We start from the raw sequence: 57,531 nt of genomic DNA, 5'->3' as shown, positions 1-57,531 counted from the left end.
AATCGCTGCGCGCCGAAATCGACATGCTCAACGAGCGGATCTATCCGCGCGTCAATAACGGCGTCTATCGCGCCGGTTTCGCCACCACCCAAGACGCTTACGAAACCGCGTTCGATGAGCTCTTCGCTGAGCTTGACTGGCTGGAGCAGCGCCTCGGCGAACGGCGTTATCTGACCGGTGAATACCTGACCGAGGCGGACTGGCGACTATTCACCACGATCATTCGCTTCGATCCTGTCTACCACGGTCATTTCAAGTGCAACCTGAGACGAATCGAGGACTACCCGAACCTGTCCAACTGGCTACGCGAGCTCTACCAATGGCCCGGAATCGCCGAAACCGTCGACTTCACCCATATCAAGAGTCACTACTACGCGAGCCACCGCCATATCAATGCCAATGGCATCATCCCCAAGGGGCCGGAACTGGCGCTGGATCGCGCGCACGATCGCGACCGCCTGCCGGGGAAGGGAATCTGCTCACGCTGAGCAGGTGATCAGCCGTAGCGCCGCCCCTGGCCGCACCGGCACCATGATCACTCAGACGCGGTGCCGGCTCCTTCGAACCAGGCAAGCTTTTCACGCAATTGCACCACTTCGCCGACGATCACCAGCGTCGGCGCCTGCACCTGTTCGCTGGCGACCGTCTCGGCCAGATTGGCCAAGGTCCCGGTGAACACCCGCTGATGGTTGGTGGTGCCCTGCTGGATCAACGCCGCGGGCGTATCGGCACTGCGGCCATGGGCGATCAACTGCTGGCAGATGACGGGCAACCCCACCAGCCCCATGTAGAACACCAGGGTTTGGCCGGGCGCGACCAATTCCGCCCAGGGTAGATCGCAACTGCCGTCCTTCAGATGGCCGGTGACGAAACGAACCGACTGGGCATGATCTCGGTGGGTCAGCGGGATTCCCGCGTAGGCGGCGCAACCACTGGCGGCCGTGATGCCCGGAACGACCTGGAACGGTATGCCATTGGCCGCCAACTCTTCGATCTCTTCACCGCCGCGCCCAAAGATGAACGGATCCCCGCCTTTCAGGCGCAACACGCGCTTGCCTTGCAACGCCAGCGTCACCAGGCGCTGATTGATCTGCTCTTGAGGCACGGCGTGATCGGCGCGCTGTTTACCGACATAGACTCGATCGGCGTCACGGCGGCAAAGGTCGAGAATGGCCGGAGCGACCAAGCGGTCGTAGAGCACTACGTCGGCTTGCTGCATCAGACGCAGTGCGCGGAAGGTCAACAGGTCCGGGTCACCTGGGCCTGCACCGACGAGGTACACCTCGCCAAGACGCTTCGGCGAGGCGCCAGCGAGTTTTTCCTGCAGCAGTCGCTCGGCCTCATGCACCTGCCCTGCCATGGCCCGCTCAGCGATGTTGCCCTGGAAAACCTCCTCCCAGAAAACGCGGCGTTGCTGCACGTCAGCCAGCGCTGCCTTGACCTGGCTGCGAAATTTCTTTGCCAGACCGGCCAGTTGGCCGTAGGCCGCCGGAATCCAGGTTTCGATACGCGCACGTATCAGGCGTGCCAGTACCGGGGCATCGCCGCCGCTGGACACGGCGATCACCAACGGCGAGCGGTCAACGATTGCAGGGAAAATGACCGTACACAGCGCTGGCGAATCCACTACGTTGACTGGCATGCCAAGGGCTTTGGCATCGTGCGACACCTCTGCATTCAACGGTTCGTCGTCAGTGGCCGCTATCGCCAGAACGCAGCCGCTCAGGTCATCGCGGGCATACCCGCGCCGCAGCGCCTGCCCTGCTCCTTGCTCGACCAGCTCGATCAGCTGTGGCTCGATCTGCGGCGCGACCACACGCAACACCGCGCCGGCCTCTGAAAGCAGGCGCGCTTTGCGCAAGGCAATCTCACCCCCGCCGACCACCAGCACCGTGCGACCCTTGAGATTGTGAAACAGCGGCAGAAATTCCATCAGCGAATCCAGGTGTCCAGAAAGGTTGAGCCATCTCAGCCACTACACGGGAGCGGGCCCTTGTCGATAATCAAGGAGTCGGGATAGTGCCGACAACCGCCCCCCTGGGCGACGATTCACCGCACCGCACCGCACCGCACCGCCTCGCCCCGCCCCAAGACGATCTCGTGCGGCGCTGATCAGCCGATGACTTCGATTCCGCCCATGTAGGGTTTCAGGACGTCCGGGACCTGGATGCTGCCATCCGCCTGCTGGTAGTTCTCGAGCACCGCGACCAGCGTCCGGCCGACCGCCAGGCCAGAACCATTGAGCGTGTGCACCAGCTCAGGTTTACCCGTCTCCGGGTTGCGGAAGCGGGCCTGCATACGCCGGGCCTGGAAGTCGCCACAGTTGGAGCACGAGGAGATTTCACGGTACTTGTCCTGGCTCGGCACCCAGACTTCCAGATCGTAGGTCTTGGTAGCGCCGAAGCCCATGTCGCCCGTGCACAACGCCAGCACGCGATACGGCAGCCCCAACAGCTGCAGCACCTTTTCGGCGTTGGCGGTAAGGCCTTCAAGCGCGTCGAATGACTGGCTCGGCTCGACGATCTGCACCATCTCGACCTTGTCGAACTGATGCTGGCGAATCATGCCCCGGGTATCGCGGCCGGAGGCACCCGCTTCGCTACGGAAGCACGGCGTGTGCGCGACGAACTTCAACGGCAGCTGTTTGGCGTCGAGGATCTCACCGGCGACGATATTGGTCAGCGATACCTCGGCGGTCGGGATCAGATAGAAGTCGGCCTCGTTTTCACGGCTGATCTTGAACAGATCCTCTTCGAACTTCGGCAGCTGACCGGTGCCCAGCAGCGCAGGTGCTTGGACCAGATAGGGCGTGTACGCCTCCTCATAGCCGTGTTCGCGGGTATGAAGGTCGAGCATGAACTGCGCCAGCGCGCGATGCAGGCGCGCAATCGGCCCACGCATCAGGGCAAAGCGTGCACCCGAGAGCTTGGCGGCGGTTTCGAAGTCGAGCCAGCCATGCTGCTCGCCAAGCGCCACGTGATCCTTGACTTCGAACTCGAACGACTTCGGCGTGCCCCAGCGGCGCACCTCGACGTTGTCGTCTTCGTCCTTACCCACCGGGACGGACTCATGCGGAAGGTTCGGCAGGCTCAGCATCAGCTGATCCAATTCGGCCTGGATGCCGTCTAGCTCGACTTTGCCGGCATCCAGTTCGGAAGCCATGCGATCGACATCGGCAAGCAAGGGAGCGATGTCTTCACCGCGCTGCTTGGCCTGACCAATCGACTTGGAACGCGCATTGCGTTCGGCTTGCAGTTGCTCGGTACGGGTCTGCACGGTCTTGCGCTGTGCTTCCAGCGCCTCGATACGCGCCACGTCCAGCTGGTAGCCGCGAGTAGCCAGGCGATCGGCGACTTCTTGCAGCTGTGTGCGTACCAGTTTCGAATCAAGCATGGTGGGTCTCGTCTATGAAAGCTTTGAGGAAAGGCAGAGAGGAAACGGAGTTTACTGTCATCGCGGCCAGGTTCATAACCTGGCGAGTGAAAGTCCGGCCCACGCGGCCAGCAGCCCGCCAAGTACGCTGACGCCGATATAGCCGAAGGCGGTTGCAACCTGGCCGCTCTCGAGCAGGCGCAACCCATCGAGCGAGAAGCTGGAGAAAGTCGTCAGGGCACCCAGAAAACCGATGATGAGCCCACCCCGCAGCTCCGGCGAAATATCCGGACGCGCCAAAAAGAACGCGTACAGGTAGCCAATCAGCAGGCAACCGACCAGGTTGACCGCCAGCGTGGCCAGATAGAAATGGCGGGGCCATTGGGTCGATACCCAGGTCGCGGCAGCGAAGCGGATCAGCGTGCCGAGCACGCCACCGACCACGACGGCCAAGGCCATCCGAATCATGTCTTTCTCCGCTGACGTGGACTTTCGCGATCCAGGCGCGCCAGATGCTCGAGCTTGTCGCGAATCTTGCTCTCCAGCCCGCGCGGCACCGGTTGATAGTACTGACGCGGCGCCATGGCGTCCGGAAAATAATCTTCGCCCGCCGCGTAGGCATCGGGCTCGTCATGGGCGTAGCGGTACTCGTTGCCGTAGCCGAGCTCTTTCATGAGCCGGGTCGGCGCATTACGCAAATGCAAAGGCACTTCCTGCGAGCCGTTTTCGGCTACATCACGCAGCGCCGCCTTGTACGCCACGTAGACCGCGTTGCTCTTTGGCGCGCAGGCCAGGTAGACGATGGCCTGCGCGACTGCCAGCTCGCCTTCCGGGCTGCCCAGACGCTCCTGTACGTCCCAGGCGGACAGGCACAGGCCCATCGCACGCGGATCGGCATTGCCGACCTCCTCGCTGGCCATCCGCACCACGCGGCGCGCGATATAGAGCGGGTCGCAACCGCCGTCGATCATTCGCGCAAACCAGTACAGCGCAGCATCCGGATTGGAGCCGCGAACGGACTTGTGCAGTGCGGAAATCTGGTCGTAGAACGCTTCGCCGCCCTTGTCGAAGCGCCGGCGGCTATCACCCAACAGATCCTGCAGCAGCTCGACGCTGATCTCACCGCCCTCTTCAGCCAGATCAGAGGCGTTTTCCAACAGGTTCAACAGGCGTCGGCCATCACCATCGGCCGCAGCCATGAGTACCTGGAAACTGTCCTCGGGCAGGCTGAGGTGCATGTCGCCCAGACCTTTGGATTCGGTCAACGCGCGCGTAACCAGTTTGCGCAGCGCCGCCTCGTCGAGACTTTTGAGCACGTACACACGCGCTCTGGATAACAGGGCGTTGTTGAGTTCGAACGAAGGGTTCTCGGTTGTGGCACCGATGAATATCAGCGTGCCGTCCTCAACGTACGGAAGGAAAGCATCCTGCTGCGACTTGTTGAAACGGTGCACCTCGTCGACGAAGAGGATGGTGCGACGCCCATATTGCGCCGCCTGTTGCTTGGCGACTTCTACCGCCTGGCGGATATCCTTGACGCCTGCCAGCACCGCCGAGACGGTCTCGAAGTGCGCGTCGGAAACCTTGGCCAGCAAGCGCGCCAAGGTCGTCTTGCCTACCCCGGGCGGGCCCCAGAACACCATTGAGTGCAGCGCCCCCTGCTCCAACGCTTCGCGCAGCGGCTTGCCACGTGCCAGTAGATGCTCCTGCCCGACATATTCGTCGAGGCTGGTGGCACGCAAGCGAGCGGCAAGTGGCTGAGCGACAGGTTCGCGACTGAACAGGTCCATCGCGGGCAGGTACCTCTCTATGCGAACGGCCAGCTGTTAAGCGGGCCGCATCGGTGCGTATAGGCAGCGGCTGGCGTCATTCAGAAATGACGTCGGCGCCTTTGGGAATCTCGAACGTGAACAGATCCGCCTTGAGCGGCTGGTTCAACTTGACCCCTTGAAACAGGATATTGGTGCGCTGGCCCACGCCATCGATCATCTGCATGTCATTGATCACGCCACCACGAAACGACAAGCGCAGGCTATCGAACAGGGTGTCTTTCGCCTTGGGCTTGAGCGTGAAATCGACCACCTCACCCGCTTCCTGATGCGACACATCGAAATTCTCGCTAATCGCCGACACGTCACCTGAAAGCAACAGCGCCGGCGTATGTGTCAGCCGCTGATCGAGCGTCTGGATGGTCACCTGCTCGAGGTCCGGGTCGTACAACCAGACCTTCTTACCGTTGGAGACCAGCAGCTGCTCCATCGGCGCGTCGGTATGCCAGCGAAACTGCCCGGGACGCTTCAGGGCCATCTCGCCGGATGTCTCCTGGAGTTGCGTACCGGTACCGTCGAGCGATAGCTGAGAGAAACGGCCGGTCAGAGTCTCGGCCTTCTCCAGCAGACCGGTAAGGCGCTGTACCGAAGCGGCCTGGTCGGCATAAGCCGGGACCAGGGTAAACAGCAGCGCGGATGCAAACAGCGTGCGAATCAATTGCATGAAACCCTCGGTGCGACTAGTCGCGGATGGGAGGCGGCGCGAGCACTTCGCGCGAGCCGTTGGTATTCATTGAGGTGACGACACCGGCCATTTCCATGGCTTCGATCATTCGAGCCGCACGGTTGTAGCCGATCTTGAGTTTGCGCTGCACCGCGGAGATCGAGGCGCGACGGCTCTCGGTGACGAAACGTACGGCTTCGTCGTAGAGCGGGTCTTCCTCGCTGCCTTCACCGCCGCCGCCCTCGCCACTGGAGCCATCGAAGCCGCCGCCGGCGTCTTCCACTCCGGCGAGGATTTCTTCGATGTAATCTGGCGCGCCGCGGGCCTTCCAGGCTTCCACTACGCGATGGACCTCGTCATCCGAGACGAAGGCCCCGTGTACGCGAATCGGCAAGCCGGTGCCAGGCGGCAGATAGAGCATGTCGCCATGGCCGAGCAGTTGTTCGGCGCCGCCCTGATCGAGGATGGTGCGCGAGTCGATCTTGCTGGATACCTGAAAGGCCATACGCGTCGGAATGTTTGCCTTGATCAAGCCGGTGATTACGTCCACCGATGGCCGCTGGGTCGCGAGAATCAGATGGATACCCGCTGCTCGCGCCTTCTGTGCGATACGGGCGATCAGCTCTTCGACCTTTTTACCGACGATCATCATCATGTCGGCGAATTCGTCTACCACCACGACGATGGTGGGCAGCTTCTTCAGCAGCGGCGCTTCATCTTCCATGCTCTGGCGGCGATACAACGGGTCGGTGAGCGGCGTTCCGGCCTCCTCCGCTTCTTTCACCTTGCGGTTGAACCCCGCCAGGTTGCGCACGCCCATGGCCGCCATCAGCTTGTAACGACGCTCCATCTCGGCGACGCTCCAACGCAGCGCGTTCGCCGCCTCCTTCATGTCGGTGACGACCGGACACAGCAGGTGCGGGATGCCTTCATAGATCGACAGTTCGAGCATTTTCGGGTCGATCATGATCAGCCGGGCATCTTCCGGCGTGGATTTGAAGAGGATCGAAAGGATCATCGCGTTCACGCCAACCGACTTACCGGAACCGGTGGTACCGGCCACCAACAGGTGGGGCATTTTCGCCAGGTCGGCGATCACCGGCTTACCGCCAATATCGTGACCGAGTGCGATGGTGACCGGCGATTTGGCGTCGTCGTAGGGCGCTGACGACAGCACTTCCGAGAACCGCACGATCTGACGATCTTCGTTGGGAATCTCGATGCCTACGGTGGTTTTGCCGGGAATTACCTCGACCACCCGCACACTGATCACCGCCAAGGACCGTGCGAGGTCCTTGGCGAGGTTGGAGATTCGGCTGACCTTGACCCCGGCGGCTGGCTGTATTTCGAAACGGGTAATGACGGGACCGGGATGGACCGACTCGACGATGACCTCGACACCGAACTCCTTCAGTTTGATTTCCAGCAGCCGCGACATCGCTTCAAGCGATTCGGGCGAATACTGCTTGTGCTGTTTTTCAGCCACGTCCAAGAGTGACAGTGGAGGCACACTGCCCTCGATCAGCGGATCGACGAACAGGTTGGCCTGCTTTTCTTTCAAGACGCGCTTGCTCTGCTCGACCGGCTTCGGCGGCGCGGCCGGCGGAATAACCGGTGCTGGGCGTTTCTCCCGCTCGCTCATGTGCTTGCTCAGCGACTCTTCGCGCTCGAGCAAGCGCTCCTTTACCTTCGCGCGTTCGCGCTGGTCGGAGAGCGACCCTGCCACGTCGTTAACCACGTCATCGGCTTCTCGCAGTTGCGCAACGAGCTGCTTGCGTTCATTACGGGCGGACCACCAGCGGCTGAACAGGCTCTGAATCAGCTCGATCAGATCGAGCGTGATCTTGCCGGTCAGATCCATCACTTTGAACCAGGACAGGTCGGTAAATACCGTCAGGCCGAACAGAAAAAACGCCAGCAACAACAGGGTGCTGCCTTGCACGTTAAGCGCCGCTTCGGCCAGCTGTCCGAGGCTTTCACCTAGAGCGCCTCCTGCCGACGCCGGTAGGTTGTTGGCGAACTGGAAATGGATATAGGCCAGCGCGGAGCCGGAAAGAATCAGGAATACGAGCCCGATCAAGCGCCAGGAAAACAGCCAGCCGTTCCAGGTCCATGGCTGATGCCGCGCGCGGAATACCTGCCAGGTCTTGATGCCCAGCAGCAATGGAAACAGGAACGCGAAATAGCCGAGCGCCATGAACAGCACATCGGCAAACCAGGCCCCGGCGCGGCCGGCGGCGTTCTGGACTTGCTGGACGTTGCTGGTATGGGTCCAGCCTGGGTCGGCCGGGTCGTAGGTGAGCAATGCCATCCAGAGGTACGCGCACAGCGCTCCGAGCGCGATCAAGGCACCCTCTTTGAGACGGTAATGCAATTGCTGTCGCCAGACGGAAGCCGGCGCGGTAGAGGAGGTATTCTTCAAAACGCTTTATTTCCTGCGCCTGCGGCGCGCTCTATGAACCGTAGTCAGCCTGAACCCGGCCATTGTACGGGTTTGTCGATTCGATGGCATGCCGGTTCCTCGCCGGCTTGGGCTTTTCTCGATGCTTCGGTGTAGCATAAACGCCAGTTTTTACTATGCGGCTCGACTGGAGCACGCTTCTCTATTCGCAACAAAGGCTTATGAGGGCTTTTTATGAATGAAGTCAAGCATTCACGTCTGATCATCCTCGGCTCAGGCCCGGCCGGTTATACCGCCGCGGTGTACGCGGCCCGCGCTAACCTGAAGCCACTGATGATCACCGGTATCCAGCCGGGCGGCCAGCTCACCACCACGACGGAAGTGGATAACTGGCCAGGCGATGTGGAAGGCCTTACCGGCCCGGCATTGATGGAGCGGATGCAGAAACACGCCGAGCGCTTCGATACCGAAGTGGTGTTCGACCACATCCACACCGCCGAACTGCAGCAGCGCCCCTTCATTCTCAAGGGTGACAGTGCCACCTACAGCTGCGACGCGTTGATCATCGCCACCGGCGCCTCAGCCCAATATCTTGGCCTGCCGTCGGAGGAGGCATTTGCTGGACGCGGCGTATCGGCCTGCGCTACCTGTGACGGTTTCTTCTACCGCAACCAGGTAGTGGCCGTGATTGGCGGTGGCAACACAGCGGTCGAGGAAGCGCTGTACCTGTCGAACATCGCCAAGGAAGTTCACCTGATCCATCGTCGCGACAAGCTGCGCTCGGAGAAGATTCTTCAGGACAAACTGCTGGACAAGGCGACCAACGGCAATATTCGGCTCCACTGGAATCACACCCTGGAAGAAGTGCTTGGCGATGCCAGCGGCGTCACCGGTGTCCGCCTGAAAAGCACCCTGTCTGGCGAAGAACAGAAGCTTGAGCTGTCGGGGGTTTTCATCGCCATCGGCCACAAACCCAACACTGACCTGTTCCAGGGTCAGCTCGAGATGCGCGATGGCTACCTCAAGGTCAAAGGCGGCAGTGAAGGCGACGCCACCTGCACGACCATACCAGGCGTATTCGCAGCGGGCGATGTGGCCGATCACGTCTATCGCCAAGCCATTACGTCTGCTGGCGCCGGCTGCATGGCCGCACTCGATGCCGAAAAGTACCTGGACCAGTAAGACACGCCGGGGCGGCATCGCCGCTCCTTTCTGGCGACCAATATGCTGACCTGGCTGCAACGCGACGACCTGTCGTTCCCCCCCTTGGAGAAGGCCATGCGAGAACCCAATGGGTTGCTCGCGGCTGGCGGGGATTTGTCGCCCGAGCGCTTGATGGCGGCCTACCGTCACGGCTGCTTTCCCTGGTACCAGGAGGGCCAGCCGCTGCTCTGGTGGTCGCCTGACCCCCGCACGGTTCTCTATCCCGAGGAACTGCATGTCTCTCGCAGCCTGCGCAAGAAGCTGCGCCAGGAAGTATTCAACGTCACGTTCGACCAAGCCTTTAGAGCCGTGATCGAAGGTTGCGCCGGGCCTCGCAGCTATGCCGACGGCACCTGGATCACGACGCCAATGCAGGACGCCTACGTGACGCTGCATCGCCTCGGCGTCGCACACTCGGTCGAAGTCTGGCAAGACGGACGATTGGTCGGCGGGCTCTATGGGCTCGCAATGGGTCGACTATTCTTCGGCGAATCGATGTTCAGCCATACGACCGATGCTTCCAAGGTGGGATTCGTGACATTAGTGGAACGTCTCCGCGACTGGGATTTCAAATTGATTGACTGCCAGATGCCGACGCAACACCTGGCCAGTTTCGGCGCACGGCCCATCCCCCGCCAGGTCTTCGCCGAAGCGCTTGCGAAGCATCTGGACGAACCCAGTTCAGCCCGATGGGAGCCCTAGTCGACGAAGCCAAGCTGACCTACACTGATTTCAAGTTTTCCGAGAGCTGACCATGACTTCTTTGGCTCGTCTCAAGTTCTACGCGACCCAGCCTCATGCGTGCAGTTATCTGCCCGATGAACAGGCCACCACACTCTTCCTCGACCCCAGTCAGCCGATGGATGTGCAGGTGTACGCCGAGCTGTCTGAAATGGGCTTCCGCCGTAGTGGCGACCACCTTTATCGTCCGCATTGCCAGCGCTGCACCGCCTGCATCCCCGCGCGGATACCGGCCGACGGACTACAGCTCAACCGCCAGCAGCGACGCATCCTCAAACGCAATGCCGACCTGACGGTCACCAGCGTCCGCCCCTCGTTCACCGAAGAGTATTACTCGCTCTACGCCACCTATATCGAACAACGTCATGCGGACGGCGATATGTACCCGCCGAGCCGGGACCAGTTCCATACCTTCCTGGTCCGCGATCTGCCGTTCTCCCGCTTCTACGAGTTCCGACTGGAAGGACGACTGCTCGCGCTGGCCGTCACCGATGTGCTGCCCAATGGGCTATCTGCGGTTTATACCTTCTACGACCCGAACGAAGAACGCCGGAGCCTTGGTCGCTTCGCCATTCTCTGGCAGGTCGGCGAGGCAGCGCGGCTTGGTCTGAAGGCGATCTACCTGGGCTACTGGATTAAGAACTGCCGCAAGATGAACTACAAAACCGAGTACCGCCCCATCGAACTACTGGTTAACCAGCGCTGGATTACTCTGAGCTGAGCCCTTGGCTCTCGGGACCCTTTCAGGCACAATACTTGCCGCTTTTACCCGGGCATTTTTCGCGCCGGGTTACTCATTGGACACCGAGGGCTTTACTGAATGTCGAAAGAAGACAGCTTCGAAATGGAAGGTACTGTCGTCGACACCCTGCCCAACACCATGTTTCGCGTGGAGTTGGAAAATGGGCACGTCGTTACTGCGCACATCTCCGGAAAGATGCGCAAGAACTACATCCGGATTCTGACCGGTGACAAAGTTCGCGTCGAACTGACGCCCTACGACTTGAGCAAAGGTCGTATTACCTACCGCGCTCGTTAACGAAGCGCGAGAACGAACGCCCGGTAACCGCCGGGCTTTTTGTTGTGCTGAATTATTCCACGGTCAGCCAAAGCGTCATCTGTACCCGGCACACCGCCACCGACACGGTCAAACGAAAAACGCCCGGCAAATGCCGGGCGTTTTTCGTTTCGATGCACCTATCCGGACTATGCCAGCTCGGCTGACGTTTCGAACTCGAAGAAGGGCTCGTCGTCGCGAATATCGATGTGCACCACACCGCCATGTTCGGCCAACTCACCGAACAGAATCTCCTCAGCCAGCGGTCGCTTGATCTTGTCCTGAATCAGGCGAGCCATTGGCCGCGCACCCATTTGCGGATCGTAACCACGCTCGGCCAACCAGCCACGGGCCGCATCGGACACCTCGAGCGTGACATGCTTGTCCTCGAGCTGCGTCTGCAGCTCGATGAGGAACTTGTCGACAATACTCTTGATGACCTCGTGGCTCAGGCGACCAAACTGGATGATCGTATCCAGGCGATTACGGAACTCCGGCGTAAAGCTCTTCTTGATCACCTCCATGGCATCCGAGGCGTGATCCTGATGAGTGAAACCAATCGAAGCCCGGGCGGCGGTCTCCGCACCGGCATTGGTGGTCATGATCAGGATTACATTACGGAAGTCGGCTTTGCGACCGTTATTGTCGGTCAGGGTCCCGTGATCCATTACCTGCAGCAGCAGGTTGAATACTTCCGGATGCGCCTTCTCGATCTCGTCGAGCAGCAACACGCAATGAGGCTGCTTGGTAATGGCCTCGGTCAGCAATCCGCCCTGATCAAAACCGACATAGCCGGGCGGCGCGCCAATCAAACGCGACACCGTATGACGCTCCATGTATTCCGACATGTCGAAACGAACCAGCTCGATGCCCAATGCCCGCGCCAATTGCCGCGCCGCCTCGGTCTTACCGACACCGGTAGGGCCAGCGAACAGGAACGAGCCGACCGGCTTGTCCGGCGCTTTCAACCCAGCCCGGGATAGCTTGATGGCGGTGGCGAGCGAGTCGATGGCGTCATCCTGACCAAAGACCGTCAGCTTCAGATCGCGCTGCAGATTGCGCAGCAACTCCTTGTCGGACGTACTGACGTGCTTGGGTGGTATGCGCGCGATTTTCGCGATGATGTTTTCAACCTGCTCCACATCGATCCGCGGCGCCCGCTTGTCTTCAGGCAGCAGACGCTGATAGGCACCCGCCTCGTCAATGACGTCGATGGCCTTGTCCGGCATGTGGCGATCATTGATGTAACGCGATGACAGCTCGGCCGCGGCACGAAGAGACTCATCGCTGTACTCGATGCCGTGATGCTGCTCGAAACGACCCTTCAAGCCGCGCAGAATGCCGATCGTGTCCTCCACCGAGGGTTCGGAAACGTCGACCTTCTGGAAGCGTCGGGCCAGCGCACGGTCTTTCTCGAATATGCCGCGAAACTCCTGGAAGGTGGTCGAGCCGATACAACGGATCTCCCCGGAAGACAACAGCGGCTTGAGGAGATTGGACGCATCCATCACCCCACCCGACGCCGCGCCGGCACCGATAATCGTATGGATTTCATCAATGAACAGAACAGCCTGAGGCCGCTTACGCAGCTCGTTCAACAACGCCTTGAAGCGCTTCTCGAAGTCCCCACGGTACTTGGTCCCAGCCAGCAATGCACCCAGATCGAGTGAATAGACGACACTGTCCGCCAACAGGTCCGGAACCTGGTGATCGACGATTCGCTTGGCAAGTCCCTCGGCGATCGCCGTCTTGCCGACCCCAGCCTCACCAACCAGTAGCGGATTGTTCTTACGCCGACGGGCAAGAATTTGCGCCACCCGCTCGACTTCATGCTCACGCCCAACCAGTGGATCGATCCGCCCCTGGCGGGCGAGATCATTGAGGTTGCTGGCGTACGCATCGAGCGGATTGCCAGATGCGGTGGCTTCGCCGCCCTCTTCGTCTTGCATGTCCGAGTCGCTTTCAGGATTGCCGTTGTGGCCTGGCACCTTGGAAATCCCATGAGCGATGTAATTGACCACATCGATGCGCGCGACATTTTGCTGCTTGAGCAGGAATACCGCCTGACTCTCCTGCTCGCTGAAAATGGCGACCAGGACATTCGCTCCTGTGACTTCGCGCTTGCCGGAGCTCTGGACATGGAAAACAGCACGCTGGAGCACACGCTGGAAGCCCAAGGTTGGCTGCGTTTCACGCTCCTCGTCATGCTGAGGAATCAACGGCGTCGTGGAGTCGATGAACTCCTGCAAATCATGGCGTAACTTGTCGAGACTGGCCCCACAGGCCCGCAAAACCGTTGCGGCTGCTTCGTTATCCAGCAAGGCTAACAGGAGATGCTCGACGGTCATGAATTCATGACGCTTGGTACGAGCCTCCTTGAAAGCCAGATTCAAAGTGACTTCGAGCTCACGGTTCAACATAGCTTTCACCTCTTACCCAGCACTCGGGGTTAACCGTCCTTCTCGATCTCACAAAGCAACGGATGCTGGCACTCCCTTGCATATTGATTGACCTGCATCGCTTTGGTTTCAGCAACGTCCCGTGTGTAGACACCACAAACGGCCCGCCCTTCCGTGTGAACCGCCAGCATGATCTTGGTGGCGAGCTCCCGATTGTGATTGAAAATACCCTCAAGCACCTCCACGACGAAATCCATCGGCGTGTAGTCATCATTAAACATGACAACTTTGAACATCGGTGGTGCCTTTAGCAGCGGCTTGGCCTCCTCGACAGCAAGGCCGGTGGAGTCGTCGTCCAACGGTTTGGGACGATCATGATTGAATATTAGTCGAATCTCTGGAGATGCACGCATGCGTATAACGGTTCTAGATCGGGGCGCCGAGGCCGGGTAATTGGAAAGGCTTCACAGCCACCTGACGAGTCGCCTTGACTATCGGCAAAACGGTGATACAAACAGTATGTGCCACAACGGCAACGGGCTGCGCGTATGGGCTATGTGCTGCATCAGCGCGGAATGAAATGGATGTTACTCCAGTGATGGACTCCTTTGCAGAGGGATAACAGCATGCTAAGCGGTAAGGTCAAGTGGTTCAACAACGCCAAAGGCTACGGATTCATCGTAGCAGACGGCGGCGATGAGGACCTGTTCGCCCATTACTCAGCCATTCAGATGGAAGGGTATAGAACGCTCAAAGCTGGGCAAGCGGTCATGTTCGACATTCTGCAAGGTCCCAAGGGCCTGCACGCAACCAACATTCAATCGCTGCAGAGCACGACTGAAACAGTGGCGCCTGTTTCACAGAGCTCGACCGTAGACGCCTGACCCCAGGTAACGAAAAGGCCGATCAATCGATCGGCCTTTTCGTGTTGCCTGCCACAAATTACATGTGGGAGATCATGGCGTCGCCGAACTCGGAACAGGACATCAGCCTCGCACCCTCCATCAGGCGCTCGAAGTCATAGGTCACCGTCTTGGCCGCGATCGCGCTCTCGGTCGATTTGATAATCAGATCCGCTGCTTCTACCCACCCCATGTGGCGCAGCATCATCTCTGCCGAAAGGATCAGCGAACCAGGGTTTACCTTGTCCTGGCCAGCATATTTGGGCGCCGTGCCGTGCGTTGCCTCGAACATGGCGACCGTGTCGGACAGGTTGGCACCTGGCGCGATACCGATGCCGCCCACCTCCGCCGCGAGTGCATCGGACAGATAATCACCGTTGAGGTTGAGCGTAGCGATCACATCGTACTCGGCGGGACGCAGAAGAATTTGCTGCAGCATGGCGTCGGCAATGGCGTCTTTCACGACGATGTTCTTGCCGGTCGTTGGATTCTTGAACTGCATCCAGGGGCCGCCGTCGAGCAGCTCAGCACCGAACTCGTCACGCGCCACCTCGTAGCCCCATTCTTTGAAGGCACCCTCGGTGAACTTCATGATGTTGCCCTTGTGCACCAGCGTAACCGAGCTGCGATTGTTATCCACCGCGTATTGCAGAGCCTTGCGAACCAGGCGTTTGGTCCCTTCGAGCGAGACCGGCTTGATGCCGATACCGCAGTTTTCCGTGAAGCGAATCTTCTTGACGCCCATTTCTTCGGTGAGGAACTTGATGACTTTCTCCGCCTCAGGGGAGCCTGCCTTCCATTCGACACCGGCATAGATGTCTTCGGAATTCTCACGGAAGATCACCATGTCCACGTCAGCCGGCTTCTTCACCGGACTGGGCACACCGGTGAACCAACGAACGGGACGCTGGCATACATAAAGATCGAGCTCCTGACGCAGCGCGACGTTCAGCGAGCGAATGCCACCGCCGACTGGCGTGGTCAAAGGGCCCTTGATGGAAACGACGTAATCACGCACGGCCTCCAGGGTTTCCTTCGGCAGCCAGGTATCCTGATCGTAGACTTGGGTCGCTTTCTCTCCGGCGTAGATCTCCATCCAGGAGATTTTGCGCTGGCCACCGTATGCTTTCTCGACGGCGGCATCGACCACTTTGATCATCACCGGACTGATGTCCACGCCAATGCCGTCACCTTCTATATAAGGGATGATCGGATTGTTGGGGACATTCAGGGTGTTATCGGCATTGACGGTGATTTTGTCACCGCTGGCAGGCACCTGGATCTTTTGGTATCCCATGCTGGACTCCGTTTTGTGGTTAAACATTAAACAGTGGTCATCTTCAAAGAGTACCCCAGTTGAATCGGCCGAAACCATATGTTCGTTCGTCGTATGGCTCGGGCATTCTTCGACAACGGGCTGCGGTGATATACTGCTTAGGTGACTAACGAGTCATGAAGGGGCAATGGCTCTCCCTCGGGGGGCTTGCTCCTGAAACCGCCAGGCTGCCCACCGCGGCCGGACGGTTCGAACGCTCAACACTCTAGTGGTGCTGCAACCAACATCATCGCGGCGAGCTTCGTAACTGGCGCAACACCAGCCAGCGCGCCTACCTGCGCACTCGAGGCTCTGTGCACGCTCAGCAAGAGAGAGTCAACACTACATGTCCACCCGCTCGAAGATCATTTATACCTTCACCGACGAAGCCCCGGCTCTGGCCACCTACTCGCTTCTCCCCATTGTAGAAGCCTTTGCCGCCTCTGCTGATATAGCCGTCGAAACACGTGACATCTCTCTTGCAGGGCGGATTCTTGCAAGCTTTGCCGATCAGCTGGCCGCTGACAAAGCAGTCGACGACGACCTGGCCAAGCTCGCCGAGCTGACCAACCAGCCCGATGCGAACATTATCAAGCTGCCCAATATCAGCGCCTCTGTACCCCAGCTCAAGGCGGCCATCGCGGAGCTCCAGGCGCTCGGCTACAACATTCCCAACTATCCCGAAGATCCGAAAACCGACGCCGAGAAAGACGTCCGCGCGCGCTATAGCAAGGTACTCGGCAGTGCCGTGAACCCGGTACTGCGCGAAGGCAACTCCGATCGCCGCGCACCCGCCGCCGTGAAGGCCTTCGCCCGCAAGCATCCGCACTCGATGGGCAAGTGGAGCAAGGCCTCCCAGTCGCACGCAGATTACATGCGCGGCGGCGATTTCTTCTCCAGCGAGCAATCCATCACCATGGACAAAGCGGGCGACGTCCGTATCGAGTTCGTTGGCAAAGACGGCCAGGTCGAAGTGAAGAAGTCGCTTTCTCTGCAGGAAGGCGAAGTGCTCGATGGCATGTTCATGAGCTGCAAGAAACTGCGCGCCTTCTTCGAAGAAACGCTGCAGGACTGCAAGGCAACCGGTGTGATGTGGTCACTGCACGTCAAAGCGACGATGATGAAAATCTCCCACCCGATCGTGTTCGGCCATGCCGTCAGCGTCTATTACAAGGACGTGTTCGACAAGTACGGCGATCTGTTCAAAGAGCTGGGCGTCAATCCCAACAACGGCTTGAGCAGCGTCTACGACAAGATCAAGAGCCTGCCCGATTCACAGCAGGAAGAAATCCTCCACGACATCCATGCCTGCTATGCCGAACGCCCGGAAATGGCCATGGTCGATTCCGTCAAAGGCATCACCAACCTGCACATCCCGAGCGACGTGATCGTCGACGCCTCCATGCCGGCGATGATCCGCAACTCCGGACAGATGTGGGGCAAGGATGGCAAGCAGAAGGACACCAAAGCGGTGATGCCGGAGAGCACCTACGCTCGCATCTACCAGGAAATGATCAATTTCTGCAAAACCAACGGTGCCTTTGACCCGGTCACCATGGGCAGCGTGCCTAACGTTGGCTTGATGGCACAAAAAGCCGAAGAATACGGTTCGCACGACAAAACCTTCGAGATGCACGCCGACGGCACCATGCGCGTCGTGCTGGCTGACGGCACCGTGCTGATGCAGCACGAAGTCGAGAAAGGCGACATCTGGCGCGCCTGCCAGACCAAGGACGCCCCGATCCGCGACTGGGTCAAGCTGGCCGTTACCCGCGCCCGTCAGTCGAACACGCCGGCGATTTTCTGGCTCGATCCGGAGCGCGCGCATGATCGCCAGCTGCAGAACAAGGTCGAAACCTACCTCAAGGATCACGACCTGAGCGGCCTGGATATCCGCATCATGGGTTACAACGAAGCCATTCGTGTCAGCATGGAGCGCATGATTCGTGGGCAAGACACCATTTCGGTAACCGGCAACGTGCTGCGCGACTACCTCACCGACCTCTTCCCGATCATGGAACTGGGCACTTCGGCGAAGATGCTGTCCATCGTTCCGCTGATGGCGGGCGGCGGCATGTACGAAACCGGTGCTGGTGGTTCCGCCCCTAAACACGTGCAGCAGCTGATCGAAGAGAACCATCTCCGCTGGGATTCCCTTGGCGAGTTCCTCGCGCTGGCCGTGTCGCTGGAGGAAACCGGCATCAAGACGGACAACCTCAAGGCCAAGCTGCTCGGCAAGACGCTCGATGCCGCGACAGGCAAGCTGCTCGATACCAACAAGTCGCCGTCTCGTCGCACCGGTGAGCTCGATAACCGGGGCAGCCACTTCTACCTGGCGCTTTACTGGGCGCAAGAGCTGGCAGCGCAGACCGAGGACCTGGAGTTGCAGGCTCGCTTCGCACCGCTGGCCAAGCAGTTGGCCGACAACGAAGAAGCCATCACCGCCGAATTGGCAGCGGTGCAAGGCAAGCCGGTTGATATCGGCGGCTACTACCGCTCCAACCCGGAGCTGACCAGCCGGGTCATGCGTCCCAGCGCGACCTTCAACGCCGCGCTCGCCGCATTGGCTTGATCAGCTGACGTAGACCGACGTTTGGTCCATGCGAAACCCCGGCCCATGCCGGGGTTTTCCGTTTTCGCCACACGCGAACGATACTTTTGCCGTTTAACGCAGGAAGGCCCAAAACATGACTTGGCACCCTCATATCACCGTTGCGACGATCGTCGAAGCAGATGGCCGCTTTCTCATGGTCGAAGAAAGCAAAGGCGGCCGGCTGGTACTGAACCAACCGGCCGGACATCTCGAGCCCGACGAGACACTGCGCCAGGCGGCTGTGCGCGAGACGCTCGAAGAAACCGGCTGGACCGTCGAGCTGCGTGGCGTGGTCGGGGTCTATCTCTATACCGCGCCGAGCAACGGCGTGACCTATCAGCGTGTCTGCTTCATCGCCGCGCCACTCGAGCACGATCCGCAGCGCGAACTCGACGAAGGCATCGTGGGCGCGCACTGGATGACTCGTGATGAGTTGGTCGCTCAACCGGAACGTTGGCGAAGCGAGCTGATAATGCGCTGCATCGATGACTACCTATCGGGCAAGACATTTGACCTGGCGGTCGTTCGCGACTGATCCGCCCTAACCGCTCACTTGACCGGCCTGTTAGAATCCCTTTTTTTGCAGTTGACTTCGACTATCTATGCCCGCCTCAACATCCCCTGCCCCTCGAAAACCTCGCGTCATTGTCGGCATGTCCGGCGGAGTCGACTCATCGGTCTCCGCTCTGCTTCTACTCGAGCAGGGGTATCAGGTCGAAGGCCTGTTCATGAAGAACTGGGAAGAGGATGACGGCACCGAGTACTGCACGGCACGTGAGGACCTGGCTGACGCCCAAGCGGTGTGCGATCGGATCGGGATTGCGCTGCATACGGCGAACTTCGCCGCTGAATATTGGGATAACGTGTTCGAGCATTTCCTTGCCGAGTACAAGGCCGGACGGACCCCGAACCCGGACATCCTCTGCAACCGTGAAATCAAGTTCAAGGCATTCCTGGACTACGCCCTGACGCTGGGCGCTGACCTGATCGCGACGGGACACTATGTACGCCGCCATGACCACGATGGGCGCAGCGAGCTGCTCAAGGGGCTCGACCCCAACAAGGACCAGAGCTACTTTCTCCACGCCGTAGGCGGCGAGCAGTTGAGCAAGACCCTGTTTCCTGTCGGCGAACTGGAAAAGCCGGCGGTCCGTGCCCTTGCCGAGAAACATGGCCTCGCCACGGCCAAGAAGAAAGATTCCACTGGCATCTGTTTCATCGGCGAGCGCCGTTTCAGCGATTTTCTCAAGCAATACCTACCGGCTCAGCCCGGCGACATTGAAACCGTGGAAGGCGACGTCATCGGTCGCCACCATGGCCTCATGTATCACACCATTGGCCAGCGTCAGGGGCTGGGCATCGGCGGTCTCAAGGACGCGGGCGACGAACCCTGGTATGTGTTGAGCAAAGACCTCGAACGCAATGTCCTGATTGTCGGGCAAGGCAATGACCATCCCTGGCTGCTTTCCCGCGCCTTGCTGGCCTCCGATATCTATTGGGTCAATCCGATCGAGTTGTCCGCACCCTTGCGTCTGACAGCCAAGGTGCGCTATCGCCAATCTGACCAAGCGTGCACGCTAGAGCGAACTGTCGATGGCTATCGAGTCGTTTTCGACGAGCCTCAACGCGCGGTGACTCCCGGGCAGTCGGTGGTGTTCTATGACGGCGATGTCTGTCTCGGCGGAGGCGTGATCGAAGCGGCTGAGCGCTGGGTTTCCGGAGCTCGACCATGACACCGCAGCAGGAACAGCTGATTGCCCTGGGTGCGGTATTCGAAGCGGCGGTACTGGTCGATCGCATCGCCCGAACCGGTCAAGCCCCCAACGCAGCACTCGGCAGCATGCTGGGCAGCTTGCTGGTACGCGAGAGCAAGCCGGCGCTTGAAATCTATGGTGGCGATGACCTGAACCTGCGCGATGGTTACCGGGCGCTGGTCGGCGCGCTCGAGCGTGATACCAGCAGCCTGCAGCGCGAGCCCCTGCGCTATGCGCTTGCCATGATCGGTTTGGAGCGGCAGCTGGATAAACGCAGCGACATGCTGCAGGTCATCGGCAACCGGCTGGACCAGATCCAACAGCAGGTCGACCATTTTGGAGTGACTCACGAAAACGTGATCGCCTCGTTCGGCGGCCTCTATCAGGACACGCTCAGCACCTTTCGCCAACGCATCCAGGTGCAAGGCGACATGCGGCATCTGCAGCAAACCGACAACGCGGCCAAGATTCGTGCGCTTCTGCTGGCCGGCATTCGCGCCGCGCGGCTCTGGCGCCAGCTGGGCGGCCATCGGTGGCAAATGGTCTTTAGCCGGCGTCGGTTGCTCGACGCGCTTTACGTCATGCTGCGCACGGAATGAAGCAAGCGCCGCGACGCAACTGAGCCAGTCAAAGCGGAGGAAACCGGCCCGCTTTCATGTATAATCTCGGCCCTCTTTTCGTTGCTCGACTGTCCGAGAATGCCCTCTATGCAGCTTTCCTCGCTCACCGCGGTTTCCCCTGTCGATGGCCGCTACGCCGGCAAAACCAGCGCTCTGCGCCCCATTTTCAGCGAATTCGGTCTGATTCGCTGCCGCGTTCAGGTTGAAGTTCGCTGGTTGCAGCGTCTGGCCGCACACACCGGAATTCCAGAAGTCGCGCCCTTCTCGGACGAAGCCAATGCCCTGCTGAATCAGTTGGCAGAAAACTTTCAGATCGAGCACGCCGAGCGGGTCAAAGCGTTCGAGCGCACCACCAATCACGATGTGAAAGCGGTGGAGTACCTGCTCAAGGAGCAGGCCAAGCAGCTGCCCGAACTGGCCAAAGTGAACGAGTTCATCCACTTCGCCTGCACCAGCGAAGACATCAACAACCTCTCGCATGCACTGATGCTGCGCGAGGGCCGTGACGAGGTGCTGCTACCGCTGATGCGTCAACTGGCGGACGCCATCCGCGCCCTGGCTGTCGCGCATGCCGAGGTCCCGATGCTGTCCCGCACCCACGGCCAACCTGCCTCGCCGACGACCCTAGGCAAAGAGCTGGCAAACGTGGTTTACCGGCTCGAACGACAGATCGCTCAGGTTGCCGCGGTACCGCTGCTGGGCAAGATCAACGGCGCCGTGGGCAACTACAATGCGCATCTCTCGGCTTATCCGAACGTCGACTGGGAAGCCAACGCGCGCGAGTTCATCGAGAACGATCTAGGCCTGTCGTGGAATCCCTATACCACCCAGATCGAGCCTCACGACTACATCGCCGAGCTGTTCGACGCGGTGGCGCGCTTCAACACGATTCTTATCGATTTCGATCGGGATATCTGGGGCTACATCTCGCTGGGCTACTTCAAGCAGCGCACCGTCGCGGGCGAGATCGGCTCGTCGACCATGCCACACAAGGTCAATCCGATCGACTTCGAGAACTCCGAAGGCAACTTGGGGATCGCCAATGCGCTGCTCCAGCATCTGGCGAGCAAGCTGCCCATTTCCCGCTGGCAGCGGGACCTGACTGACTCCACTGTTCTGCGCAACCTGGGCGTTGGTATCGCGCACAGCGTCATCGCCTATGAGGCGAGCCTCAAGGGCATTGGCAAACTGGAGCTCAACGAAGCACGCCTGGCCGAAGACCTCGACGCCTGCTGGGAAGTACTGGCCGAGCCGATCCAGACCGTCATGCGTCGCTACGCCATTGAAAACCCTTACGAGAAGCTCAAGGAGCTGACACGCGGCAAGGGCATCAGCCCCGAGGCGCTGCAGACGTTCATTGACGGTCTCGAAATCCCCGCTGAAGCCAAGGCCGCGCTACGCCAGATGACCCCGGCCGGCTACATCGGTAACGCCGCCGCCCAGGCCAAGCGGATCTGAGCGATCTCCCCTATTGCACGCCCGGCTGTGCCGGGCGTTTTTATTTGCAGCCCTGTAGCAGGGCAAGGTAACAGGCATGACTTCCGATATTCCTTTGCAAATTCTCGGCGGCATCAGCGCACGCGAGTTCCTGCGCGATTACTGGCAGAAAAAGCCGTTGCTGATTCGCCAGGCAATCCCTTCGTTCGAAAGCCCGGTATCGCCTGACGAACTGGCTGGCCTCTCGCTGGAAGAAGAAGTCGAGTCGCGACTGGTCATCGAGCATGGCGACAGCCCTTGGGAACTGCACCGCGGGCCATTCGGCGAAGATACTTACCAGAATCTGCCAGAACGCGACTGGACGCTGCTGGTCCAGGCGGTCGACCAGCTGGTCCCCGAGGTCGCCGACCTCATCGAGCACTTTCGCTTCCTGCCGAACTGGCGGATCGACGATGTCATGATCAGCTTCGCGGCACCGGGCGGTGGTGTTGGACCGCATTACGACAACTACGACGTATTCCTTTTGCAAGCCCAGGGCCAGCGTCGCTGGCGAGTCGGCCAGATGTGCGACAGCGACAGTCCGCTGTTGCCGCACGCCGATCTGCGCATCCTCGCGGACTTCCAAGGGACCGACGAATGGGTGCTCGAGCCTGGCGACATGCTCTATCTGCCGCCTCGGTTGGCGCACTTCGGTACAGCCGAAGATGCCTGCATGACCTATTCGCTGGGCTTCCGAGCACCTAGCGCAGCAGAGGTCCTGACTCACTTCACGGACTTCCTCGCCCAGTTCCTGCCGGATGAAGAGCGCTACAGCGACGCCGATCTGACACCCGCTGAGGACCCGCACCAGATCCAGAGCGACGCACTGGTGCGCCTTCGCGCCATGCTCGCCGAGCATATGGGTGACGAGCGGTTACTGCTCACCTGGTTTGGTCAATTCATGACCGAGCCGCGTTATCCGGAACGCGTGCAGGGTCCCGATATCGACGAGCAGGAATTGCTTTCAGCGCTCGACGACGGCGCCATCCTGGTGCGCAATCTCAGCGCTCGCCTCGCTTGGAGCGAAGTCGACATTGGCTTGCTACTCTTTGCCAGCGGCCAAAGCAGACTGCTGCCGGGCCACCTGCGCGAGCTGCTAAAGCTGATCTGCTCCGCAGATGCACTGCACGCCGAGAACCTCGCTGCCTGGCTGGGTGATGAGGATGGGCGTAATCTGATGTGGCAATTGGTCAAACAGGGAAGTCTGGAGTTCGCTGATGAGTGAAATAGAAGTTCGCATCGCCGACTGGCAACGGGACAACGCCGACCTGCGTCGGATTCGCGAAACCGTGTTCATTGCCGAACAATCCGTTCCCCCCGAGCTGGAGTGGGATGCGGACGATGCCGAGGCCGTTCATTTCCTCGCACTTGAAAGCGGCTATCCCATCGGTACGGCCCGGCTACTCAGCGACGGGCATATCGGCCGAGTTTCCGTGCTACGTGACTGGCGCGGCATGCACGTCGGCGGCGCGCTGATGAAAGCGGTGATTCAGGAGGCCGAACGTCGTGGCCTCAACGAACAGCGCCTCACTGCCCAGGTACACGCGACCGCCTTCTACGAACGGCTCGGCTTCGAGGTGGTCAGCGATGAGTTCCTGGAGGCGGGCCTGCCTCATGTCGACATGCTCCGTAAAAGCAGTTGAGCATGCGATGAGCATTGACGACTCGGATCGCTCGGACGCTGCCCCTGAACTGGCCGCTATCGAGTTCCTATCGCCGGGTCGCTTCGAGATCGACAATCCGCCTGCCATACAGCCCCCAACCGAGCCGTGGCAGGCCGCACCTTTCGTTCTGGGTGAAACGCCGGGGATACAACGCTTCGAAACCGCCGACGGTGCGCGCCGACACGCCCTCACCTTGCTCGGCCAGGCACAGCGAAGCTTGAGCTTGTACAGCCCCGACTTCGAACCCCTGCTGTACAACCACAGCAGCATTCAACAGGCCTGCTTGCGGTTTCTCCTGGCGCACCCGCGCAATCGCCTGCGCGTGCTGCTCGATGATTCCTCGCGCGCTGTCAAGAACGGCCACCGGCTGCTCGGCCTGGCACGCCGGTTGAGCAGCAACATGGAGATTCGCAAATGCCACCCCGACCACCCAACGCAGCTAGCCGCCTTTGTCATCGCGGATAATTGCGGCGCGCTGGTTCGCCCTACGCCCGACCAACCGAACGGTTATGCGCTGTACAGCGATCCAGGCCGTGCCCGCCAACTGCTAAGACAATTCGATACCGCCTGGGACCATAGCCTGTCCGACCCCGACCTGCGGAGCTTCTTGATATGACTCGCCACCTGCTCGCTGGCCTTGCATTAGTCACCAGTCTGTCCTTGCAGGCAGCCACCGAAGTGATCCCGCTGAACTACCGCATGGCCGAGGACGTGCTGCCCATCGCCCAATCCGTTGTAGGCGACCAGGGCAAGGTCAATGCCTATGGCAATCAACTGATCGTCAATGCGCCCGCCTCGGTGATCAGCGAACTGCGCGACGTACTGTCTCAGCTCGATAACGAACCGCGAAGACTGCTTATCAGCGTCGATACGCAAAACACGGCGACCGGAAATGACAGCGGTTACAGCGTTGACGGCTCAGCGCGGGCCGGCAATGTTGAAATCCAGACCGGGCGCGGCGAGCAGAACGGCCGCGATCAGGTCCGCATCATTCGCCGTAGCACCAGTAGTCAGGGCAGCGGCGTTCAACACGTTCAGGCAACCGAGGGATATCCGGCCCTGATTCAGGTCGGCCAAAGCGTGCCACTGACCACAAGCGGCACCGATGGCTACGGCCAGATCTATCAGCAAACCCAATACCGTAACGTCACGCGCGGCTTCTATGCCACTGCAACCGTCCACGGAGATCGGGTACAGGTGGATATCAGCAGCCACCAAGATCGCATGAGTCAGACCCTCCCCGGCGCCATCGATATTCAGGAGGCCGATACCCGGGTCAGCGGTCGACTGGGAGAATGGATTTCGCTCGGCGGCGTAGACGAAAGCGCGAGTGCAAACCAGAGCGGGACCCTGCGACGGTACTCTACCCAAGGCCGCCAGGATTACTCGCTACGGATAAAAGTCGACACGCTTGATTAGCCAAGGTTGACGAATCGCCGCCCTGTAAAAATATGTAGTGCTGAAAAAAAACCACTACAAAACATTTGACGAACCAGTTCCTCCAGCGCATTATGGCCCCGCTCCCGCTAACCAGGGGCCCTGGCAAGGGCCTCCGGATCGCGCTCAGCCAACCAGCAGAGCCGTTCCGTGACTGTACTGCCCACAAGGCGGACTGACGAGGTTGCGACTGGAACGAGTCGTCCTGAGGGACGGGGAAGCGATTGACGCACAGCTCGAAGATGCCAGTACGCTGAGTCATCCATGGCGCCACGCCGCAGATGACGGAATGCCACGACCATTCCGCAGCCCGCTCAAGCCTTCTAGCGGTCGTAACTGCACACCCTCCTCTCCTCGGTTCAATCCTCGTCTCGGTCGGTATTTCGACGCTCCGCCGCGTGTTGCCCGCATCATCAGCGGAAGCATGCAGGTTCAAGTGGGAAAGTCGGTGCTCAACCAACCACGTATTTTTTGAAGGATTGACCATGTCCGCTTATCAAAACGACATCAAGGCCGTTGCCGCTCTGAAAGAAGCAGCTGGAAGCAGCTGGAGCGCTATCAACCCTGAATCCGTCGCTCGCATGCGCGCTCAGAACCGTTTCAAGACCGGTCTGGAAATTGCTCAATACACCGCCGACATCATGCGCAAAGACATGGCCGAGTACGACGCTGACTCGTCTGTCTACACCCAATCACTGGGCTGCTGGCATGGTTTCATCGGCCAGCAGAAGCTGATTTCCATCAAAAAGCACCTGAAGACCACCAACAAGCGCTACCTCTACCTGTCGGGCTGGATGGTTGCCGCGCTGCGCTCCGAATTCGGACCGCTGCCGGACCAGTCGATGCACGAGAAGACAGCTGTTTCCGACCTGATCGAAGAGCTGTATACCTTCCTGCGCCAGGCTGACAGCCGTGAGCTGGACCTGCTGTTCACCGCGCTGGATGCCGCTCGTGAAGCCGGCGACACCGCCAAGGCGAACGAAATTCAAAGCCAGATCGACAACTACGAAACCCACATCGTGCCGATCATCGCCGACATCGATGCCGGCTTCGGCAACCCGGAAGCCACCTACCTGCTGGCCAAGCGCATGATCGAAGCAGGCGCTTGCTGCATCCAGATCGAGAACCAGGTTTCCGACGAGAAGCAGTGCGGCCACCAGGACGGCAAAGTCACCGTCCCGCACGCTGACTTCCTCGCCAAGATCGCTGCCGTACGTTACGCATTCCTCGAGCTGGGCATCGACAACGGTGTCATCGTTGCGCGTACCGACTCCCTGGGTGCAGGCCTGACCAAGCAGATCGCCGTGACCAAAGAGCCGGGCGACCTGGGCGACCTGTACAACTCGTTCCTGGATTGCGAAGAAATCTCCGAAGCCCAGCTGGGCAACGGCGACGTCGTGATCAAGCGCGAAGGCAAGCTGCTGCGTCCGAAGCGTCTGCCGTCCAACCTGTTCCAGTTCCGCAAGGGCACCGGTGAAGACCGTTGCGTCCTGGACTGCATCACCTCGCTGCAGAACGGTGCCGACCTGCTGTGGATCGAGACCGAGAAGCCGCACGTTGGCCAGATCAAGGCCATGGTCGATCGCATCCGCGAAGTGATTCCGAACGCCAAGCTGGTGTACAACAACAGCCCGTCCTTCAACTGGACCCTGAACTTCCGCCAGCAGGTGTTCGACGCCTTCGTTGCCGAAGGCAAGGACGTCTCCGCCTACGACCGCGCCAAGCTGATGAGCGTCGAGTACGACGAAACCGAGCTGGCCCAGGTTGCAGACGAGAAGATCCGTACGTTCCAGCGCGACGGTTCGGCTCACGCCGGCATCTTCCACCACCTGATCACGCTGCCGACCTACCACACTGCCGCGCTGTCCACCGACAACCTGGCCAAGGGCTACTTCGCCGACCAGGGCATGCTGGCCTACGTGAAGGGCGTTCAGCGTCAGGAACTGCGTCAGGGCATCGCCTGCGTCAAGCACCAGAACATGGCTGGCTCCGACATCGGCGACAACCACAAGGAGTACTTCGCTGGCGAAGCGGCTCTGAAGGCAAGCGGTAAAGACAACACCATGAACCAGTTCCACTAAGAGCTGGCACGACCCGAGCACAGCTCGGGTCAGTGGTGAGCAGATGCCTCCGGCATCTACCGAAGGAAGCTGCTCCCTCACCGGGAGCAGCTTTTTTTTGTCTACTGCAGGGGGTGCTCAACCAAGACGCCTTCTTGCTTGCCTGGATACCCGGCCACACTTCCCTCCGGACGGATGCGTCCCGGGCCCGCGTCGCGCTCTCGATGGCTCAACGATACTGCCGCGCTCTATGTGGCAGCATTCAGACCCGCTAATTTCGGCAGCGCTCCTGTTTCTGCTCCGCTCGACGCCGAGCCCAGCCGACTCGATTGAAGATGAAGGCCGCCACGCGCGCCATAAGCGAGGTGCTGTGGAAGGAACACAAGCCCGCGCTTAGGCTCGACCAATGCATTCGACTTCGCGACGAAGCCGCATCCGCCATCGGAAACATCGCAGTCAGGGTCCTTAAGAACAGACCGGCCTGCTTTCAGGTAGGCGAGCACGCATTGCGAGCAGTGCCAGTCCACCCTTAAAGCAATCGTATGCTGGTAGCCAGCGCCCACAGCACGAACCAATCGATCGGGTTTTAGGCGTGGCCTAGAAATCCAAAGCTGGCCGCCTCGGCACGGCTGTCCTGGTCGAGCCTTGGACGCTCGCTCCAAGACATCAGGAGGCTCGCTGCAGCCGCTGCGAAGCATGCGGACGGAGCGCTAACGGTCTGCCGCTCCCATAGCCCCAGCCTCTTCGCAGGAAACGAGGACCTACAAACGCAAAAAATCCGATGCCAGAAGCTGGCATCGGATTTTTCAGTAAAGCTATTGATCGCGCCAATCTAAATCGGCGCGATCAAGCGACGGGGCGAGGTACGAATTAACGAACCTGCGCTTCGACTTCAGCTTCTACACGACGGTTGATCTGACGACCTTCCTCGGTGCTGTTGTCGGCAACCGGGCGGGTTTCGCCATAGCCAACCGAGTCGACACGCTGGCCCGACACGCCGTACTGATTGACCAGAACGTCACGTACTGCCTGAGCGCGGCGCTCGGACAGACGCTGGTTGTACTGATCGGTACCGACGGAGTCAGTGTGACCTTCAACGGTGGTGCTGGTCTGCGGATACTGCTGCATGAAATCCGCCAGGTTCTTGATATCGCTGTAGCTTTCTTCGCGAACTTTCGCCTTGTCGAAGTCGAACTTGACGTCAAGCTCAACGCGAACCAGCTCAGGCTCCGGCTCTGGCTCGTTGTCGACGATCGGTGCCGGTGCGGGTTCAGGAGTCGGCTCGACCTGAGCGACTTGCTGCTGCGCGCCACCACCGAAGTTCAGGCCTACGCCTACGCCTGCCATCCACTCGCCTTCGTTGGCATCGATGTTGTACATGCCGTCGACGCCAGCTTTAGCGAAGAAGTTTTCAGTGAAGTAGTACTTCACGCCAGTGCCTACATTGGCGAAAGTGCTGTGGTCGCGGCCGCCACGGTTTGCCTGGCCGATGCTCTGATGAGCAGCGCCTGCCGACACGTATGGGCGCAGGCCCACGCCTGGCTGGCCGAAGTGGTAGGTCGCGTCGAGAGACGTCAAGCTGCCCTTGATATCCTTGTGGCCGCCGGCACCAACCGGGTCACGGGACGTCAGATCATGGTATTCGCCGTAGGAAAGTCCGAGCGAAACGTCATCTGTCAGGAAGTAGCTGGCGCCGGCACCGTAAAGCTCGCCATCACGCTGAACGTCGCGAGAGCTGTCGGTAAAGTAGTGCTTGCCGAACGCTTCCATCTCTACGGCACCTTGACCTTGAGCCAGCGCGCCAAAAGAAGTAGCAGCAACCATGGAGCCAATTACAACGCCCAAGGTGTTTTTAACTTTCATCCGTAAATCCCCATCTGGTGGTGAGTATCAGAACAATCTAAGGAAACCGGCTGTCTCGAGGTCCAAGCTGTTCGCTATTCACTAAGACAGCTTGTTGCCGTTAAGTTTCAGCAATTCCTGAAAATTTTTCGCGTAGTTTATCCAATGCCCGCTTGTACCGCATCTTCGTTGCGCTTAGCCCCATATGCATAATGTCGGCTATTTCCTGGAACTCGAGCTCTGCGACAAAACGTAGCACCAGTATTTCCCGGTCAATCTGGTTTACGTGCACAAGCCACTTGTCTAGCCCGGCCTTCTCCTCGACATTGGGCGCTTTGTCGTCGGAAGCCTCTTCAACCGGATCGAGGCTCAACGCATCGAGTAGTCGGCGCTTGCGCCGCTCTTTTCGATACTGAGTAATACATTCGTTGTAAGTAATACTGTATAGCCATGTCTTGAACTTCGACTTCCCTTCGAAGTTCTTCAGGCCATACAACACCTTCAGCATCACCTCTTGGCAGACATCATCCGCGTCCCGATCGTTGCCTAGATAACGCGCGCACACATTAAATAACGTTCGCTGATAGCGCCGCATCAGCTCCTCGTAAGCGCGCGTTATATGAAACAACTCGCCATGCGCGCGCTGCACCAGCTCTTCATCGGAAAGCAGGCGGGGGTCGTAGCTCATGTTGGGTGAATGGGCTGTAGTCAAGACGCTTCGAACCGGCAAAAGTCGTGGCCGCGATTTCCGCTAATACGCGAAAAGCGGCGGCGCACTTTAACAGATTACCGGGCCTAGCGGCTGCTCACTCGCTGCTCCAGAAGCACAGTATTTGCAACTGAGACCAGCTCACCGTCGTCGGTTAGCAACAGCGTTTTGGCCGTACCGATCTCTTCGATGACGCCGTCCGAACCTTCCAGCCGTATCCGCTGCCCGACTTCGTAGAGCTCGCGCACATAGATGCCAGCCAGGATCTGGCTGACCAATCCACGACTACCCAACCCGAGCGCGAGCGCAACGGCGAGCCCGACCGAGATCAGCGCGATGGCGATCACGTAGTTGAGCAACTCGGTTTTCACCTCGAGCTGGCCGATGGCAACAGAGATGCTGATGATAATCACCAGCCCCTGCGCGATCCGCCCCAGGCCACCGGCGTAATCCAGCCCAACGCCCTCAGCGGCACCCCGCACCAAGCCGTTCACCAGCTGAGCGAGCAGCACGCCGGCAAGCAGAATCAGAGCCGCGCCGAATACCTTCGGCACGTACAGCGCCAGCATGTCCAATACCGCCGATACGCGCGCAAGACCGAGGGACTCGGCAGCAGACACGAGGAAAACCAGTAGCACGAACCAGTAAACGATCTTTCCAATCAGCGCGGACGCGGGCGCGCGTATACCGGCGCGCCCCAACAGCTTATTGACCCCGGTCCCGGCAACCAGCCGATCGAGCCCGATCTTTGCCAAGACCTTTGAAAGCAGTGCATCCAGTAACTTGGCAACGATGAAGCCTATTGCGACGACCAGCAGCGCTCCAAACAGACGCGGGATAAACGCTGCGATAGGTGCCCAGAGCGCGTTCATCGCGCCTAGCAGGCTTTGGCTCCAGGGATCGAATTCCATGCTCAATCAGCCTTATCGTTAAAAGTGGTTCGAGAAGAGGAACGACGCGTGACCGCCGGCGCCCGCCCGGCGCTGCCGCTCGCGGCGATCAACACAGCCTGCAGCCAATTCCCCATCAAGCCGAACAGGTCTCCTGCCCCTACCTGGCGGTTGGCGGTTTTCAAGACGCGGCTCAGGCAGGCATTGTCATCACGCGAAGACTGAGCATTGAGCATGTCCCGCAACGACTCTTCGAAGGGATCGCGCATGGTTACCTCGCTAAATTGTGTGATCTAGACGGCACAACGGCAGCGAAAAGTCACATTCACACCCATTTGAGGCGGCGAAAGATACACCACTGAAAGGCGGCAACCACAGCGATAACGCCACAGGCAACATAGAAGCCGTACGGATGCTCCGATCCAGGAATACCGCCGACATTGATGCCCAGCAACCCCGTCAGGAAGCTCATGGGCAGGAAGAACCCCGTGATGATCCCAAGCAAATACATGGTTCGATTCATGCGTTCACGCATGCGTCGTTCTTCAGCTTCCAGGATCAGGTTGACGCGTTCGCGAACCAAGTCCAGTTCTTCCAAGTAGCGAATCAACCGGTTGCTCAGCTCGTTCCAGTAATCGGTATCGTCATCGACGAACCAGGGAAGGCGATTGCGGGTGAGTTGCCCGTAGATTTCTCGCTGGGGTAGAAGAAAACGGCGCAGGCTGGCAGCTTGCCGTCGCAGCGAGAGCATCTCGTCCTGCGGCGGCGAATAGCGCTCGTCGGTCTCGACCCGATCTTCCTCGTTATCGAGCTTCTCGGTCACCACCTCGACGAGGTCATCGACTCGACTGGTCAGCGCATCAGCGAGCGCGAGGAGGATTTCCGAGGAGGTCTTCGGTCCGACGCCAGCATCCAGTTGCTGCATCACCGTCTCGGTGGAGCGCAACGGCCGCAAGCGCAGGGAAATGACACGGCGAGCATCGGCAAAGACGCGCAACGACACCATGTCTTCCGGCTCGGCGTCCGGATTAAGGTTGACGCCCCGGAGAAAGAGCAGCAACTCGTCGTTCGGCAGCGCGAGCAGACGAGGCCGCGTATTCTCCTCCAGCAACACGTCGCAGGCGAACGCACTGAGTCCACTGCGTCGACGCAGCCAATCGCGTGCCGCCGCCTGTCCTCGATCCCAGTGCAGCCACAGGCTCTCGGTTTCGCCTAACTGCAGCGTGGCAATATCGGCATACGCGATCGGCCGCGCGCCGCCCTGTCCGTCAAGTACCAAGGCATGCAGCAGCCCGGATTGAGAGGTCTCGTCGCGCAAATCAGTCGTCTCGTGCACATTGCAAAAAAGCCCGGCATGGCCGGGCTCGGGTAAGCGGAGCTCGTGAATCAGGCAGGCATTTTCAGCGGTTCAGGCGAAACCACGATGCCGTTATTGTCGGCGTAGATGTACTCACCCGGGCGGAAGGTCACACCGCAGAAGGTGACGGGTACATTCAAGTCGCCGATTCCCCGCTTGTCAGTTTTCATTGGATGGCTGGCCAGCGCCTGAACGCCTAGTTCAGTTTGGGCAATCACGTCGACATCGCGCACGCAGCCGTAGATCACCAGACCTTCCCAGCCATTGCGCGCCGCCTTCTCAGCCAGCATATCCCCCAGCAGCGCGCGGCGCAGCGACCCACCGCCATCGACCACCAGGACCTTACCGGCACCGGCAACCTCGACCTGTTCCTTGACAAGGGAATTGTCTTCGAAGCACTTGATCGTAACGATCTCGCCGCCAAATGAATCCCGACCACCGAAGTTGCTGAAAATGGGCTCAACGACCTGAACCAGGTCAGGGTATGCGTCGCACAGATCCGGGGTGACGTATTGCATGGGAAACTCCTTGCTGAAAATACCGATGCCACTGCCCCACCGGGCCGGACCTCGAGTATGAAAAAGCACTTTCCATTTAGCGCGCAAAAGGGGCGAGATTCGCCCCTTCTGCCTTGCCTCTAGCTCACTGAATCTCAGCGTCAGCCAAGAAGAACCAGGTGTCCAGCACCGAGTCGGGGTTCAGCGAAACGCTCTCGATGCCCTGCTCCATCAACCACTTGGCCAGATCGGGATGGTCGGACGGTCCCTGGCCACAGATGCCAATGTACTTGCCCGCCTTGTTACAGGCCTCGATCGCATTCGCCAGCAGCTTCTTGACCGCCGGATTACGCTCATCGAACAGGTGCGCGATGATGCCCGAATCGCGATCCAGACCCAGCGTCAGCTGCGTCATATCGTTAGAGCCGATGGAGAAGCCGTCGAAGAACTCGAGGAACTCGTCGGCCAACAACGCGTTGGATGGCAGCTCGCACATCATGATGACGCGCAGCCCGTTCTCACCACGCTTCAGGCCGAACTGTCCGAGGATGTCGATAACCTGCGCCGCTTCGCCCAGGGTGCGGACGAACGGCACCATGAGCTCGACGTTGGTCAGCCCCATCTGCTCGCGCACCTTGCGCATCGCGCGACATTCAAGCTCGAAGCAATCCCGGAACGATTCGCTGATATATCGCGAAGCACCACGGAAGCCGAGCATCGGGTTTTCTTCTTCCGGCTCGTATAGCTTGCCGCCGATCAGGTTGGCGTATTCATTGGACTTGAAGTCCGACAGACGCACGATGACCTTTTTCGGCCAGAACGCAGCGGCCAGGGTACTGACACCTTCGACCAGCTTCTCGACGTAGAAATCGACCGGATCACCGTAACCGGCGATACGCTTTTCGACACTCTTCTTGACGTCCGCTGGCAGGCCGTCGAAGTTCAGCAGCGCCTTAGGATGCACACCAATCATGCGATTGATGATGAATTCGAGACGTGCCAGACCGACACCTTCGTTCGGCAGCTGAGCGAAGTCGAATGCGCGGTCCGGGTTGCCGACGTTCATCATGATTTTGAACGGCAATTCGGGCATGGCATCGATGGAATTCTGGCGAATGTCGAAGCCCAGCTCGCCCTCGAAGATCAGGCCGGTATCGCCTTCTGCACAGCTGACGGTGACTCGCTGGCCGTCTTGTAGCAGCTCGGTGGCATTGCCGCAGCCCACGACCGCCGGAATGCCCAGCTCACGCGCGATGATGGCTGCGTGGCAGGTACGTCCGCCGCGGTTGGTAACGATGGCGCTGGCGCGCTTCATCACCGGCTCCCAATCCGGATCGGTCATGTCGGAGACGAGTACGTCACCCGGCTGAACCTTGTCCATCTCGGATACGTCATGGATGATTTTCACCGGACCGGCACCAATGCGCTGGCCGATAGCACGCCCCTCGACGAGCACCTTGCCCTTCTCTTTCAGCAGGTAGCGTTCCATCACGTTGGCGCTGCTGCGGCTCTTCACGGTTTCCGGACGCGCCTGGACGATATATAGCTGGTTGTCGTCACCGTCTTTGGCCCACTCGATGTCCATCGGACGACCGTAGTGCTTCTCGATGATCATCGCCTGCTTGGCGAGGTTGGAGACCTCCTCGTCGCTCAGGCAAAAGCGCATACGGTCAGCCTGATCGACGTCGACCGTCTTGACCGACTTGCCGGCACGGGCTTCTTCGCCGTAGACCATCTTGATGGCTTTGCTGCCCAGGTTGCGACGCAGGATGGCAGGCCGCCCGGCTTCCAGGGTGTGCTTGTGAACATAGAATTCGTCAGGGTTGACGGCGCCCTGCACGACGGTCTCGCCGAGGCCGTACGCACCGGTGATGAACACCACGTCACGGAAGCCGGACTCGGTGTCGAGCGTGAACATCACACCGGCAGTGCCGGTCTCGGAACGCACCATGCGCTGTACACCGGCAGACAGGGCGACCAATTTGTGATCGAAGCCCTGGTGGACCCGGTAGGCAATTGCACGGTCGTTGAACAGCGAGGCAAAGACCTCCTTGGTGGCGCGAATCACGTTATCCACGCCACGAATGTTCAGGAAGGTCTCTTGCTGACCGGCGAACGATGCGTCCGGCAGGTCTTCTGCAGTCGCCGAGGAGCGGACGGCGACTGCCATGTTGTCGTTGCCGGCCGCCATTTCCGCAAACGCGGTACGAATGTCGGCGTCGAGCTGCGGCGGGAACTCCGCATCCATCACCCAGCCGCGGATTTGCGACCCGGCTTTGGCCAGCGCGTTGACGTCATCGACATCCAAGGCGTCGAGCAGCGCATGAATCTGATCGTTCAGGCCGCTGAGTTCCATGAAATCGCGATAGGCCTGCGCCGTAGTGGCGAAACCACCGGGCACCGATACCCCGGCGCCAGCTAGGTTGCTGATCATCTCGCCCAGGGAGGCGTTCTTGCCCCCTACACGCTCAACATCATGGTTGCCGAGCTTATCGAGGGAAACTACGTACTCTACCAAGGTGATCTCTCCACGTTGTGTTGGAAACTCGATTCGTGCCGATCCGCGGCACGGTGGCCTGACCCTGCAAAATAAGTAACAATGCCCGCCAGTCGAGGCTCGGCGAAGGGGCCTACTATAGCTGAGAACCGTTCTTGACTTAAGGTCCCAGGCGCAATGAAACGAACTGCATTTTTCATATCCGACGGTACCGGGATTACGGCCGAGACACTTGGCCAAAGCCTGTTGGCACAGTTCGAAACGATCCACTTCACCAAGCTCACGCGGCCATATATAGATACGGCCGAAAAAGCGCGGGCAATGGTACAGCAAATCAACAAAGCGGCGGAAAGCGACGGCGCGCGGCCGATCATATTCGATACGCTGGTGAACCAGGAAATTCGCGACATCCTGGCTGAGTCAAATGGCTTCATGATCGATATCTTCTCGTCCTTCCTTGCTCCGCTGGAGCATGAGTTGATGTCACGCTCTTCCTATTCGGTCGGCAAATCCCACTCGATCAGCCATAACGCCAACTACATGGAGCGAATCGATGCGGTCAATTTCGCTCTGGATAACGATGACGGTGCCCGCACGCACTACTACGACAAGGCGGATCTGATTTTGGTCGGTGTCTCCAGGTGCGGCAAAACGCCCACCTGTCTGTACATGGCCATGCAATACGGTATCCGTGCCGCCAACTATCCGCTGACCGAAGACGACATGGAGCGTCTGCAATTGCCGGCCGCGCTCAAAACCCATCGCGACAAGCTGTTCGGGCTGACCATCGACCCGGACCGCCTTACAGCGATCCGCAACGAGCGCAAACCCAACAGCCGCTATGCCAGCTTCGCCCAGTGCGAATTCGAGGTTCGCGAAGTGGAGAATCTCTTCCGCCGTGAGAACATCAATTTCATCAATTCGACGCATTTTTCCGTTGAGGAGATCTCGGCGAAAATACTGGTCGAAAAGGGCGTCGAGCGTCGCCTCAAATAACTGTCGCTTCGGCTAGACCACAAAAAATCCGCTTGGTGCGGATTTTTTGCTTTTCAGCGGCTGAAATTGGGGGATTCACGTAAGCAGAGGTCGCTTCTGCACACGTTGCGACCTGGGCTAGAAGGCGTCGCCTGGTACGCGTACCCAGCCCTCCATCAGCACCCTTGCACTACGGCTCATGACCGCCTTGGTCACGGCCCACTGACCGTCTACCTGTTGCGCCTCGGCACCGACACGCAGCGTTCCGGATGGATGACCGAAGCGAACTGCCTGACGTTCGCCGCCACCAGCAGCCAGATTGACCAGCGTACCCTGAACGGCTGCGGCAGCCCCGATTGCCACCGCACAGGTGCCCATCATTGCGTGGTGGAGCTTGCCCATGGACAAGGCTCGAACCAGGAGATCGACATCGCTTGCCTCGATGGTCTTACCCGAAGAAGCGAGATAACGCTTCGGCCGGGACACGAAGGCAACCTTGGGAGTATGTTGGCGGGTCAACGCCTCTTCCGCGGTATTGATCAATCCCATGCGCAATGCGCCGGCTACTCGAATTACCTCCAGCCGTGCCAGCGCTTCCGGGTCGCCATTGATGTCTTCACGCAGCTCGGTGCCCTCATAACCGATATCTTCGGCGTTGACGAACACCGTCGGAATGCCCGCGCTGATCATGGTTGCCTTCAGCGTACCCAGGCCGGGGACTTTCAGGTCGTCGACCAGGTTGCCGGTGGGGAACATCGACCCCCCCTCCTCGCCGTCATCGGACGGATCGAGGAACTCGAGCACGATCTCGGCAGCTGGAAACGTCACGCCGTCCAGCTCGAAACCCCCGGTTTCCTGCACCTGACCGTCGCTGATCGGCACGTGGGCAATGATGGTCTTACCAATATTGGCCTGCCAGATACGCACCACGCAGGTGCCGTTCTGCGGAATGCGCTCGGCATCCACCAGGCCGGCATGCAGGGCAAACGCACCGGCTCCCGTGGAGAGGTTGCCGCAGTTGCCACTCCAGTCGACGAAGGCCTTGTCGATCGACACCTGCCCGTAGAGGTACTCCACGTCGTGATCAGGCCGAGCGCTCTTGGAGAGGATCACGCACTTGCTGGTACTGGATGTGGCCCCGCCCATGCCGTCGATATGCGCCGAATACGGATCGGGGCTACCGATCACGCGCATGAACAGCTTGTCGCGCGCCGCGCCAGGCACCTGGCAGCTTTCCGGCAGGTCCTGCAACCGGAAGAATACGCCCTTGCTGGTGCCGCCCCGCATGTAGGTCGCGGGAATCTTGATCTGGGGTTGATGAGCCATGAGTGACTCCTGGCTGAAAAATGAATGGGCCGTAGGGTGGATCACGCTTCATCGATCCACCGCGCGATGATGCGGCGGATGGAAAAAGCGCCATCCGCCCCACGGAATCGGGCGGTCATGCCTGTTGAAGGAAGTCCTTGGCGAAACGCTGCAGCACACCGCCGGCCTGGTACACGCCGACTTCGGCCGCGGTATCGAGCCGGCAGGTCACCGGGACCCGGACGTCTTCGCCGTTCTTGCGATGAATGACCAAGGTCAGGTCGCAGCGCGGTGACGGCTCACCTTCGATATCGAAGGTCTCGGTGCCGTCAAGGCCGAGGGTCAGGCGGGTAGTGCCCGGCTTGAACTCGACCGGCAGCACGCCCATTCCCACCAGGTTGGTGCGGTGGATACGCTCGAAGCCTTCGGCGACGATCACCTCCACACCGGCCAAACGCACACCCTTGGCCGCCCAATCACGCGAGCTGCCCTGACCGTAATCGGCACCGGCGATGATGATCAGGTTCTGCTTGCGGTTCATGTAGGTTTCAATGGCTTCCCACATACGCATCACCGTGCCTTCCGGCTCGACGCGCGCCAGCGAGCCCTTCTGCACCTTCCCGTCGACCACCGCCATCTCGTTGACCAGCTGCGGGTTGGCGAAGGTGGCGCGCTGGGCCGTCAGATGGTCGCCACGGTGGGTGGCGTAGGAATTGAAGTCCTCTTCGGGAAGCCCCATCTTCGCCAGGTACTCACCGGCCGCCGAATCCGGCAGGATGGCATTGGAGGGCGACAGGTGATCGGTGGTGATGTTGTCCGGCAGGATTGCCAGCGGCCGCATGCCCTTGAGTGTTCGCTCGCCAGCCAACGCGCCTTCCCAGTACGGTGGGCGGCGGATATAGGTGGACATCGGGCGCCAGTCGTACAGCGGGCTTTTGGCTTCCTCGATGGTGCCCAGATCGAACATCGGAATGTAGATCTGCTTGAACTGCTCGGGCTTGACCGAGGACGCGACGATGGCATCGATTTCCTCGTCAGACGGCCAGAGGTCCTTCAGAGTGATCGGGTTGCCACTCTTGTCGGTGCCCAGCACGTCCTGTTCGATATCGAAGCGCACCGTACCGGCGATGGCATAGGCGACCACCAGCGGTGGCGAGGCCAGGAACGCCTGTTTGGCATAGGGATGAATACGACCATCGAAGTTGCGATTACCCGACAGCACTGCGGTGGCGTACAGGTCACGGTCGATAATTTCCTGCTGGATCTTCGGGTCCAGCGCACCGGACATTCCATTACAGGTGGTGCAGGCGTAGGCGACGATGCCGAAGCCGAGCTTCTCCAGTTCCGGCAGCAGGCCGGCTTCTTCCAGGTACAGCTTGGCGACCTTCGAGCCCGGCGCGAAGGACGTCTTCACCCAGGGCTTGCGTACCAGACCCAGTTCGTTGGCCTTTTTGGCCAACAGGCCCGCCGCGACGACGTTGCGCGGGTTGGAGGTGTTGGTGCAGCTTGTAATGGCCGCGATGATCACCGCACCATCCGGCAGGCGGCCTTCAGCCTCTTCGGCCTTGGCGGCGGCCAGCTTGGCCTCGTCGGCGATACCGCGCTCGTGCAACGCCGAGGTCGGCAAGCGCTTGTGCGGATTGGACGGGCCGGCCATGTTGCGGACCACGCTGGACAGATCGAATTCGAGCACACGCTCATACTCGGCATTGGTCAGAGCGGTCGCCCACAGGCCGGTTTCCTTGGCGTACTGCTCGACCAGCGCGACCTGCTCCGGCTCACGACCAGTCAACTTGAGGTAGTCAGTGGTCTGCTGATCGATATAGAACATCGCCGCCGTGGCGCCATATTCGGGGCACATGTTGGAAATGGTCGCACGGTCTCCGATCGTCAGGCTGTCCGCGCCTTCGCCGAAAAACTCGACCCAGGCTCCCACCACCCGCTCCTTGCGCAGGAATTCGGTCAACGCAAGGACGATATCGGTGGCCGTGATGCCCGGCTGACGCTTGCCCGTCAGGCGTACACCGACGATGTCCGGCAGGCGCATCATCGACGGCAGCCCGAGCATCACCGTTTCCGCTTCCAGCCCACCGACACCAATGGCGATCACGCCCAGGGCATCCACGTGCGGCGTGTGCGAATCGGTGCCCACGCAGGTGTCAGGGAAGGCCACGCCACCACGCGCCTGGATCACCGGCGACATTTTTTCCAGATTGATCTGGTGCATGATCCCGTTCCCGGCCGGGATCACATCGACATTCTTGAACGCCGTCTTGGTCCACTCGATGAAGTGGAAACGGTCTTCGTTGCGGCGCTCCTCCACGGCTCGGTTCTTGTCGAACGCCTCGGGATCGAAGCCTGCGAATTCCACGGCCAGCGAGTGATCGACGATCAACTGAGTAGGCACGACCGGATTGACCTTCGCCGGGTCGCCGCCTTGCTCGGCGATCGCATCCCGCAGGCCCGCCAGGTCGACCAGTGCGGTCTGACCCAGGATGTCATGACAGACCACGCGCGCCGGGTACCAGGGAAAGTCCAGATCACGACGACGCTCGACGATCTGCGTCAGCGCTTCGGTCAGCATCGCCGGATCGCACCGACGAACCAGCTGTTCGGCCAGTACGCGGGAGGTATAGGGCAGCTTGTCGTACGCGCCCGGCTGGATGGCTTCGACGGCCGCACGGGTATCGAAATAGTCCAGCTGGGTGCCAGGCAGCGGTTTGCGGTGTTCTGTGTTCATGCCGGAAGAACTCGATCCAGTAAATGTTGAAAACCAGAGGGGGAGACCGTCGCGGCCTCCCCTCCTATGAATCAGCGTTCGGCGATCGGGACGACCTTGCGCTGTTCCGGGCCGACGTAATCGGCACTCGGCCGGATGATGCGGTTATTGGCCCGTTGCTCGATTACGTGAGACGCCCAACCCGTTACGCGCGAGCAGACGAAGATCGGCGTGAACAGCTTGGTCGGGATGCCCATGAAGTGGTACGCGGAGGCGTGGTAGAAATCGGCGTTGGGGAACAGCTTCTTCTGAGCCCACATGGTCTCATCGACCGCCACCGATACCGGATACAGGACGGTGTCACCCACCTCGTCGGCGAGCTTCTTCGCCCACACCTTGATGACTTCGTTGCGCGGGTCCGACTCCTTGTAGATCGCATGGCCGAAGCCCATGATCTTGTCCTTGCGCTCGAGCATGCCGAGGATGCCCTGTACCGCCTCGTCGGGAGACTTCCAGCGCTCGATCATGTCCATTGCCGCCTCGTTGGCGCCGCCATGCAAGGGACCGCGCAACGAGCCGATGGCGCCGGTGATGCAGGAATACATATCCGACAGCGTCGAGGCGCAGACCCGCGCGGTGAACGTCGAAGCATTGAACTCGTGCTCGGCGTAGAGAATCAGCGAGACGTTCATCACTTTCACGTGCAGCTCGCTTGGTTTCTCGCCATGCAACAACGCCAGGAAATGCCCGCCCAGCGTGTCTTCATCGCTGGTGCATTCGATTCGCTGCTGCTGATGGGTGAAGCGGTACCAGTAGCACATGACTGCCGGGAACGCGGCCATCAAGCGCTCTGCTACGTCGCGCTGTTGATCGAACGAACGCTCAGGCTCCAACGTCCCCAACATCGAGGAGCCGGTGCGCATGACGTCCATCGGATGAGCATCGGCAGGAATGCGCTCCAACACTTCCTTCAGCGCAGCGGGCAGGTCGCGCATCGTCTTGAGGCGCGCCTTGTATGCCTCTAGCTGCTTCGCGGTCGGCAGTTCACCGTAGAACAACAGGTAGGCGACTTCCTCGAACTCGGCCTGCGCGGCCAGTTCACGCACGTCGTACCCGCGATAGGTCAGACCAGCCCCGGTCTTGCCAACCGTGCACAGGGCTGTCTGCCCGGCAACCTGGCCACGCAGGCCGGCGCCGCTCAATACTTTTGCTTCAGCCATTGCTCTCTCCTTATTGGATTTGTTCTGGATACCGCCAATTGCTTTGCCGTAAACGGGGCGCTACCGGAGCGCCCGGTCATCTCAACCCTTCTTCTGCGCGAACAAGGCGTCGAGGCTTTCCTCGAACGCGTGATAATTGATGCGCTCGTACAGCTCCATGCGGGTCTGCATCGTGTCGATCACATTCTTCTGCGTGCCATCGCGGCGGATCGCGGTGTAGACATTCTCAGCCGCCTTGTTCATGGCGCGGAACGCGGACAGCGGATAGAGCACCAGCGAGACATCGGCACCTGCCAGCTCTTCGGTGGTGTACAGGGGCGTCGAACCGAACTCGGTGATATTGGCCAGGATCGGCGCCTTTACCCGCTCAGCGAAGATCTTGTACATCGCCAGTTCGGTAACGGCTTCGGGGAAGATCATGTCAGCGCCCGCCTCGATGCACGCCGCAGCACGCTCCAGCGCGGATTCCAGTCCCTCGACCGCGAGGGCATCGGTGCGCGCCATGATCACGAAGCTGTCGTCGGTACGGGCATCGACCGCCGCCTTGATCCGATCGACCATCTCCTGCTGCGAAACGATCTCCTTGTTCGGGCGATGCCCGCAGCGCTTGGCGCCCACCTGATCCTCGATGTGAATGGCCGCCGCGCCGAACTTGATCATCGACTTGACGGTACGCGCCACATTGAAGGCGGACGAGCCGAAGCCGGTGTCGACATCCACCAGCAACGGCAGATCGCATACGTCCGTGATGCGCCGAACATCGGTCAGCACGTCATCCAGGCCGCTGATGCCCAGATCGGGCAAACCCAGGGAGCCGGCTGCTACGCCGCCACCAGACAGGTAAATAGCCTTGAAACCGGCGCGTTTGGCCAACAGCGCATGATTGGCGTTGATCGCACCAACCACTTGCAGGGGATGCTCACTGGCCACTGCATCGCGAAAACGCTGGCCGGGGGTAGGAAGTGTCATGCCTCACCTCTTGGTTGTGTGTCTGTTGCAGCGTGGTAATGCCGCTCGATATTGCGTTTGGAAGCACCGATGTGTCGGCGCATCAACAGCTCGGCGAGCTCGCCATCGCGATCCGCGATGGCGTCGAGAATGCGATGGTGTTCGGCGAACGCCTGGCGTGGGCGGTTTGGCGTTGCCGAGAACTGAATGCGGTACATGCGCACCAACTGATAGAGCTCACCGCAGAGCATCTGGGTCAGGGTTCGATTGCCGCTGCCTTGAATGATCCGGTAGTGGAAATCGAAGTCGCCCTCTTGCTGGTAATAGCCGACGCCAGCCTGAAATGCGGCGTCCTGCTCATGGGTATCCAGCACGCGCCGCAACTCATCGATCTCCGCTTCGCTCATGCGCTCGGCAGCGAGCCGACAGGCCATGCCTTCCAGTGATTCGCGAATCTCGTATAGCTCGATCAGCTCTGCATGGCTGAGCGACACCACACGAGCACCCACATGCGGCACTCGCACCAGAAGCTTCTGCCCTTCGAGCCGATGTATCGCTTCGCGCAACGGCCCGCGACTGATCCCGTAGGTCCGCGCGAGCTCGGGCTCCGAGATCTTGCTGCCCGGGGCGATCTCGCCCTTGATGATGGCGGCTTGAATCAGTCGGAAAACATGTTCAGACAGGGTTCCGGTATCGACCAGATCGGCGCGAGGCGCATCCAAAGCATCCAGCATATTGTTGACACCTATGTACAAGGTACGAACAAAATAAGCCTGTCTATGCGGGCCGGTCAATCATACAAAGGTAGATTGTCGACAATTAGAAAATTACCTTGATGGCAGGATGCATTAATGGCCGTCATGCCCCGCCGGTTAGGTCTAGTCGCCTGATTCAGCCGCCATGCTAGAATGCCGAGCTATATGCCGCGCGGGGCACCAGCCTCGCCACGCCCAACCTCAGGGGTCGTCGCTCCGGCCATCGTTCCCCGACTCGATTAACTCTGGATCTATGCCCGCCAAACCTCGTCTGTTGCTGTTCTGCCTCCTGGCCCTTCCCTGTCTCGCCCACGCTGGTGAAAAAACCATCTATGGCCTGAACGAGCACGTGGGACTGCCCGAATTCGGGCTTGAAGTGCCCGCCAAACTGGACACCGGCGCCCAGACGGCCTCGCTCAGCGCACGCGATATCGAGCGATTCAAGCGCAACGGAAAGACCTGGGTCCGCTTCTACCTCGCCATCGATGAAGCGCACGATCGTCCGATCGAGCTGCCCTTGCAGCGCATCAGCAAAATCAAACGCCGTGCCGCCGACTTCGATCCAGAGGAAGAAAAAACCTATACGCCACGCCCTGTCGTAGAGCTGGTCATGTGCATGGGCAAGGCCAAACGCAGCATCGAAGTGAACCTCACGGACCGAAGTGCATTCCAATACGCACTTTTAATAGGTTCCGATGCGCTCTCGCGCTTCGGCGCCCTGGTCGACCCAAGCCTTAAGTACGCTGCTGGCGAGCCCGGCTGCACCACCGATTCCGACGCTGACGAGTAATTCCATGCGCGCCCTTACCCTGCATCTGAAAGTTCTGATTTTCCTGCTCGTCACACTGGGCATCGCGATTACCGCCTACCAGATTTTCATCCTCGGCATACCGATTACCGAAGATGAAACCGACGACCTGTGGAACATCGACGCCAAGGTCGAATTTCAGGCCAACCCGCGCGACCCGGTAAAGCTGCAGATGTACGTACCGCCGCTGAACCAGGAATTCGTCAGCCTCAACGAGAGCTTCATTTCCAACAACTATGGCGTGAGCATTAACCGCACCGACGGCAACCGCCGGGTGACCTGGTCGGCTCGGCGGGTCAGTGGCAATCAGACGCTCTACTACCGCCTGGTACTGACCCGACGCTATAGCGGTGAGCAAACCAAGGCCAACGGCCCGATTTTCCGCGACAGCATCCCGGTCGAAGGCGCCGAAAAAATAGCCGCCGAAGCCCTGCTTTCGCCGATTCGCCAACACTCCGCGGATGTCGAGACCTTCATCAGTGAGGCCATCAAGCGCGTCAACAACGCCAACGACGACAACGTCAAGCTACTGCTCGGCGGCGATGCATCGCCGGCGAACAAGGCCCGAATCATCGAGCTGCTGCTGTCCATCGCGCATGTGCCCATGGAACGCGTACACACCGTGCGCCTGGCCAGCGACACCGCGCAGACGCCTGAGCTGTGGCTGCGCAGCTTCAATGGCGACAAGTGGCTGTACTTCAACCCGGAGAATGGCGACCAGGGACTGCCAGCGGACCGGCTGGTGTGGTGGACCGGCGACGAGCCGCTGGTCAATCTCGAGGGTGGCCGCAACGCGCAGGTGACCTTCACGCTCAACAGCAGCGAGATGAATGCCATTCGCCTGGCCAAACTGACCGACGAGAACACTGACGCGGACTTCCTGGAATACTCGCTGTACGGCCTACCGCTGCAAACCCAGCAGACCTATCAGATCATGATCATGATTCCGATCGGCGTACTGGTGATTCTGATTCTGCGCAATCTCGGCGGCCTGCAGACGCTCGGCACCTTTACGCCTGTGCTGATCGCGCTGGCGTTTCGCGAGACCCAGCTCGGCTTCGGCATCATCCTGTTCACCATCATCACGGCGCTCGGCCTCTCACTACGCTCCTATCTCGAGCATCTGAAACTCCAGATGCTGCCGCGTCTCTCCGTGGTGCTGACCTTCGTGGTGGTACTGATCGCGGTCATCAGCCTGTTCAGCCACAAGCTTGGCCTGGAACGGGGGCTCTCGGTTGCCTTGTTCCCGATGGTCATCCTGACCATGACCATCGAACGTCTCTCCATTACCTGGGAGGAACGCGGCGCAGGGCACGCGTTCAAGGTGGCAGTCGGCACACTGATCGCCGCCACGCTCGCGCACCTGCTGATGAGCATTCCCGAGTTGATCTACTTCATGTTCACCTTCCCTGCCGTACTGCTGATCATGGTGGGCTTCATGCTGGCGATGGGACGCTACCGCGGCTACCGCTTGACCGAGCTGTTCCGCTTCAAAGCCTTTTTGAAGGATTGAGCCATGTTCGGTCTGATCAAGACGTGGAAGGCCCTCGAAGCCAAGGGCATCATGGGCATCAATCGCCGCAACGCGGATTACGTGCTCAAGTACAACAAGCGCAACCTGTATCCGATCGTGGATGACAAGATCATCACCAAGGAACGGGCGAACGAGGCCGGTATCGACGTACCGGAGATGTACGGCATCATCGAGACCGAGAAAGACATCGACAAGCTCAAGGACATCGTCAAGGACCATGTCGATTTCGTCGTCAAGCCAGCGCAAGGCGCTGGCGGTGACGGCATCCTGGTGATCGCCGACCGCTTCGAAGGTCGCTACCGCACCGTGTCGGGCAAGATCATGACGCACGATGAGATCGAGCATCAGATCTCCAACATTCTCACCGGCCTGTATTCGCTCGGCGGTCACCGCGACCGTGCACTGATCGAATACCGCGTCACCCCGGACCCGATCTTCAAAAGCATCAGCTACGAAGGCGTGCCGGACATTCGCATCATCGTGCTGATGGGCTACCCGGTCATGGCCATGCTGCGTTTGCCGACCCGGCAGTCCGGCGGCAAGGCCAACCTGCATCAGGGGGCAATCGGCGTTGGCGTGGATTTGGCCACAGGCATCACTCTGCGGGGCACCTGGCTGAACAACAAGATCACCAAGCACCCCGATACCACCAACGCCGTGGATGGCGTCCAACTGCCTAACTGGGACGGCTTCATGAAGCTGGCCGCGGGCTGTTACGAGCTGTGCGGGCTGGGCTATATCGGGGTCGACATGGTCCTGGACCAGGACAAGGGCCCGCTGATTCTGGAGCTCAACGCGCGGCCTGGGCTCAACATTCAGATCGCTAACGACTGCGGCCTGACCCATCGCACGCAAGCCGTGGAAAGCCGGATCGAAGAGCTCAAGGCAAAAGGCATCCAGGAGACACCTGAAGAGCGCGTGCGATTCTCCCAAGAACTGTTCGGCCACATACCGAGCCACGCATGAGCCAAAACCCGGCCGCCAAACGGCCGGGACTCCCCGGACCTAAACCTCCAATGCCTCTCTGCACGGTTCACCCCCTCGCGTATCAACCTGATCCGACGCTTTGGTTCGACCGTATTCGCCGCTCTCCCGGAGCGATACTGCTCGACTCAGGCCGCCCGATCGCCGAGCGTGGACGCTATGACCTGCTCAGCGCCTGGCCTGTTGAAACCCTGGAACCAGACGCCACCGAAACCGGACGCGCATTCTTCGCGCGCGTCCGGACAGCCTTGCACAGGCTTGGCGAAGCGGGGCTACCGGAAGGCCGCGAGCTGCCCTTCGCGGGGGGCATCCTGGGCTTTCTTGGCTACGATTTCGGCTCGCGACTCGAACGCCTACCCGCCACAGCAACCAAGGACCTGGCGCTGCCGCCGGCTCGCTTTGGCCTCTACGCCTGGGCCTTGATCAGCGACCATCAGCATCGGACGACACAGCTAGTTTTTCATCCCACCTTGGCCGAGGCCGAGCGCGTTCGGCTGATTCAGCTCTTCGAGTCGGAGCGGGACCCCGAGCTCACCTCGTTCAAGCTCGAGTCGCCCTTTTCTGCCGATCTGCAGCGCTCCGACTATCGACAGGCAATCGAACGCATCCAGCGCTACATCCAGGCCGGCGATTGTTATCAGGTGAATTTCGCACAGCGCTTTCGCGCACCCTGCGCGGGCGACCCCTGGCAGGCCTATCAAGCGCTACGAGCTGTCTGCCCGACGCCCTATTCGGGGTTCATTCCGGTCGAAGGTGGCGCCATCGTCAGCCTGTCCCCGGAACGCTTCCTGCAGCTTGCCAAGGGCGTCGTGAACACGCGGCCGATCAAGGGCACCCGCCCACGTCGGAGCGATCCGCAGGCGGACCGGGCCGAGGGGCATGCACTACTGGCCAGCGAAAAGGATCGCGCGGAAAACCTGATGATCGTCGACCTGCTGCGCAACGATCTCGGCCGCAGCTGCGAAACAGGCAGCGTGCGCGTGCCCGAACTGTTTTCGCTGGAAACCTATCCGAACGTGCACCATCTGGTGAGCAGCGTCTGTGGCAACCTGGCGACTGACAAGGATGCACTGGATCTGCTGGCTGGCAGCTTCCCCGGCGGTTCAATCACGGGCGCGCCGAAGATCCGCGCCATGCAGGTAATCGATGAGCTGGAGCCCACCCAGCGCTCCATCTACTGCGGCTCGCTGCTTTATCTGGATGTTCGCGGCGAGATGGACAGTTCCATCGCCATTCGCACGGTGCTGATCCAAAACGACCAGGCTACGTGCTGGGGCGGCGGCGGCATCGTCGCGGATTCGCACTGGCAAGCTGAATATCAGGAAACCCTCGATAAAGTGAGGGTGCTGATGGAGACACTGGAGGGCATGTAGCTGGACTGGAGGCCGTGCGCGCCCGAAAAACCGCGCCCCACCCGGGCCTCCAGTCCCCGCACCGCTTACATTGTCAGCGGGCGGTTCGAGGCCTTGATGAACTCCTGCTTGAGCTCGGCGAAGGTGTGCACGGCTGGGAATTGCGGGAATTCGCGTATGACGTTATCCGGCGCGTGGAAGAGAATGCCGGCATGCGCCTCGGCAAGCATGGTGGTGTCGTTGTACGAATCCCCGGCGGCGATGACGCGGTAATACAGGCTCTTCAGCGCGATGACCGACTGGCGCTTGGGATCCTTCTGACGCAGCTCATAATTGACGACCCGCCCCGTTTCATCGGTGATCAAGCGATGGCAGAGCAGCGTGGGGAAGCCCAGTTGGCGCATCAGCGGTTGCGAGAACTCGTAGAAGGTGTCGGACAGGATCACCACCTGGAAGCGTTCGCGTAGCCAGTCGACGAACTCGACAGCGCCATCTAGGGGTTTCAGCGTAGCGATAACCGCCTGAATATCGGCCAGCTTCAAGCCATGCTCGTCGAGAATACGCAGGCGCTGCTTCATCAGCACGTCGTAGTCAGGAATGTCCCGCGTAGTCGCCCGGAGCGATTCGATTCCGGTGGCCTCGGCAAAGGCGATCCAGATTTCCGGAACCAGCACACCTTCCAGATCGAGACAGGCTATTTCCACGGGCCACTCCTAAACGCAAAAAATGGATGGGCACTCTAGCGACAAGGGTGAAGTGGCGCAACGCTAGCGCTTATTCGTTAAAGTTAGCGTCAGCCTCGATAAACGTTATTTAGAGACATAACGCCTATTTGTTAACATCCGCGGCCTGCAGAGCGCTAAAGCGCCAATCTAGGAAGCCGCCTGATGAGCCAATCAATTGATGTAGCCGAGCTGGCAGTCGCCTATGCCGGTAAATCCCCGCAAGACATCCTCAAACTTGCCTTCGACCTGTTCGGTGACGATCTCTGGATTTCCTTCAGTGGCGCCGAAGACGTCGTACTGGTGGACATGGCGTGGAAGCTGAACAAGAACGTGAAGGTATTCAGCCTCGATACCGGCCGCCTGCACAGCGAAACCTACCGTTTCATCGAGCAGGTTCGTGAGCACTACGGCATCCCGATCGAAATCATGACGCCGGACCCTGCTCTGCTCCAACCCATGGTCAACGAAAAAGGGCTGTTCAGCTTTTACCGCGATGGGCATGGCGAGTGCTGCGGGATTCGCAAGATCGAGCCGCTGCGCCGCAAGTTGGCAGGCGTGCGCGCGTGGGCGACCGGCCAACGCCGTGACCAGAGCCCGGGCACCCGTAGCCAGGTATCGGTGCTTGAGCTCGATAGCGCCTTTTCGACGCCGGAGCACGCGATCTACAAGTTCAACCCCTTGGCGCAGATGAGCAGCGAGGAAGTTTGGGCCTACATTCGCATGCTGGAAGTGCCCTACAACAGCCTGCACGAGCGAGGCTTCATCAGCATCGGCTGCGAGCCATGCACACGCCCGGTGCTACCGAATCAGCACGAGCGCGAGGGTCGCTGGTGGTGGGAAGAATCTACGCAGAAAGAATGCGGCTTGCATGCTGGAAACCTGATCGCCAAGGTCTGATCAGCGCCGCCGTGCTTGGTTATCCTGAGCCGGCTTCGTCGAGTCGGCTCGGCGTCAGCCTTTGGTCACAGATTTGCTAACGCCCACGCTGCAGTGTCAGCACCGACCGCGACGCGGTCGAGCTGGGCGATGAGTGATAAGCGCTAAGTAATGGGCGTGCGGTCCTAGAAGGTAGGCAGGTCGACGTGCTCGAATAACTGGTCCAGCTCGGCCTTGTTTCGGCATTGCACCGCCTTTTCGAGCATCTCCCGATCCAGGTGCGGCGCAAAGGTCTCGATGAAATCGCACATGAAACCGCGCAGGAAGGTCCCCCGGCGGAAACCAATCTTGGTAACGCTGGCCTCGAACAGCTCACTGGCATCGAGCACCACCAGATCCGGATCGAGCTTGGCGTCGACCGCCATGCGCGCGACGATGCCCACACCCAGCCCCAGACGCACATAGGTCTTGATGACGTCCGCGTCCGCGGCGGTGAAAACCACTCTGGGTGACAATCCCTTGTGGCTGAAGGCCTCGTCGAGTTTCGAGCGACCGGTGAACCCGAATACATAGGTCACGATGGGATGCTCGGCCAACGCCTCCAACGTGAGGGTTTCGAGTTTCGCCAACGGGTGCCCCTGTGGCACTACCACACAGCGATTCCAGCGGTAGCACGGCATCATCACCAGATCGCCGAACAGCTCCAGGCCCTCGGTGGCAATCGCGAAGTCCACAGTGCCGTCAGCCGCCATCTCCGCGATCTGCGTGGGTGTGCCCTGGTGCATGTGCAGCGAGACGTCCGGGTATTGCTTGATGAACGCACTGATGACCTGAGGCAGGGCATAACGCGCTTGCGTATGGGTAGTGGCAATGCTCAGGGTGCCGCGCTTTTCGTTGGAGAACTCCTGCGCGATCTGTTTGATGCTTTCACATTTTCGAAGAATTTCGCCGGCTGTGCTGATGATGCGCTCGCCTGCGGGGGTGACGCGAGTCAGATGCTTACCGCTACGCGCGAAGACCTCCACACCCAACTCGTCCTCGAGCAGCCGAATTTGCTTGCTGATGCCAGGTTGTGAAGTGAACAGACTCTGGGCTGTAGCCGAAACATTGAGGTCATGGTGCGCCACTTCCCAGATGTAACGCAGTTGCTGAAGCTTCATAGAGTTCCCTCAAAGGCCAATGGCGCCTGCACGCCACCACTTTTATAACTTCGTGCACCAGAACGTCCGAATTCTAGGCCATTTCCCCCTGTACCGCTCGTCACGAATCAGGTGCTCGTCACTACAAGGCCACATTCGCCACGTAGAGAGGGACGCTCAAGGGGCCTACGCCTTGCCAGCAACACAGCGCGAAGCGTGGACGCACGGTCAAAATATGACGCGGCCCGTTTGAGATTAGCACCCCGAAGCGCTAAGCATTACCGCCTCAGGGATTTGTCAGGCACTCGGCTCAGCTCGAATGAAGAATCGAATGGTCTAGCCGGTCGTCGCCGCAGAGATGAAGCGCAGCGTCTGATATAACGCTTCGGTCTTGGGCATCGCGAATCCGGCATTCGCGGCTGCCGTCAACGGTGCGGCATAGATCGCATCGAGCTCCATCGGGCGGCGGTTCGCATGGTCGTGATACATGCTCGGCAAGTAATTGGGCATATGATCAGTGGCCAGCAACATACGATCCACCAGCGCATCGGGCAGCGGATGACCGCAAGCGGCCGCGGCACCGTGCCCCTCCAGCATGATCGACCTGATCAGTGCGCGGCTGTCCGAGTTGGCCATCAACGGGGCCGTCCCGGCGTTCAGGAGCACCGAAAGCCCGTTGTAGGGCATGTTCCAGATCAGCTTCTGCCAGCGCGCCTGGGCCAGATTGGTCGCCGCGTTGGCATCAACGCCCGCCGCACGGAACATCGCCACACCCTCTTCGACTATCGCCTGTTGCTGTTCAGGGGTTGCTGCGGGGCCCGAGTGATAGCCAATGTTTATACCCCCAAGCGCCTGGTGCTCGACAACACCCAGCGCCGAGCGATGCGCGCAGATGAAACACAGACCGCCAAGCAGGTGAAGCGCTTCAGGTAGTGAGCGACGCAGCTGCTCTTCGATACCCAGGCCGTTCTGCAGTACCACGACTTTGGCGTCGGGCCCCGCCGCCTGGGCGATCAAGGGTGCCAATTCGGAATTGCTGGTGGCCTTCGCGCCCAGCAAAAGCCAGTCGCATTTAGGCATATCCCTCGCGCTGCGGTACGCCTGCACGGCATCCAGATGCAACGAACCATGCACCGCGCTGTTGACCTGCAGCCCATTCTGCCTGACCACGTCGTACTCACTGCGCAGTAAAAAATGCACGTCGTAACCTGCCCGCGCGAGCATGACACCGTAGAAGCCGCCGATAGCGCCGGTACCGATGATTCCGATTCGGGGTTTGGATGCGGTCATGCAGAAGACTCCGACTATAGATCAGTTGAGCGCCCACACGGGCGTGCTTGAATTCCCACCTTATCAGCGTCCCGAAGCATCGCCCAGCCGTGCCACGCAAGCGCTCACGGCATTCACTGACACGCAGGCGGCAGACGTACTTCAAGAGCATTGTCGAAGCGACGCAATACGCGATAAGGTTCCGCTTCCCCGCTGCGCCCTGAGCCCTTCCGCCGCACCGGGATGGCTGGCGGACGGCATCTGCGACCCTGACGAGAACACGATGGCTGATTTACCGATCGATGACCTTAACGTTTCCTCCAACGAGACACTCATCACACCGGAACAGTTGAAGCGCGAAATACCGCTGACACCCACCGCACTGAAGACGGTTTCCGAAGGACGCCAGGTAGTACGGGACATCCTCGACGGCAAGGACCACCGCTTGTTCGTCGTGATTGGCCCCTGCTCGATTCATGACCTCAAGGCAGCGCATGAATATGCCGAGCGTCTCAAGGTACTGGCCGACAAGGTCTCTGACAGCCTGTTCCTTATCATGCGGGTCTACTTCGAGAAGCCGCGTACGACGGTCGGCTGGAAAGGCCTGATCAACGACCCCTACATGGATGATTCATTCAAGATTCAGGATGGTTTGCACATCGGTCGCCAGCTGTTGCTCGACCTCGCCGAGATGGGGCTGCCGACCGCTACCGAAGCGCTGGACCCGATCTCCCCGCAGTATCTGCAGGATCTGATTAGCTGGTCGGCCATCGGCGCACGAACCACTGAATCCCAGACACACCGCGAGATGGCGTCCGGCCTTTCTTCGGCGGTGGGTTTCAAGAATGGAACCGACGGCAGCCTGACGGTCGCCATCAATGCGCTTCAATCGGTGTCCAGCCCGCATCGTTTTCTCGGCATCAACCAGTCCGGCGGCGTATCGATCGTTACCACCAAAGGCAATGCTTACGGTCATGTCGTGCTGCGCGGCGGTAACGGCAAGCCGAACTATGACTCGGTCAGCGTCGCGGTATGTGAACAGGAACTAACCAAGGCCGGTATCAGCCTGAACATCATGGTCGATTGCAGTCACGCCAACTCCAACAAGGACCCGGCATTGCAACCGCTGGTGATGGACAACGTGGCCAATCAGATCCTCGAAGGCAACAATTCGATCGTCGGACTGATGGTGGAGAGCCACTTGGGCTGGGGCAACCAGCCGATCCCCAAGGACTTGGCTGATCTGAAGTACGGCGTATCCATTACAGATGCCTGCATCGACTGGGACGCCACCGAGAAGGCGATTCTCGGGATGCACGCTAAATTGAAGGAAGTCCTGCCCAGCCGCGCTCGCGGCTGACGCAGATTAGATGAAAGAAAACGCCACGCACGCTGGCGTTTTCTTCATTGATCGGGATCGACACTTGCTGCCGAATCGCCCTGGCGCTCGATATACCACTCCACGTACGAGCATGACGGTATGACCGTGTAGCCTTCCCGCGCCGCGTAATCGAGCGCGTGCTGTGTCAGTACTGCCGCGACGCCACGACCACGAAGCGCGTCGGGAACGAAGGTCCGGTATATATCCAGGGTTTGCTTGCCTAAATCGACATAGGCCAAATAGGCACGATAGCCGTCCACGGTAGTTTCGAACTGGTGGCCCGTTCGATCATGGTGGACGGTTAGCTTGTCGATCATCTCGCCTCCTTTGCAGGCGTGCCTGCCCTTATAGTTGGAGGTGCGCACGATAGCCCGCACGATCCCATTGTTGTAAGTGGACGTTGCATGCTACCGCCATGTAAGACCTTGCTTCAATTGCTCTAAGCATGAGTACCTGCATCCAGGTCGATCGACCTGACATTCATTGCGCGTAAGCCTTCAGTTGTGCAACTTTTAGGGCGCCGCGCCGGTCCATGTATCGAGTGCAACGGCCGTTTTGATTGTTTTTCGATCAACATGGCCGTCTGGCACCCTAAAAAGAAATGAGCTTGCAGAAATATTGTGGTAGCGGCTGCTTGCCTCAGTTTACTTAGCGCAACAGATAGGTAGTATGTGCGCGCCAACTTTCCATAACGGAAGTTGCCATGGATTTCATCCTTAAGGGGAACACGATGAACAACGTTCTGAAATTTTCTGCTCTGGCTTTCGCCGCAGTTCTGGCTACTGGTTGCAGCAACAGCATGACCAAAGAAAGCGAAGCCCGTCTGACCGCGACCGAAGACGCCGCTGCCCGTGCCCAGGCCCGTGCGGACGAAGCGTACAGCAAAGCCGACGAGGCTCTGCAGGCTGCTCAAAAGGCTCAGCAAACTGCTGACGAAGCCAACGAGCGTGCACTGCGTATGCTGGAACGCGCCAGCCGCAAGTAAGCTTCAGGCACAAAAAAAAGCCGACCTCACGAGGTCGGCTTTTTTATGGGCGATCGGATCGTAACGATCGCCGCAGCGGAACCTTAGAAAATCGGTTCGGCGTGATTCGCCAGGGATTGCCCCTGTTCGGCGATCTGGATCGGCAGGCCATCCTCGCCAGCGATGATCTCGCGCACCATTTCCCAGTCCAACTCCAATACGCCGGCGGTTTCGTCACGCTTGAGCAGCGAGTTGACCACCACTGCGTGCTTGTCCATCAGCGTCATGTGCTTGTCCTCATCCTGCAGGGGCGTATGCGCCTCCAGGTAGACCTTACCGCCGCTCACGCCGAACTTGTAAGGCTCGTCGATGATTCGCACCGTGGTGCCCACCTTGACCAGCTGAGCCAGCTGCAACACATCGGGATTGAGCATGCGGAAGCAACCATGGCTGACTCGCATGCCGATACCGAACTTCTTGTTGGAGCCATGGATGAGATAGCCCGGCAGCGCCAGGTTTATCTTGTATGGACCGAGCGGGTTATCGGGACCGGGCGGCACAACCTTGGGCAACGGATCGCCATCGGCCGCGTGCTCGTCTCGAATCGATTGCGGCGGGTACCAGGCCGGATTGCTGGTCATCGCCGAGATGCGGGTGTTGCCTACCGGCGAGCCCCACCCTTCCCGCCCGATGCCGAGCGGAAAGGTATGCACCACCTGCTCGCCTTTCGGGTAGTAATACAGGCGGTATTCAGCCAGGTTGATGACGATGCCTTCGCGCGGTCCCGGTGGCAGGATGTAACGAGTCGGCAGAATGATGTCGGTTCCTTCTCCCGGCAACCAGGGGTCTACGCCCGGGTTGGCCGCCACGAGCTCCAGATAGCCCAGATCGTGCGCTTCTCCCAGCGCCGCAAAGGTGTCTTCGTACTTGGCCTTGATCACCTGAATCTGGCCAACCACGTCTTCGCCCTCCGGCGGAAGAGGCAACTCCAGCGCCATGGCCTGCCCGGCCAGCAACAGAGCAGCGAATGACATACAGGAGGCGACTGCAGACGCACGCGAGAGCATTGAGGTGTTCCTTGGGGATGATATCTATGTGGCGGCATTGTACTCGAAGCGACAGCTGCCGCCGAGCTACCAGACGCTGACGGCAGACGGAAGGCCTTTGCGCTGTGCACTGAGCGCATCACGACAGGCTGAGCAGAGTCGACGGTCCTTCAGCATTGGCCGATCCAGGTCCTGCCACCGAGGGCGGGCTGGCAGGAAGCCACCGCAAAGTGTCCGGTCGACCTGTCCATCCAATTCCAGTTGCCGCAAGGCCAGGTGCAGACGATTCTCTCGACAGGCGAACAGGTCGAACTGCTCGTCCGGCACAATGAGGCGATAGGCAAAGAGGGTCCAGGCTGGGCGCGGCATTTGAGGCTCCGATCGAGGGCGCGACAGTAGCCGCGCGCACGCTTCAAAGCAAGGGCTCGAGCACCGGCCAGACGTTATCCAGCAAGCGTTGCTGCGCGCCAGCTGCAGGGTGGATGCGGTCGGCCTGCATCATGCCTTCGACCCCGCCCACGCCCTCTAAAAAAAACGGCACGTACGGCACGCTCTTTTCCTCGGCAAGGGCGTCATACACCTGAGCGAACGCTGTGGTGTAGCGCTGCCCGAGATTGGGCGGCAGGCGCATGCCGAGCAGCAGCACGCGGGCGTCAGCCGCGCGAGACTGGTCGATCATCGCCGCGAGGTTTTGCTTCAGCTGCGCCGGCGGTTGGCCGCGCAAGCCGTCGTTGCCACCCAGTTCCAGGATCACCACGCCAGGCTTATGCTCTTCGAGCAGAGCGGGTAGCCTCGCCAGCCCTCCAGCACTGGTGTCACCGCTGATGGATGCGTTCACGACCCGATGATCCAGCCCTTCTGTATCAAGGCGTTGCTGGAGCCTATACACCCACCCTTGACTGGTTTCCAGGCCGAAAGCGGCGCTGATACTATCGCCGACCACCAACACCGTTCCCGCCAAGGCTCCCTGAGCCCAACACAGCAGCACCAGGACGCCACTTCGCAGCCAATTTCGCATCGGAACTCCCATGACGGTCAGCATTCTCAACGCCCGGAACCTTAGCAAAGCGGTACCCAGCGCGGAAGGCGAGCTGGTCATACTCGATGACGTGTCGCTGAGCGTGAACAAGGGCGAGAGCCTGGCGATTGTCGGCACTTCCGGCTCCGGCAAGTCGACACTGCTCGGCCTGCTGGCGGGCCTCGACCTGCCCAGTACAGGCGAGGTCCATCTGGCCGGGCACCTGCTCGGAACGCTGGACGAGGACGAGCGTGCCCGCGTGAGAGCCGAGCACGTCGGCTTCGTCTTTCAGTCGTTTCAGCTACTCGACAGCCTCAACGCGCTGGAGAACGTCATGCTGCCTCTCGAGCTGCATGGCCGACGCGATGCGCAGGCGAAAGCCAGCGAGCTGCTCGGACGGGTCGGACTGGGCGCACGCCTGCATCACTATCCCCGGCAACTGTCAGGCGGTGAGCAGCAGCGTGTCGCCGTCGCCCGCGCGTTTGCAGCCGAACCCGAGATCCTCTTCGCCGACGAGCCCACTGGCAATCTCGACAGCCACACCGGCGCGCACATCATCGAATTGCTTTTCGAGCTGAACCGCGAGCGCGGCACCACCCTGGTATTGGTCACCCACGACGAACGTCTGGCCCAGCGCTGCGAGCACCTGCTCCGGCTCGAAGGCGGTCGCCAGCTCAATAACGAGCGGGCCCGATGAAGCGCGTCTCCGCCACGCAACTGGCCGCTTTAGCGCTGCGCCAGCTACTCAGAGACGCACGCGGCGGTGAGCTGCGCATACTGTTCGGCGCGTTGCTGATTGCGGTCGCGGCAAGCACCGCCATCGGCTATTTCGGCGCTCGCCTAAACGACGCCATGTTGCTACGGGCGACGGAATTTCTGGGTGCCGACCTGGTGCTCAACGGCAGCGAGCCTGCAAGTCCCGAACAGATCGAGGCAGGGACCTCATTGCAACTCGACCACGCCCGAGTGGTCGAGTTCTCCAGCGTCGTGGCGACCGATGACAACCTGCAACTCACCAGCGTCAAAGCGGCCGACGACCACTATCCACTGCGCGGAACCTTGCGCAGCGCCGCGGCGCCCTACCAGCCTGAACAGCCCGGCGCCGGACCGAAGCCAGGGGAAGCCTGGGCCGAAGCACGCCTGTTCGCCGCGCTCGACCTGCAAATCGGTGACTCCATCGAAATTGGCAACAAGCCGCTGCAGTTGACCCGGGTATTGACATACGAGCCCGACC

At 60.0% G+C, this 57,531-nt stretch carries 54 protein-coding genes (2 of these 54 only partly in view); 26 read left to right on the top strand and 28 right to left on the bottom strand.

The features are described 5' to 3' along the window. On the top strand, positions 1–488 hold the end of the coding sequence (locus KVO92_RS01185) for a glutathione S-transferase family protein (protein WP_217473873.1). Its footprint begins 511 nt before the window's first position; 488 of the gene's 999 nt are visible here — the last part of the coding sequence; its start codon lies beyond the left edge, outside the window; the stop codon is at positions 486–488. A 47-nt stretch (positions 489–535) separates the two neighbouring features. On the opposite strand, the gene cysG is transcribed toward KVO92_RS01185, so the two are convergent. The 6 genes from cysG to ftsK all read right to left on the bottom strand — a co-directional run bounded on the left by cysG (position 536) and on the right by ftsK (position 8,287). Continuing rightward, positions 536–1,933: a siroheme synthase CysG gene (gene cysG, locus KVO92_RS01180; protein WP_217473872.1), complete on the bottom strand. Its 1,398-nt coding sequence runs from the start codon at positions 1,931–1,933 to the stop codon at positions 536–538. 179 nt (positions 1,934–2,112) lie between these two features. Then, positions 2,113–3,393, bottom strand: coding sequence for a serine--tRNA ligase (gene serS / locus KVO92_RS01175; protein WP_217473871.1), 1,281 nt, complete (start codon positions 3,391–3,393; stop codon positions 2,113–2,115). 72 nt (positions 3,394–3,465) lie between these two features. After that, positions 3,466–3,840, bottom strand: a complete 375-nt coding sequence (gene crcB, locus KVO92_RS01170; RefSeq protein ID WP_217473870.1) for a fluoride efflux transporter CrcB — start codon at positions 3,838–3,840, stop codon at positions 3,466–3,468. Next, positions 3,837–5,162, bottom strand: a complete 1,326-nt coding sequence (locus KVO92_RS01165; RefSeq protein WP_217473869.1) for a replication-associated recombination protein A — start codon at positions 5,160–5,162, stop codon at positions 3,837–3,839. Before KVO92_RS01165 ends, crcB begins: the two co-directional genes overlap by 4 nt. Before the next feature lie 76 nt (positions 5,163–5,238). Next, the gene (gene lolA / locus KVO92_RS01160; RefSeq protein WP_217473868.1) at positions 5,239–5,865 is read right to left on the bottom strand and encodes an outer membrane lipoprotein chaperone LolA; all 627 of its coding nucleotides are present in this window, start codon (positions 5,863–5,865) and stop codon (positions 5,239–5,241) included. A 16-nt stretch (positions 5,866–5,881) separates the two neighbouring features. Continuing rightward, positions 5,882–8,287 (bottom strand): DNA translocase FtsK, encoded by a 2,406-nt coding sequence (ftsK, locus tag KVO92_RS01155; RefSeq protein ID WP_217473867.1) that lies wholly within the window; start codon positions 8,285–8,287, stop codon positions 5,882–5,884. 213 nt (positions 8,288–8,500) lie between these two features. Here ftsK and trxB point away from each other — a divergent pair, with 213 nt between their 5' ends. From trxB to infA, 4 genes are all read left to right on the top strand, one after another. Continuing rightward, the gene (gene trxB / locus KVO92_RS01150) at positions 8,501–9,448 is read left to right on the top strand and encodes a thioredoxin-disulfide reductase (RefSeq protein WP_217473866.1); all 948 of its coding nucleotides are present in this window, start codon (positions 8,501–8,503) and stop codon (positions 9,446–9,448) included. Positions 9,449–9,490: 42 nt separating this feature from the next. Beyond that, entirely contained in the window at positions 9,491–10,171 is a 681-nt protein-coding gene (aat, locus tag KVO92_RS01145; protein WP_217473865.1) for a leucyl/phenylalanyl-tRNA--protein transferase, read from the top strand. A 52-nt stretch (positions 10,172–10,223) separates the two neighbouring features. Further along, positions 10,224–10,931, top strand: coding sequence for an arginyltransferase (locus KVO92_RS01140; protein WP_217473864.1), 708 nt, complete (start codon positions 10,224–10,226; stop codon positions 10,929–10,931). Between the two features lie 99 nt (positions 10,932–11,030). After that, positions 11,031–11,249, top strand: a complete 219-nt coding sequence (gene infA, locus KVO92_RS01135; protein ID WP_002553999.1) for a translation initiation factor IF-1 — start codon at positions 11,031–11,033, stop codon at positions 11,247–11,249. Positions 11,250–11,416: 167 nt separating this feature from the next. Here infA and clpA read toward each other — a convergent pair whose 3' ends face one another. Continuing rightward, entirely contained in the window at positions 11,417–13,687 is a 2,271-nt protein-coding gene (gene clpA / locus KVO92_RS01130; RefSeq protein ID WP_217473863.1) for an ATP-dependent Clp protease ATP-binding subunit ClpA, read from the bottom strand. Between the two features lie 29 nt (positions 13,688–13,716). Beyond that, entirely contained in the window at positions 13,717–14,079 is a 363-nt protein-coding gene (clpS, locus tag KVO92_RS01125) for an ATP-dependent Clp protease adapter ClpS (protein ID WP_021207793.1), read from the bottom strand. A 213-nt stretch (positions 14,080–14,292) separates the two neighbouring features. Between clpS and cspD the strand changes: the two genes are divergently transcribed. Continuing rightward, entirely contained in the window at positions 14,293–14,550 is a 258-nt protein-coding gene (gene cspD / locus KVO92_RS01120) for a cold shock domain-containing protein CspD (RefSeq protein WP_217473862.1), read from the top strand. 58 nt (positions 14,551–14,608) lie between these two features. Here cspD and icd read toward each other — a convergent pair whose 3' ends face one another. Beyond that, positions 14,609–15,865 (bottom strand): NADP-dependent isocitrate dehydrogenase, encoded by a 1,257-nt coding sequence (gene icd, locus KVO92_RS01115; protein WP_217475387.1) that lies wholly within the window; start codon positions 15,863–15,865, stop codon positions 14,609–14,611. A 364-nt stretch (positions 15,866–16,229) separates the two neighbouring features. Between icd and KVO92_RS01110 the strand changes: the two genes are divergently transcribed. From KVO92_RS01110 to KVO92_RS01065, 10 genes are all read left to right on the top strand, one after another. Beyond that, the gene (locus KVO92_RS01110) at positions 16,230–18,455 is read left to right on the top strand and encodes an NADP-dependent isocitrate dehydrogenase (RefSeq protein ID WP_217473861.1); all 2,226 of its coding nucleotides are present in this window, start codon (positions 16,230–16,232) and stop codon (positions 18,453–18,455) included. 115 nt (positions 18,456–18,570) lie between these two features. Next, the gene (locus tag KVO92_RS01105) at positions 18,571–19,011 is read left to right on the top strand and encodes an NUDIX hydrolase (protein WP_217473860.1); all 441 of its coding nucleotides are present in this window, start codon (positions 18,571–18,573) and stop codon (positions 19,009–19,011) included. A gap of 67 nt (positions 19,012–19,078) precedes the next feature. Continuing rightward, entirely contained in the window at positions 19,079–20,209 is a 1,131-nt protein-coding gene (mnmA, locus tag KVO92_RS01100; RefSeq protein WP_217473859.1) for a tRNA 2-thiouridine(34) synthase MnmA, read from the top strand. Then, positions 20,206–20,829, top strand: a complete 624-nt coding sequence (gene hflD / locus KVO92_RS01095; RefSeq protein ID WP_217473858.1) for a high frequency lysogenization protein HflD — start codon at positions 20,206–20,208, stop codon at positions 20,827–20,829. The genes mnmA and hflD overlap by 4 nt, the downstream gene beginning before the upstream one ends. A gap of 108 nt (positions 20,830–20,937) precedes the next feature. Then, the gene (purB, locus tag KVO92_RS01090) at positions 20,938–22,308 is read left to right on the top strand and encodes an adenylosuccinate lyase (RefSeq protein WP_217473857.1); all 1,371 of its coding nucleotides are present in this window, start codon (positions 20,938–20,940) and stop codon (positions 22,306–22,308) included. A 76-nt stretch (positions 22,309–22,384) separates the two neighbouring features. Further along, positions 22,385–23,551: a cupin domain-containing protein gene (locus KVO92_RS01085; protein ID WP_217473856.1), complete on the top strand. Its 1,167-nt coding sequence runs from the start codon at positions 22,385–22,387 to the stop codon at positions 23,549–23,551. After that, entirely contained in the window at positions 23,544–23,969 is a 426-nt protein-coding gene (locus tag KVO92_RS01080) for a GNAT family N-acetyltransferase (protein WP_217473855.1), read from the top strand. Before KVO92_RS01085 ends, KVO92_RS01080 begins: the two co-directional genes overlap by 8 nt. Before the next feature lie 7 nt (positions 23,970–23,976). Then, positions 23,977–24,606, top strand: a complete 630-nt coding sequence (locus tag KVO92_RS01075; protein WP_217473854.1) for a histone acetyltransferase HPA2 — start codon at positions 23,977–23,979, stop codon at positions 24,604–24,606. Next, positions 24,603–25,409, top strand: a complete 807-nt coding sequence (locus tag KVO92_RS01070; RefSeq protein WP_217473853.1) for a secretin N-terminal domain-containing protein — start codon at positions 24,603–24,605, stop codon at positions 25,407–25,409. Before KVO92_RS01075 ends, KVO92_RS01070 begins: the two co-directional genes overlap by 4 nt. A 503-nt stretch (positions 25,410–25,912) precedes the next feature. Continuing rightward, positions 25,913–27,508: an isocitrate lyase gene (locus KVO92_RS01065; RefSeq protein ID WP_217473851.1), complete on the top strand. Its 1,596-nt coding sequence runs from the start codon at positions 25,913–25,915 to the stop codon at positions 27,506–27,508. An 849-nt stretch (positions 27,509–28,357) separates the two neighbouring features. Here KVO92_RS01065 and KVO92_RS01060 read toward each other — a convergent pair. The 7 genes from KVO92_RS01060 to ppsA all read right to left on the bottom strand — a co-directional run bounded on the left by KVO92_RS01060 (position 28,358) and on the right by ppsA (position 35,300). Then, complete coding sequence (locus KVO92_RS01060) at positions 28,358–29,350, bottom strand: OmpA family protein (RefSeq protein ID WP_217473850.1); 993 nt, start codon at positions 29,348–29,350, stop codon at positions 28,358–28,360. 100 nt (positions 29,351–29,450) lie between these two features. Then, on the bottom strand, positions 29,451–30,017 hold the full coding sequence (gene sigX, locus KVO92_RS01055) for an RNA polymerase sigma factor SigX (protein WP_217473849.1): 567 nt from the start codon (positions 30,015–30,017) through the stop codon (positions 29,451–29,453). A 107-nt stretch (positions 30,018–30,124) separates the two neighbouring features. Next, positions 30,125–30,949, bottom strand: coding sequence for a mechanosensitive ion channel family protein (locus KVO92_RS01050; protein ID WP_217473848.1), 825 nt, complete (start codon positions 30,947–30,949; stop codon positions 30,125–30,127). 2 nt (positions 30,950–30,951) lie between these two features. Further along, entirely contained in the window at positions 30,952–31,197 is a 246-nt protein-coding gene (locus KVO92_RS01045; RefSeq protein ID WP_217473846.1) for a CrfX protein, read from the bottom strand. 56 nt (positions 31,198–31,253) lie between these two features. Next, positions 31,254–32,246, bottom strand: a complete 993-nt coding sequence (locus KVO92_RS01040; protein ID WP_217473844.1) for a zinc transporter ZntB — start codon at positions 32,244–32,246, stop codon at positions 31,254–31,256. Between the two features lie 68 nt (positions 32,247–32,314). After that, entirely contained in the window at positions 32,315–32,803 is a 489-nt protein-coding gene (rraA, locus tag KVO92_RS01035; protein ID WP_217473843.1) for a ribonuclease E activity regulator RraA, read from the bottom strand. Positions 32,804–32,927: 124 nt separating this feature from the next. Beyond that, complete coding sequence (gene ppsA / locus KVO92_RS01030) at positions 32,928–35,300, bottom strand: phosphoenolpyruvate synthase (protein WP_217473842.1); 2,373 nt, start codon at positions 35,298–35,300, stop codon at positions 32,928–32,930. A gap of 156 nt (positions 35,301–35,456) precedes the next feature. Here ppsA and ppsR point away from each other — a divergent pair, with 156 nt between their 5' ends. Continuing rightward, positions 35,457–36,275, top strand: a complete 819-nt coding sequence (gene ppsR, locus KVO92_RS01025; protein WP_217473841.1) for a posphoenolpyruvate synthetase regulatory kinase/phosphorylase PpsR — start codon at positions 35,457–35,459, stop codon at positions 36,273–36,275. Between the two features lie 117 nt (positions 36,276–36,392). On the opposite strand, the gene prpF is transcribed toward ppsR, so the two are convergent. The 5 genes from prpF to KVO92_RS01000 form a co-directional block, all read right to left on the bottom strand. Continuing rightward, a complete protein-coding gene (prpF, locus tag KVO92_RS01020; protein WP_217473840.1) occupies positions 36,393–37,580 on the bottom strand; it encodes a 2-methylaconitate cis-trans isomerase PrpF in 1,188 nt (395 codons plus the stop codon). A gap of 115 nt (positions 37,581–37,695) precedes the next feature. Further along, entirely contained in the window at positions 37,696–40,299 is a 2,604-nt protein-coding gene (gene acnD, locus KVO92_RS01015) for a Fe/S-dependent 2-methylisocitrate dehydratase AcnD (protein ID WP_217473839.1), read from the bottom strand. Positions 40,300–40,370: 71 nt separating this feature from the next. After that, a complete protein-coding gene (prpC, locus tag KVO92_RS01010) occupies positions 40,371–41,498 on the bottom strand; it encodes a bifunctional 2-methylcitrate synthase/citrate synthase (RefSeq protein ID WP_217473838.1) in 1,128 nt (375 codons plus the stop codon). Between the two features lie 81 nt (positions 41,499–41,579). After that, complete coding sequence (prpB, locus tag KVO92_RS01005; RefSeq protein WP_217473836.1) at positions 41,580–42,467, bottom strand: methylisocitrate lyase; 888 nt, start codon at positions 42,465–42,467, stop codon at positions 41,580–41,582. Further along, positions 42,464–43,180, bottom strand: coding sequence for a GntR family transcriptional regulator (locus KVO92_RS01000; protein ID WP_217473835.1), 717 nt, complete (start codon positions 43,178–43,180; stop codon positions 42,464–42,466). The genes prpB and KVO92_RS01000 overlap by 4 nt, the downstream gene beginning before the upstream one ends. A 274-nt stretch (positions 43,181–43,454) precedes the next feature. Here KVO92_RS01000 and KVO92_RS00995 point away from each other — a divergent pair, with 274 nt between their 5' ends. From KVO92_RS00995 to pabB, 4 genes are read left to right on the top strand one after another with little or no spacing between them, the layout of a single operon-like run. After that, positions 43,455–43,991 (top strand): ATP-dependent zinc protease, encoded by a 537-nt coding sequence (locus KVO92_RS00995; protein ID WP_217473833.1) that lies wholly within the window; start codon positions 43,455–43,457, stop codon positions 43,989–43,991. A gap of 4 nt (positions 43,992–43,995) precedes the next feature. Then, on the top strand, positions 43,996–45,522 hold the full coding sequence (locus tag KVO92_RS00990; protein WP_217473831.1) for an inactive transglutaminase family protein: 1,527 nt from the start codon (positions 43,996–43,998) through the stop codon (positions 45,520–45,522). A gap of 3 nt (positions 45,523–45,525) precedes the next feature. Further along, entirely contained in the window at positions 45,526–46,509 is a 984-nt protein-coding gene (locus tag KVO92_RS00985; RefSeq protein WP_217473830.1) for an alpha-L-glutamate ligase-like protein, read from the top strand. Positions 46,510–46,559: 50 nt separating this feature from the next. Further along, positions 46,560–47,900, top strand: a complete 1,341-nt coding sequence (pabB, locus tag KVO92_RS00980) for an aminodeoxychorismate synthase component I (RefSeq protein ID WP_217473829.1) — start codon at positions 46,560–46,562, stop codon at positions 47,898–47,900. Positions 47,901–47,965: 65 nt separating this feature from the next. Here the strand turns inward: pabB and thrH are convergent, their stop codons facing one another. Further along, the gene (gene thrH, locus KVO92_RS00975) at positions 47,966–48,583 is read right to left on the bottom strand and encodes a bifunctional phosphoserine phosphatase/homoserine phosphotransferase ThrH (protein ID WP_217473827.1); all 618 of its coding nucleotides are present in this window, start codon (positions 48,581–48,583) and stop codon (positions 47,966–47,968) included. Between the two features lie 183 nt (positions 48,584–48,766). Between thrH and KVO92_RS00970 the strand changes: the two genes are divergently transcribed. Further along, positions 48,767–49,501, top strand: a complete 735-nt coding sequence (locus KVO92_RS00970) for a phosphoadenylyl-sulfate reductase (RefSeq protein WP_217473826.1) — start codon at positions 48,767–48,769, stop codon at positions 49,499–49,501. Between the two features lie 164 nt (positions 49,502–49,665). On the opposite strand, the gene cysB is transcribed toward KVO92_RS00970, so the two are convergent. Further along, positions 49,666–50,640 (bottom strand): HTH-type transcriptional regulator CysB, encoded by a 975-nt coding sequence (gene cysB, locus KVO92_RS00965; RefSeq protein ID WP_217473825.1) that lies wholly within the window; start codon positions 50,638–50,640, stop codon positions 49,666–49,668. Positions 50,641–50,955: 315 nt separating this feature from the next. Next, a complete protein-coding gene (locus KVO92_RS00960; RefSeq protein ID WP_217473823.1) occupies positions 50,956–51,909 on the bottom strand; it encodes a putative 2-dehydropantoate 2-reductase in 954 nt (317 codons plus the stop codon). A 262-nt stretch (positions 51,910–52,171) separates the two neighbouring features. Between KVO92_RS00960 and KVO92_RS00955 the strand changes: the two genes are divergently transcribed. After that, positions 52,172–53,248: a 3-deoxy-7-phosphoheptulonate synthase gene (locus tag KVO92_RS00955; protein ID WP_217475386.1), complete on the top strand. Its 1,077-nt coding sequence runs from the start codon at positions 52,172–52,174 to the stop codon at positions 53,246–53,248. A 44-nt stretch (positions 53,249–53,292) separates the two neighbouring features. Here KVO92_RS00955 and KVO92_RS00950 read toward each other — a convergent pair whose 3' ends face one another. Then, a complete protein-coding gene (locus KVO92_RS00950; protein ID WP_217473821.1) occupies positions 53,293–53,586 on the bottom strand; it encodes a GNAT family N-acetyltransferase in 294 nt (97 codons plus the stop codon). A 413-nt stretch (positions 53,587–53,999) separates the two neighbouring features. Between KVO92_RS00950 and KVO92_RS00945 the strand changes: the two genes are divergently transcribed. Next, positions 54,000–54,254, top strand: a complete 255-nt coding sequence (locus KVO92_RS00945) for an Lpp/OprI family alanine-zipper lipoprotein (RefSeq protein ID WP_014853168.1) — start codon at positions 54,000–54,002, stop codon at positions 54,252–54,254. Between the two features lie 83 nt (positions 54,255–54,337). On the opposite strand, the gene KVO92_RS00940 is transcribed toward KVO92_RS00945, so the two are convergent. The 3 genes from KVO92_RS00940 to KVO92_RS00930 all read right to left on the bottom strand — a co-directional run bounded on the left by KVO92_RS00940 (position 54,338) and on the right by KVO92_RS00930 (position 56,297). After that, positions 54,338–55,300, bottom strand: coding sequence for a L,D-transpeptidase family protein (locus KVO92_RS00940; RefSeq protein WP_217473819.1), 963 nt, complete (start codon positions 55,298–55,300; stop codon positions 54,338–54,340). 66 nt (positions 55,301–55,366) lie between these two features. Next, complete coding sequence (locus KVO92_RS00935) at positions 55,367–55,648, bottom strand: hypothetical protein (protein ID WP_217473818.1); 282 nt, start codon at positions 55,646–55,648, stop codon at positions 55,367–55,369. A 43-nt stretch (positions 55,649–55,691) separates the two neighbouring features. Then, entirely contained in the window at positions 55,692–56,297 is a 606-nt protein-coding gene (locus tag KVO92_RS00930; protein ID WP_217475385.1) for an arylesterase, read from the bottom strand. Between the two features lie 10 nt (positions 56,298–56,307). Between KVO92_RS00930 and KVO92_RS00925 the strand changes: the two genes are divergently transcribed. Together KVO92_RS00925 and KVO92_RS00920 are read left to right on the top strand one after the other, a co-directional pair. Then, positions 56,308–56,994: an ABC transporter ATP-binding protein gene (locus tag KVO92_RS00925; RefSeq protein ID WP_217473817.1), complete on the top strand. Its 687-nt coding sequence runs from the start codon at positions 56,308–56,310 to the stop codon at positions 56,992–56,994. Next, positions 56,991–57,531, top strand: the start of a protein-coding gene (locus KVO92_RS00920; protein WP_217473816.1) for an ABC transporter permease. Its footprint extends 1,961 nt past the window's final position; 541 of the gene's 2,502 nt are visible here — the first part of the coding sequence; it begins with the start codon at positions 56,991–56,993; its stop codon lies off the right edge, out of view. The genes KVO92_RS00925 and KVO92_RS00920 overlap by 4 nt, the downstream gene beginning before the upstream one ends.

This window comes from Stutzerimonas stutzeri, from assembly GCF_019090095.1.
In the GTDB taxonomy this organism is placed as follows: domain Bacteria; phylum Pseudomonadota; class Gammaproteobacteria; order Pseudomonadales; family Pseudomonadaceae; genus Stutzerimonas; species Stutzerimonas stutzeri_AN.
The sequence above is the reverse complement of the archived record's forward strand: the minus strand, read 5'-3'. Positions and strand labels throughout refer to the sequence as shown.

Bases quoted from the DNA above. Each gene is read 5' to 3' on its own strand.
- mnmA (WP_217473859.1), top strand. From the start codon at position 19,079: ATGCCCGCCTCAACATCCCCTGCCCCTCGAAAACCTCGCGTCATTGTC.
- hflD (WP_217473858.1), top strand. From the start codon at position 20,206: ATGACACCGCAGCAGGAACAGCTGATTGCCCTGGGTGCGGTATTCGAA.
- prpB (WP_217473836.1), bottom strand. From the start codon at position 42,467: ATGACACTTCCTACCCCCGGCCAGCGTTTTCGCGATGCAGTGGCCAGT.
- KVO92_RS01000 (WP_217473835.1), bottom strand. From the start codon at position 43,180: ATGCTGGATGCTTTGGATGCGCCTCGCGCCGATCTGGTCGATACCGGA.
- KVO92_RS00995 (WP_217473833.1), top strand. From the start codon at position 43,455: ATGCCCGCCAAACCTCGTCTGTTGCTGTTCTGCCTCCTGGCCCTTCCC.
- KVO92_RS01080 (WP_217473855.1), top strand. From the start codon at position 23,544: ATGAGTGAAATAGAAGTTCGCATCGCCGACTGGCAACGGGACAACGCC.
- trxB (WP_217473866.1), top strand. From the start codon at position 8,501: ATGAATGAAGTCAAGCATTCACGTCTGATCATCCTCGGCTCAGGCCCG.
- KVO92_RS01075 (WP_217473854.1), top strand. From the start codon at position 23,977: ATGAGCATTGACGACTCGGATCGCTCGGACGCTGCCCCTGAACTGGCC.
- ppsR (WP_217473841.1), top strand. From the start codon at position 35,457: ATGAAACGAACTGCATTTTTCATATCCGACGGTACCGGGATTACGGCC.
- KVO92_RS01105 (WP_217473860.1), top strand. From the start codon at position 18,571: ATGACTTGGCACCCTCATATCACCGTTGCGACGATCGTCGAAGCAGAT.
- KVO92_RS00950 (WP_217473821.1), bottom strand. From the start codon at position 53,586: ATGATCGACAAGCTAACCGTCCACCATGATCGAACGGGCCACCAGTTC.
- KVO92_RS01140 (WP_217473864.1), top strand. From the start codon at position 10,224: ATGACTTCTTTGGCTCGTCTCAAGTTCTACGCGACCCAGCCTCATGCG.
- acnD (WP_217473839.1), bottom strand. From the start codon at position 40,299: ATGAACACAGAACACCGCAAACCGCTGCCTGGCACCCAGCTGGACTAT.
- KVO92_RS01060 (WP_217473850.1), bottom strand. From the start codon at position 29,350: ATGAAAGTTAAAAACACCTTGGGCGTTGTAATTGGCTCCATGGTTGCT.
- KVO92_RS00985 (WP_217473830.1), top strand. From the start codon at position 45,526: ATGTTCGGTCTGATCAAGACGTGGAAGGCCCTCGAAGCCAAGGGCATC.
- clpA (WP_217473863.1), bottom strand. From the start codon at position 13,687: ATGTTGAACCGTGAGCTCGAAGTCACTTTGAATCTGGCTTTCAAGGAG.
- KVO92_RS00945 (WP_014853168.1), top strand. From the start codon at position 54,000: ATGAACAACGTTCTGAAATTTTCTGCTCTGGCTTTCGCCGCAGTTCTG.
- icd (WP_217475387.1), bottom strand. From the start codon at position 15,865: ATGGGATACCAAAAGATCCAGGTGCCTGCCAGCGGTGACAAAATCACC.
- lolA (WP_217473868.1), bottom strand. From the start codon at position 5,865: ATGCAATTGATTCGCACGCTGTTTGCATCCGCGCTGCTGTTTACCCTG.
- KVO92_RS00955 (WP_217475386.1), top strand. From the start codon at position 52,172: ATGGCTGATTTACCGATCGATGACCTTAACGTTTCCTCCAACGAGACA.
- prpF (WP_217473840.1), bottom strand. From the start codon at position 37,580: ATGGCTCATCAACCCCAGATCAAGATTCCCGCGACCTACATGCGGGGC.
- KVO92_RS01045 (WP_217473846.1), bottom strand. From the start codon at position 31,197: ATGCGCGATCCCTTCGAAGAGTCGTTGCGGGACATGCTCAATGCTCAG.
- KVO92_RS01065 (WP_217473851.1), top strand. From the start codon at position 25,913: ATGTCCGCTTATCAAAACGACATCAAGGCCGTTGCCGCTCTGAAAGAA.
- KVO92_RS00990 (WP_217473831.1), top strand. From the start codon at position 43,996: ATGCGCGCCCTTACCCTGCATCTGAAAGTTCTGATTTTCCTGCTCGTC.
- serS (WP_217473871.1), bottom strand. From the start codon at position 3,393: ATGCTTGATTCGAAACTGGTACGCACACAGCTGCAAGAAGTCGCCGAT.
- cysG (WP_217473872.1), bottom strand. From the start codon at position 1,933: ATGGAATTTCTGCCGCTGTTTCACAATCTCAAGGGTCGCACGGTGCTG.
- rraA (WP_217473843.1), bottom strand. From the start codon at position 32,803: ATGCAATACGTCACCCCGGATCTGTGCGACGCATACCCTGACCTGGTT.
- KVO92_RS01110 (WP_217473861.1), top strand. From the start codon at position 16,230: ATGTCCACCCGCTCGAAGATCATTTATACCTTCACCGACGAAGCCCCG.
- cysB (WP_217473825.1), bottom strand. From the start codon at position 50,640: ATGAAGCTTCAGCAACTGCGTTACATCTGGGAAGTGGCGCACCATGAC.
- aat (WP_217473865.1), top strand. From the start codon at position 9,491: ATGCTGACCTGGCTGCAACGCGACGACCTGTCGTTCCCCCCCTTGGAG.
- KVO92_RS01165 (WP_217473869.1), bottom strand. From the start codon at position 5,162: ATGGACCTGTTCAGTCGCGAACCTGTCGCTCAGCCACTTGCCGCTCGC.
- KVO92_RS00970 (WP_217473826.1), top strand. From the start codon at position 48,767: ATGAGCCAATCAATTGATGTAGCCGAGCTGGCAGTCGCCTATGCCGGT.
- crcB (WP_217473870.1), bottom strand. From the start codon at position 3,840: ATGATTCGGATGGCCTTGGCCGTCGTGGTCGGTGGCGTGCTCGGCACG.
- infA (WP_002553999.1), top strand. From the start codon at position 11,031: ATGTCGAAAGAAGACAGCTTCGAAATGGAAGGTACTGTCGTCGACACC.
- purB (WP_217473857.1), top strand. From the start codon at position 20,938: ATGCAGCTTTCCTCGCTCACCGCGGTTTCCCCTGTCGATGGCCGCTAC.
- KVO92_RS01070 (WP_217473853.1), top strand. From the start codon at position 24,603: ATGACTCGCCACCTGCTCGCTGGCCTTGCATTAGTCACCAGTCTGTCC.
- KVO92_RS01050 (WP_217473848.1), bottom strand. From the start codon at position 30,949: ATGGAATTCGATCCCTGGAGCCAAAGCCTGCTAGGCGCGATGAACGCG.
- KVO92_RS00960 (WP_217473823.1), bottom strand. From the start codon at position 51,909: ATGACCGCATCCAAACCCCGAATCGGAATCATCGGTACCGGCGCTATC.
- cspD (WP_217473862.1), top strand. From the start codon at position 14,293: ATGCTAAGCGGTAAGGTCAAGTGGTTCAACAACGCCAAAGGCTACGGA.
- KVO92_RS01085 (WP_217473856.1), top strand. From the start codon at position 22,385: ATGACTTCCGATATTCCTTTGCAAATTCTCGGCGGCATCAGCGCACGC.
- clpS (WP_021207793.1), bottom strand. From the start codon at position 14,079: ATGCGTGCATCTCCAGAGATTCGACTAATATTCAATCATGATCGTCCC.
- KVO92_RS00930 (WP_217475385.1), bottom strand. From the start codon at position 56,297: ATGCGAAATTGGCTGCGAAGTGGCGTCCTGGTGCTGCTGTGTTGGGCT.
- KVO92_RS00935 (WP_217473818.1), bottom strand. From the start codon at position 55,648: ATGCCGCGCCCAGCCTGGACCCTCTTTGCCTATCGCCTCATTGTGCCG.
- KVO92_RS00925 (WP_217473817.1), top strand. From the start codon at position 56,308: ATGACGGTCAGCATTCTCAACGCCCGGAACCTTAGCAAAGCGGTACCC.
- sigX (WP_217473849.1), bottom strand. From the start codon at position 30,017: ATGAGCTACGACCCCCGCCTGCTTTCCGATGAAGAGCTGGTGCAGCGC.
- KVO92_RS00940 (WP_217473819.1), bottom strand. From the start codon at position 55,300: ATGCTCTCGCGTGCGTCTGCAGTCGCCTCCTGTATGTCATTCGCTGCT.
- pabB (WP_217473829.1), top strand. From the start codon at position 46,560: ATGCCTCTCTGCACGGTTCACCCCCTCGCGTATCAACCTGATCCGACG.
- prpC (WP_217473838.1), bottom strand. From the start codon at position 41,498: ATGGCTGAAGCAAAAGTATTGAGCGGCGCCGGCCTGCGTGGCCAGGTT.